The sequence below is a fragment of the Streptomyces sp. NPDC014894 genome (assembly GCF_043080985.1).
In the GTDB taxonomy this organism is placed as follows: Bacteria; Actinomycetota; Actinomycetes; order Streptomycetales; family Streptomycetaceae; genus Streptomyces.
Map to the genome: position 1 here is coordinate 343,595 of NZ_JBIBWD010000008.1, position 57,330 is coordinate 400,924.

The 57,330-nt window shown below is 73.5% G+C and carries 45 protein-coding genes (1 of these 45 running past the window's edge); 18 read left to right on the forward strand and 27 right to left on the reverse strand.

Going from position 1 to position 57,330, the window contains the following annotated elements:
• The 3 genes from ACF089_RS21275 to ACF089_RS21285 all read left to right on the forward strand — a co-directional run.
• Positions 1-266: the end of a dipeptide ABC transporter ATP-binding protein gene (locus tag ACF089_RS21275; RefSeq protein ID WP_392028726.1), read on the forward strand. 1,402 nt of this gene lie to the left of the window's left edge; 266 of the gene's 1,668 nt are visible here — the last part of the coding sequence; its start codon lies beyond the left edge, outside the window; it ends in the stop codon at positions 264-266.
• Positions 267-513: 247 nt separating this feature from the next.
• Positions 514-1,161 (forward strand): nitroreductase family protein, encoded by a 648-nt coding sequence (locus tag ACF089_RS21280; protein ID WP_392028728.1) that lies wholly within the window; start codon positions 514-516, stop codon positions 1,159-1,161.
• A 147-nt stretch (positions 1,162-1,308) separates the two neighbouring features.
• Positions 1,309-1,623, forward strand: a complete 315-nt coding sequence (locus ACF089_RS21285) for an ArsR/SmtB family transcription factor (protein WP_392028730.1) — start codon at positions 1,309-1,311, stop codon at positions 1,621-1,623.
• On the opposite strand, the gene ACF089_RS21290 is transcribed toward ACF089_RS21285, so the two are convergent.
• From ACF089_RS21290 to hutH, 4 genes are read right to left on the reverse strand one after another with little or no spacing between them, the layout of a single operon-like run.
• Positions 1,533-2,840, reverse strand: coding sequence for a 3-deoxy-7-phosphoheptulonate synthase (locus tag ACF089_RS21290; protein WP_392028732.1), 1,308 nt, complete (start codon positions 2,838-2,840; stop codon positions 1,533-1,535). The two genes, ACF089_RS21285 and ACF089_RS21290, sit on opposite strands and share 91 nt — an antisense overlap.
• Positions 2,837-4,672 (reverse strand): asparagine synthase (glutamine-hydrolyzing), encoded by a 1,836-nt coding sequence (asnB, locus tag ACF089_RS21295; RefSeq protein ID WP_392028734.1) that lies wholly within the window; start codon positions 4,670-4,672, stop codon positions 2,837-2,839. The genes ACF089_RS21290 and asnB overlap by 4 nt, the downstream gene beginning before the upstream one ends.
• A gap of 12 nt (positions 4,673-4,684) precedes the next feature.
• Positions 4,685-6,277, reverse strand: coding sequence for an AMP-binding protein (locus ACF089_RS21300; protein WP_392028736.1), 1,593 nt, complete (start codon positions 6,275-6,277; stop codon positions 4,685-4,687).
• The gene (gene hutH, locus ACF089_RS21305) at positions 6,261-7,904 is read right to left on the reverse strand and encodes a histidine ammonia-lyase (protein ID WP_392028738.1); all 1,644 of its coding nucleotides are present in this window, start codon (positions 7,902-7,904) and stop codon (positions 6,261-6,263) included. The genes ACF089_RS21300 and hutH overlap by 17 nt, the downstream gene beginning before the upstream one ends.
• Positions 7,905-8,318: 414 nt before the next feature.
• On the opposite strand from hutH, the gene ACF089_RS21310 reads away from it, so the two are divergent.
• Complete coding sequence (locus tag ACF089_RS21310; protein WP_392028740.1) at positions 8,319-8,726, forward strand: hypothetical protein; 408 nt, start codon at positions 8,319-8,321, stop codon at positions 8,724-8,726.
• Positions 8,727-8,864: 138 nt separating this feature from the next.
• On the opposite strand, the gene ACF089_RS21315 is transcribed toward ACF089_RS21310, so the two are convergent.
• Positions 8,865-9,908, reverse strand: coding sequence for a GDSL-type esterase/lipase family protein (locus ACF089_RS21315; protein ID WP_392028742.1), 1,044 nt, complete (start codon positions 9,906-9,908; stop codon positions 8,865-8,867).
• Between the two features lie 97 nt (positions 9,909-10,005).
• Positions 10,006-11,400 (reverse strand): MFS transporter, encoded by a 1,395-nt coding sequence (locus ACF089_RS21320; protein ID WP_392028743.1) that lies wholly within the window; start codon positions 11,398-11,400, stop codon positions 10,006-10,008.
• Positions 11,401-11,669: 269 nt separating this feature from the next.
• Here ACF089_RS21320 and ACF089_RS21325 point away from each other — a divergent pair, with 269 nt between their 5' ends.
• Positions 11,670-12,872 (forward strand): acyltransferase family protein, encoded by a 1,203-nt coding sequence (locus ACF089_RS21325; protein WP_392028745.1) that lies wholly within the window; start codon positions 11,670-11,672, stop codon positions 12,870-12,872.
• Positions 12,869-14,074, forward strand: a complete 1,206-nt coding sequence (locus tag ACF089_RS21330) for a cytochrome P450 (RefSeq protein WP_392028747.1) — start codon at positions 12,869-12,871, stop codon at positions 14,072-14,074. Before ACF089_RS21325 ends, ACF089_RS21330 begins: the two co-directional genes overlap by 4 nt.
• Positions 14,075-14,159: 85 nt before the next feature.
• Here the strand turns inward: ACF089_RS21330 and ACF089_RS21335 are convergent, their stop codons facing one another.
• Together ACF089_RS21335 and ACF089_RS21340 are read right to left on the reverse strand one after the other, a co-directional pair.
• Complete coding sequence (locus tag ACF089_RS21335; protein ID WP_392028749.1) at positions 14,160-15,002, reverse strand: class I SAM-dependent methyltransferase; 843 nt, start codon at positions 15,000-15,002, stop codon at positions 14,160-14,162.
• 103 nt (positions 15,003-15,105) lie between these two features.
• On the reverse strand, positions 15,106-15,933 hold the full coding sequence (locus ACF089_RS21340) for a cyclase family protein (protein WP_392028750.1): 828 nt from the start codon (positions 15,931-15,933) through the stop codon (positions 15,106-15,108).
• 125 nt (positions 15,934-16,058) lie between these two features.
• Here ACF089_RS21340 and ACF089_RS21345 point away from each other — a divergent pair, with 125 nt between their 5' ends.
• Entirely contained in the window at positions 16,059-16,553 is a 495-nt protein-coding gene (locus ACF089_RS21345) for a MarR family winged helix-turn-helix transcriptional regulator (RefSeq protein ID WP_392028752.1), read from the forward strand.
• Between the two features lie 137 nt (positions 16,554-16,690).
• Here ACF089_RS21345 and ACF089_RS21350 read toward each other — a convergent pair whose 3' ends face one another.
• Both ACF089_RS21350 and ACF089_RS21355 read right to left on the reverse strand, forming a co-directional pair.
• Entirely contained in the window at positions 16,691-17,926 is a 1,236-nt protein-coding gene (locus tag ACF089_RS21350; RefSeq protein WP_392028754.1) for a serine hydrolase domain-containing protein, read from the reverse strand.
• A 118-nt stretch (positions 17,927-18,044) separates the two neighbouring features.
• Positions 18,045-19,025 (reverse strand): LLM class F420-dependent oxidoreductase, encoded by a 981-nt coding sequence (locus ACF089_RS21355; protein WP_392028756.1) that lies wholly within the window; start codon positions 19,023-19,025, stop codon positions 18,045-18,047.
• A gap of 728 nt (positions 19,026-19,753) precedes the next feature.
• Here ACF089_RS21355 and ACF089_RS21360 point away from each other — a divergent pair.
• The 3 genes from ACF089_RS21360 (at position 19,754) to ACF089_RS21370 (ending at position 24,050) form a co-directional block, all read left to right on the forward strand.
• Positions 19,754-21,550 (forward strand): protein kinase, encoded by a 1,797-nt coding sequence (locus ACF089_RS21360; RefSeq protein ID WP_392028758.1) that lies wholly within the window; start codon positions 19,754-19,756, stop codon positions 21,548-21,550.
• A 302-nt stretch (positions 21,551-21,852) separates the two neighbouring features.
• Entirely contained in the window at positions 21,853-22,446 is a 594-nt protein-coding gene (locus ACF089_RS21365; RefSeq protein WP_392028760.1) for a hypothetical protein, read from the forward strand.
• A 683-nt stretch (positions 22,447-23,129) separates the two neighbouring features.
• Entirely contained in the window at positions 23,130-24,050 is a 921-nt protein-coding gene (locus ACF089_RS21370; RefSeq protein WP_392028762.1) for a S1 family peptidase, read from the forward strand.
• 67 nt (positions 24,051-24,117) lie between these two features.
• Here the strand turns inward: ACF089_RS21370 and ACF089_RS21375 are convergent, their stop codons facing one another.
• Genes ACF089_RS21375 through ACF089_RS21385 form a run of 3 tightly spaced genes read right to left on the reverse strand, consistent with a single transcriptional unit; the run spans position 24,118 to position 26,511 of the window.
• Entirely contained in the window at positions 24,118-24,942 is an 825-nt protein-coding gene (locus ACF089_RS21375) for an amino acid ABC transporter ATP-binding protein (protein WP_392028764.1), read from the reverse strand.
• Between the two features lie 7 nt (positions 24,943-24,949).
• The gene (locus ACF089_RS21380; protein ID WP_392028766.1) at positions 24,950-25,780 is read right to left on the reverse strand and encodes an amino acid ABC transporter permease; all 831 of its coding nucleotides are present in this window, start codon (positions 25,778-25,780) and stop codon (positions 24,950-24,952) included.
• The gene (locus ACF089_RS21385; RefSeq protein ID WP_392028768.1) at positions 25,747-26,511 is read right to left on the reverse strand and encodes an ABC transporter substrate-binding protein; all 765 of its coding nucleotides are present in this window, start codon (positions 26,509-26,511) and stop codon (positions 25,747-25,749) included. The genes ACF089_RS21380 and ACF089_RS21385 overlap by 34 nt, the downstream gene beginning before the upstream one ends.
• Positions 26,512-26,945: 434 nt before the next feature.
• Between ACF089_RS21385 and ACF089_RS21390 the strand changes: the two genes are divergently transcribed.
• Positions 26,946-27,362: a hypothetical protein gene (locus ACF089_RS21390; RefSeq protein ID WP_392028770.1), complete on the forward strand. Its 417-nt coding sequence runs from the start codon at positions 26,946-26,948 to the stop codon at positions 27,360-27,362.
• A gap of 126 nt (positions 27,363-27,488) precedes the next feature.
• Positions 27,489-29,807: a protein translocase subunit SecD gene (secD, locus tag ACF089_RS21395; protein ID WP_392028772.1), complete on the forward strand. Its 2,319-nt coding sequence runs from the start codon at positions 27,489-27,491 to the stop codon at positions 29,805-29,807.
• A 166-nt stretch (positions 29,808-29,973) separates the two neighbouring features.
• Here the strand turns inward: secD and ACF089_RS21400 are convergent, their stop codons facing one another.
• Together ACF089_RS21400 and ACF089_RS21405 are read right to left on the reverse strand one after the other, a co-directional pair.
• Complete coding sequence (locus ACF089_RS21400) at positions 29,974-30,471, reverse strand: GNAT family N-acetyltransferase (RefSeq protein WP_392028774.1); 498 nt, start codon at positions 30,469-30,471, stop codon at positions 29,974-29,976.
• 23 nt (positions 30,472-30,494) lie between these two features.
• Positions 30,495-30,881: a VOC family protein gene (locus ACF089_RS21405; protein WP_392028776.1), complete on the reverse strand. Its 387-nt coding sequence runs from the start codon at positions 30,879-30,881 to the stop codon at positions 30,495-30,497.
• Between the two features lie 218 nt (positions 30,882-31,099).
• On the opposite strand from ACF089_RS21405, the gene ACF089_RS21410 reads away from it, so the two are divergent.
• The gene (locus tag ACF089_RS21410) at positions 31,100-33,052 is read left to right on the forward strand and encodes a Xaa-Pro dipeptidyl-peptidase (protein WP_392028778.1); all 1,953 of its coding nucleotides are present in this window, start codon (positions 31,100-31,102) and stop codon (positions 33,050-33,052) included.
• A 136-nt stretch (positions 33,053-33,188) separates the two neighbouring features.
• On the opposite strand, the gene ACF089_RS21415 is transcribed toward ACF089_RS21410, so the two are convergent.
• The gene (locus ACF089_RS21415) at positions 33,189-33,914 is read right to left on the reverse strand and encodes a siderophore-interacting protein (RefSeq protein ID WP_392028780.1); all 726 of its coding nucleotides are present in this window, start codon (positions 33,912-33,914) and stop codon (positions 33,189-33,191) included.
• Between the two features lie 157 nt (positions 33,915-34,071).
• Entirely contained in the window at positions 34,072-36,282 is a 2,211-nt protein-coding gene (gene ligA / locus ACF089_RS21420; protein WP_392028782.1) for an NAD-dependent DNA ligase LigA, read from the reverse strand.
• A 937-nt stretch (positions 36,283-37,219) separates the two neighbouring features.
• Here ligA and ACF089_RS21425 point away from each other — a divergent pair.
• Positions 37,220-38,656: a PP2C family protein-serine/threonine phosphatase gene (locus ACF089_RS21425; RefSeq protein WP_392028784.1), complete on the forward strand. Its 1,437-nt coding sequence runs from the start codon at positions 37,220-37,222 to the stop codon at positions 38,654-38,656.
• 100 nt (positions 38,657-38,756) lie between these two features.
• Here ACF089_RS21425 and ACF089_RS21430 read toward each other — a convergent pair whose 3' ends face one another.
• A complete protein-coding gene (locus tag ACF089_RS21430) occupies positions 38,757-40,250 on the reverse strand; it encodes a hypothetical protein (RefSeq protein ID WP_392028786.1) in 1,494 nt (497 codons plus the stop codon).
• A gap of 239 nt (positions 40,251-40,489) precedes the next feature.
• On the opposite strand from ACF089_RS21430, the gene ACF089_RS21435 reads away from it, so the two are divergent.
• Positions 40,490-41,617: an aminoglycoside phosphotransferase family protein gene (locus tag ACF089_RS21435; protein ID WP_392028788.1), complete on the forward strand. Its 1,128-nt coding sequence runs from the start codon at positions 40,490-40,492 to the stop codon at positions 41,615-41,617.
• 212 nt (positions 41,618-41,829) lie between these two features.
• Complete coding sequence (locus tag ACF089_RS21440) at positions 41,830-44,025, forward strand: germacradienol/geosmin synthase (RefSeq protein WP_392028790.1); 2,196 nt, start codon at positions 41,830-41,832, stop codon at positions 44,023-44,025.
• A 145-nt stretch (positions 44,026-44,170) separates the two neighbouring features.
• Here the strand turns inward: ACF089_RS21440 and ACF089_RS21445 are convergent, their stop codons facing one another.
• From ACF089_RS21445 to ACF089_RS21470, 6 genes are all read right to left on the reverse strand, one after another.
• Positions 44,171-44,671 carry a hypothetical protein gene (locus tag ACF089_RS21445; protein ID WP_392028792.1) on the reverse strand — a complete coding sequence of 167 codons (501 nt, stop codon included), beginning with the start codon at positions 44,669-44,671 and terminating at the stop codon, positions 44,171-44,173.
• Positions 44,672-44,847: 176 nt separating this feature from the next.
• Positions 44,848-45,090 carry a DUF397 domain-containing protein gene (locus tag ACF089_RS21450; RefSeq protein WP_392028794.1) on the reverse strand — a complete coding sequence of 81 codons (243 nt, stop codon included), beginning with the start codon at positions 45,088-45,090 and terminating at the stop codon, positions 44,848-44,850.
• Between the two features lie 221 nt (positions 45,091-45,311).
• A complete protein-coding gene (locus tag ACF089_RS21455) occupies positions 45,312-46,478 on the reverse strand; it encodes a thiolase domain-containing protein (protein ID WP_392028796.1) in 1,167 nt (388 codons plus the stop codon).
• Complete coding sequence (locus tag ACF089_RS21460; protein ID WP_392028945.1) at positions 46,468-47,529, reverse strand: thiolase domain-containing protein; 1,062 nt, start codon at positions 47,527-47,529, stop codon at positions 46,468-46,470. The genes ACF089_RS21455 and ACF089_RS21460 overlap by 11 nt, the downstream gene beginning before the upstream one ends.
• Positions 47,530-47,591: 62 nt before the next feature.
• Positions 47,592-48,551, reverse strand: coding sequence for a Zn-ribbon domain-containing OB-fold protein (locus ACF089_RS21465; protein ID WP_392028797.1), 960 nt, complete (start codon positions 48,549-48,551; stop codon positions 47,592-47,594).
• 16 nt (positions 48,552-48,567) lie between these two features.
• Positions 48,568-49,389 (reverse strand): crotonase/enoyl-CoA hydratase family protein, encoded by an 822-nt coding sequence (locus tag ACF089_RS21470; RefSeq protein ID WP_392028799.1) that lies wholly within the window; start codon positions 49,387-49,389, stop codon positions 48,568-48,570.
• 169 nt (positions 49,390-49,558) lie between these two features.
• On the opposite strand from ACF089_RS21470, the gene ACF089_RS21475 reads away from it, so the two are divergent.
• Positions 49,559-51,172, forward strand: a complete 1,614-nt coding sequence (locus ACF089_RS21475; protein ID WP_392028801.1) for an acyl-CoA synthetase — start codon at positions 49,559-49,561, stop codon at positions 51,170-51,172.
• 244 nt (positions 51,173-51,416) lie between these two features.
• On the opposite strand, the gene ACF089_RS21480 is transcribed toward ACF089_RS21475, so the two are convergent.
• The gene (locus ACF089_RS21480; protein ID WP_392028803.1) at positions 51,417-52,715 is read right to left on the reverse strand and encodes an alpha/beta fold hydrolase; all 1,299 of its coding nucleotides are present in this window, start codon (positions 52,713-52,715) and stop codon (positions 51,417-51,419) included.
• A 174-nt stretch (positions 52,716-52,889) separates the two neighbouring features.
• On the opposite strand from ACF089_RS21480, the gene paaK reads away from it, so the two are divergent.
• Positions 52,890-54,212, forward strand: coding sequence for a phenylacetate--CoA ligase PaaK (paaK, locus tag ACF089_RS21485; RefSeq protein ID WP_392028805.1), 1,323 nt, complete (start codon positions 52,890-52,892; stop codon positions 54,210-54,212).
• Between the two features lie 179 nt (positions 54,213-54,391).
• On the opposite strand, the gene ACF089_RS21490 is transcribed toward paaK, so the two are convergent.
• Together ACF089_RS21490 and ACF089_RS21495 are read right to left on the reverse strand one after the other, a co-directional pair.
• Positions 54,392-55,492 (reverse strand): calcium:proton antiporter, encoded by a 1,101-nt coding sequence (locus ACF089_RS21490; RefSeq protein WP_392028807.1) that lies wholly within the window; start codon positions 55,490-55,492, stop codon positions 54,392-54,394.
• A 206-nt stretch (positions 55,493-55,698) separates the two neighbouring features.
• Positions 55,699-57,249 carry an acyl-CoA synthetase gene (locus ACF089_RS21495; RefSeq protein ID WP_392028947.1) on the reverse strand — a complete coding sequence of 517 codons (1,551 nt, stop codon included), beginning with the start codon at positions 57,247-57,249 and terminating at the stop codon, positions 55,699-55,701.
• Positions 57,250-57,330 lie beyond the last annotated feature (81 nt).

The following is a 57,330-nucleotide window of genomic DNA, read 5'->3' on the forward strand; positions in this document are numbered from 1 at the left end:
CGGTGTCCGCGCTCGATGTGACCGTGCAGGCCCAGGTGCTCGCCCTGCTGGCCGCCCTCCGCGCCGAACTGGGGCTGGCCATGCTCTTCATCTCGCACGATCTGGCGGTGGTGCGGCAGGTGAGCGACCGGGTGCTGGTGATGCACGACGGGCGCGCGGTCGAGGAGGGCCCGGTCGACGAGGTCCTGGGCGCGCCCCGGCATCCGTACACCCGTGAGCTGCTGGCCTCGGTGCCCCGGCTGCCGGGCGGCCCGGGTGGCGGATGAGCCCGCCCGGGGCCCGGGCCTCGGCCGGGGCCCGCCCGCCCACGGCCCGAAGCGCGCACCCGGCCCGAAGCGCGTTCGCGTCCCGACGCACGTCCGCGTCCGGAGACGTGCGCGCGTCCCGACGCACGTCCGCGTACCGGGACGTGTACGCGTACCCCGGCGCATGTCCGCGGCCCCAAGCGTGTGTCCGCGGCCCCCATCGGCTCGGCGGCGGGGAGTCGCCCCGCCGCATCGGAAACGGAGATCCATGCCCCCGCTCGACCTGAGCGCCGACCAGGTGCTCACCACCACCCGTGCCGTACGCAAGCGGCTGGATCTGACGCGCCCGGTGGAGCGCGCGCTGATCGAGGAGTGCCTGGAGCTGGCCGCCCAGGCGCCCACCGGCCGCAATCGGCAGCGCTGGGACTTCGTCCTGGTGACCGATCCCGACAAGCGCGCCGCGCTCGCCGATCTCTACCGGCTCGGGCTGGCCAGCCCCCGCCAGCGGGTGGTCCGCGACGGCGTGAACCGGGGCGACCCGGTGCGCGGGGCGCGGATCGCGGACAGCGCCCAGTATCTCTTCGACCATCTCCACGAGGTGCCGGTGCTGCTGATCCCCTGCATCCGGGTCCAGGGGCGGCACGAGAACGACTCGCACGTGGGGCAGGCCAACACCTGGGGTTCGGTGCTGCCCGCGGTCTGGCAGTTCATGCTCGCCGCCCGCTCGCGGGGGCTGGGCACCGCCTGGACCACTCCCCATCTGCACTACGAGCGCGAGGCGGCGCGGCTGCTGGGCGTGCCCTACGACACGGTGCTGCAGACGGCGCTGATCCCGGTGGCCCACACCATCGGCACCGACTTCCGGCCCGGACCCCGGGTCGGGGTGGACCGGATCGCCCACTGGGACTCCTGGTAGCGGTGGCCGCAGGTCCCCGGGGCCGGGCCGGACGGCCCGGCCCCGGGTGCGTGGTTGCCCATACTTCGATGATGTGCAAACCTACGAATCAGCCTGTGCGCGGCGGCCGCCGCGCGCCCGGCGCGAGCCGAGAGGAGAGCCGGCCCCGTGCGCACCCTCACCCACCCCGCCCGGTCCGACATCGAACTCACCGCCGTCTTCCACGCGCTGAGCGATCCGACCCGGCTGTCGATCGTCCGCGGCCTGGTGGGGACGGAGGAGCAGTCCTGCGGCTCCCTCGGGATCCCCCTCTCCAAGTCGACCCTCTCCCACCATCTGAAGGTGCTGCGGGACGCGGGCGTCACCCACACCCGGATCGAGGGCACGCACCGCTACATGTCGCTGCGGCGCGAGGATCTCGACGCCCGCTTCCCGGGGCTGCTCGATGTGGCGCTGGCGGGCGACGGGGCGCGTACCGGCTGACGGTCCGCCCGGCGCGGCGGCGCGGGGACGCGCGCGAACTCCGCCACCCGGAAGGCCAGGTCCAGAGCCTCGCTCCGGTCGAGCGGAAGGCCGTCCGCCGTCTCGTCCCGGGGACGCCCCGGGCCGCCGGGGCCGCTCCTCGCGCGGTCTCCCCCGGCCGGCTCCTCCCCGCCGAGTTCGACGTGGACGCCGCCCGGATGAGTGCCGAGCGCGCGATGGACCTCGAAGAACCCCCGCACCTCGTCCACGAGGTCGTCGAATCGGCCGGTCCCGCGCCCGGCGGCGGTCGCGGCGGTGTTCCCGTGCCCCGGGTCCGTCACCCACACCGGCCGGGCGCCCGACGCCCGGGCCTTCTCGACCAGTTCGGGCAGCCGGTCACGGATCCGGCCCGCGCCCATCCGCACCAGGAAGGTGAGCCGGCCGGGCTCGCGCCCCGGGTCGAGACGGTCGGTGTACGCCAGGACCTCGTCGGCCGTGGCATCGGGCCCGAGCACGACGCCGACCGGGTTGCGGATCCCCTCGGCGAAGGCGATCCGCCCGGGGTCCGGCCGCCCGCCGCGCCCGCCGATCCAGAGCAGCTGGGCGGAGGCCGCGTACGGCCCGCCGCCGCCGCCGGGGCCGGTCCGGGTGAGCGCCTTCTCGTACGACAGGGACCGCGCCTCGCGCGAGGAGTGGAACTCCGTCCCGCCGAGCCGGTCCGGGTCCTTGCCGCAGGCCCGGACGAAGGCCAGCGCCCGGTCCATCTCGCGGACCGCCGCCTCGTGACGGCGGCCGGCGGGGGCGGTCCGTACGAAGTCCAGGTTCCAGGCGTGGATCCGTTCCAGGCCCGGGCCGCCGACGCCGGCGGTGAGGGCGCGGACCAGATTGAGGGCGGCGACCGCGTCCGAGGGCTGTGCGGGGCCTGGACCCGGACCGGGGCCGGAGCCGGGACCGGGACCGGGGCTGATCAGGCCGATCCGCACCACCGGGAGGGACGCGCCGTAGGCCAGTGCCGCGCTCATCTGGAGCAGGGTGCGCACCGTGCCCCCGACCCGCTCCGCCGAGACCGGCGCGGACGGCTCGGCGCGGTCGACGCCCTGGAGCAGCAGGGCCTCGCCGCGGGCGACGGCGGCCAGCCGTTCCCGCAGCCGGTCGCACTCCGCCGCGAGGACCAGCGGCATGCCGTCGGCGGACTCCCCGGGCGCGTCCAGGGGCCCGGCCAGTGGCCGGCGGCTCACAGCACCACCCGGACGTCGTACGCGGACAGCCAGTCGTTGAGCTGAAGGGCGCGCGGAAGGATCGGCGGCGGGGTGAAGGAGCCGTTGACCCAGTCCTGGTCGCGGACCATGGCGCGCAGCGTGCCGGCGTCGAGCAGTTCCATCGCGGGCGCGTGGGGGTCGGCGATCATGTCGGACACGGCCTCGCGCACGGACCGCAGATACTCGGGGCTCTGTCCGACGGGGAAACCGCTCTTGGGCCGGTGGACGACCTCGATCGGCAGCGCGTCCTGGACGGCGGCGCGCAGCAGCCCCTTCTCCCGGCCGCCGAGGCTCTTGAGCCGCCAGGGCACGTTCCACACGTACTCGATCAGACGGTGGTCGCAGTAGGGGACGCGGACCTCCAGCCCGTGGACCATGCTCATCCGGTCCTTGCGGTCGAGGAGGAAGGGCAGGAAGCGGGTGTGCTGGAGGTGGTAGACCTCGCGCATCCTGCGGTCGATCCCCTGCTCGCCGTCGAGCCGGGGCACCTCCTCCAGGGCCTCCCGATAGCGGTGCTCCAGCCGCTCGTGGAGATCGAGATGGGGGCGCAGCGCGGGCGAGAGCACGGCGTTGCGGTCGCGTACGCCCGCCGACCAGGGGAATCCGTCGGAGGGCTGTTCCGCCTCGCGGGCGAACCAGGGGTAGCCGCCGAAGGCGTCGTCGGCGCCTTCTCCGGAGAGGGCGACGGTGAGGTGCTTGCGGACCTCGCGGAAGAGCAGATGGAGGGACACGTCGAGGTCGCCGACGCCGGGGTGGTCGCGGGCCCGCAGGGCGAGGCCGGACTCGGCGAGCAGGGCGGTGGGTTCGACCAACACCTCCTGGTGCTTGGTGCCGACGTGGTCGACGACGGCGCGGACGTAGGGGGCGTCGCGGGAGAGGTGCAGGGCGTCGGCGGTGAAGTCGTCCTCGGCGCCGGCGAAGTCGACGGAGTAGGTGGCGAGGGGGCCGAGGCCCTCGGCGGCCAGGGCCTTCGCGCCGAGCGCGGTGATGACGCTGGAGTCGATGCCGCCGGAGAGCAGTGCGCCGAGCGGCACGTCGGCGCGCGTCTGTTCGGCGACGATTCGGTCGAGGAGGGAGCGGACGGCGGCGACGGTGGTGTCGGGGTCGTCCGGGTGGGGCGCGCTGACCAGCCGCCAGTAGCGGTACGAGGCGGTCCCGCCGCGGTCGACGCGGAGGAGGTGGCCGGGGCGGACCTCGCGCAGGGTGCGGTAGACGGCGTCGCCGGGGCGTTTGGCGGCGACGGTGAAGACGTCGGTGAGCCCTTCGGCGTCGACCTCGGGGCGGACCAGTCCGCTGGCGAAGAGGGCCTTGGGCTCGGAGCCGAAGACGACGCCGGTGTCGTGTTCGGCGTAGTAGAGGGGTTTGACGCCGAGCGGGTCGCGGCCGAGGTGGAGGGTCTGCCGTTCGATGTCCCAGAGGGCGTAGGCGAACATTCCGGCGAAGCGGGTGATGGCCTCCGCGCCCCATTCGCGGTGGGCGGCGAGGAGGACCTCGGTGTCGGACGAGGTGCGGAAGCGGTGGCCCCTGGCGCGGAGTTCGGCGCGGAGTTCGCGGTGGTTGTGGATCTCGCCGCTGAAGGAGACGACGGCGAGCGGGCGTCCGTCGTCCTCGCCGTGGGCGGTCATGGGCTGGGCCCCGCCCACGGGGTCGGTGACGGCGAGCCGGCGGTGTCCGAGGCCGATCCGGGGCGCGGTCCACACGCCCGAGTCGTCGGGGCCCCGGCGGGCGAGGGTGTCGGCCATCCTGGCGACGGCCGCGCGCTCGCGGGTCAGGTCGCGTTCCCAGTCCAGCCACCCTGCTATGCCACACATGCGGTGTTCTCCTCAGCTGTCGGCGGTGGGGGCGGTGTGCGCGGCGAGGCTCTCCTCGACGACGCCGCGGATGGGGGCGGGGAGCCGGTCCCAGTTGCGCTCGTCGTCGAGGTCGAGCACCCGGGAGAGCTTCCAGCCGAGGTACTGGCCGAGCGAGGCGAGCGGGGGGAGCTTCTCGACCGGGCGGACGGTGAGTTCCCGGCCGGGGAAGAGTCCGGCGAGCCGGGCGGTGGTGGCCCCGGTCCAGTCGGGGCCGGCCGGTCCGGTGGTGGTGACGAGACAGACGACGGCGCGGTCGCGGAGGATGAGCATGTAGTTGAGAATCTGCGGGTCGGGGATCAGCGGGCCGGGGATCAGCGGGCCGCGGATCAGCGGGTCGCGGATCAGCGGGTCGCGGACTTCAGGATTCCGGACCTCAGGATCCCGGGCCTGCTGGTCGGGGTTCAGCGGCCCCGGGTCCTCCGGGTCGCTGCTCCGCGCGTCCCCGGCGGCCGGGGCCTCGCCCCACAGCGCGGACTCCACGTCGTTCTGGCGGATGCCGCCGCCTTCCAGCGTGATGAGGTCCTGGGAGCGGCCGAGGGTGCGCAGCAGCGGGGTGGCCACTCCGCAGGGGCAGTCGGCGCCGGTGATCTCGACCAGATCGCCGGTGCGGTAGCGCAGCAGGGGCCGGGCGAGGACGTCGAGGGTGGTGACGACGAGTTCGCCCCGGTCGGGGCGGCCGTCGACGGGGCGGGATCCGGCGTCGTCCGCGATCTCCAGGGCGTAGCTCTGGGTCTGGAGGTGGAGTCCTCGGTGTTCGCAGGTGACGGCGGTGGTGCCGGTCTCGGACGAGCCATACGCGGCGACGTGGGCGCGGGCTCCGGTGAGGCGTTCGAGGTGGCGGACGAAGGCGGGTCCGGTCTGCTCGGCCATCAGCAGGAGGGTGTCGAAGACGGGGGCGGGCTCGCCGTTGCGGTGGGCGAACTGGATCATCTCCAGCAGCCGGGAGGGCGGGCCGACGAAGACATTGACCTCCAGTTCTCGGACGAGTCTCAGAACGCGGGTGTAGTCGCCGGTGATGTTGTCGACCCACGGCCGCAGTGACATGACCTGGAGGTACTCCAGGACCTTCTCGAACTGGTAGGCGGCGGGCGCGAAGGGGGCGTTGATGAGGATGAGGGCCCGGTCGGCCGGGGAGAGGATCCGGGCCCACAGCTCGCCGATGTTGATGGTGTTGACGACGAGGTCGTCCAGGGCCTTGGGCGCGGCGACGGGGTTGCCGGTGGTGCCGGAGGACTCGTAGTAGTGGAGGAATTCGGACAGGCCCCGGGTGAAGGCCCGGTGACCGCTGCCGCTGAGGGCCGTCTTGGGCAGGAAGGGGAGGCGGGGAAGGATGTCGTCGATGGCGCGTTCGGGCGGGGTCCGTTCGGCCCGGGCGACGAGTTCCGCGCCGAGGGCGTCGTCGTAGAGGGCGGAGCGGGCGGCGGCGCGGAGGGTGGCGGTGAACTTCCGGCCCCGGAAAGCGTGGTCGGGGGTTCCGGCGTGGGCCCGTCGGACGAGGGCGGTGTGGTCCCGTACCGCGTCGGCGAGTTCCCGGCCGGTCGTGGTGTCACGAAGCAGCAGCATCGGTGTCCCTCTCGTCTGGGCTGCCCGCCGCGCGGGCGAGGCTTCCGTCGGATATGAGGCGGGCGACGGCCGCGATGTCCCGGTCCATCCGGCGGTCGCGGTCGGCGAACGGCGCCCGGGAGCGGATCAGCGCGTGGACGCTCCGGGTGCGCGGGGCGGCGGCGTCGGCGCCGCGCAGATCGAGGGCCTGGGCGCCGGCGAGCAGGGCGATGGCGGCGACCTGGCCGGTGAGTTCGTTGACGGTCCTGGCGTCCCGGGCGGCGGTGGTGGCCATGCTGACCTTGTCCTGGTTGTGCGCCTCGGTGGAGCGGGAGAAGAGGGTGGCGGGCAGGGCCGTCTTGAGGGCTTCGGCGGTGACGGCGGAGGCCGCGATCTGCATGCCCTTGAAGCCGTGGTGGAGTCCGGCCTCGGACCGCGGGGCGGGCGGTACGAGGTTGGCGGGGAGCCCGCCGCTGAACTTGGGGTCGACGATCAGGGCGAGCTGGCGGTCGAGGAGGTCGGCGACGTTGGCGGTGGCGGTCTTGAGGCTGTCCATGGCCTGTCCGACGTGTCCGGCGTAGAAGTTCCCGCCGTGGTGGGGCCGGCCCTCGTCGGCGGCGAAGAGGGGGTTGTCGGTGGAGGCGTTGACCTCGGTGGTGAGCCAGGGCTCGACCCAGGAGAGGGTGTCGCGCAGGACGCCGACGACCTGGGGCGCGCAGCGTACGGAGTAGTGGTCCTGGATGCGGCGGTCGAGTTCGCGGTGGTCGCCGCCGTCCAGCGCGCCGGTGGCGTCGAGGATCTCCTCGTAGGTGGTGGAGAGGCGGGAGCCGTCGAGGAGATCGCGGAGCCGGGCGGCGGAGGTGATCTGGCCGGGGTGGGGTTTGGCGCGGTGGAGGAAGGCGTCGAAGTGGGAGGCGTTGCCGAGGAGCGCCTCGCTGACGAAGGCGGTGGCGATCTCGGCGGCGGTGGCGATCCGGGCGGCGTCGTGGGCGGCGAGCACGGCGAACGCGGTGGTGAACGCGGTGCCGTTGATGAGGGCGAGCCCCTCCTTGGCCTGGAGGGCGACCGGGGCGATCCCGGCCTCGCGCTGGGCGTCGGCGACGGCGCGGACGCGTTTGCCGACCTGGGCCTCTCCCTCGCCGAGCAGGGCGGCGGCGATGTAGCAGAGCGGTACGAGGTCTCCGCTGGCGCCGAGCGAGCCGCGTTCGGGGACGAGGGGGAGGATGTCGGCGTCGAGATGGTCCAGCAGCCGTTCGATGATCTGGGGCCGGATGCCGGAGTTGCCGCGGGCCAGGCAGTTGGCGCGGATGAGGAGGGTGGCGCGGACGACGTCGGCGGGGGCGTCGGGGCCGACGCCGTTGAGGTGGTAGCGGATCAGATTGTGCTGGAGCTGCGCGGCGCGCTCGGGGCTGATCTGCTGGGTGACGCTGTCGCCGAATCCGGTGGTGACGCCGTAGATCGGCTTCCGGGCGGCCATGAGGCGGTCACGCAGTCGCACGCTCTTCTCGGCCTCGGCGGCCGCGGCGGGGTGGAGGACGGCTCGGGCCGGCCGGCCGTGCGGCGTGGGGCGGGACAGGCGTACGACGTCGCGCAGGGTCAGGGAGGCGCCGTCGAGTTCGACGCGGGCGGGGTCGGTCCATGCGTTCACCTTCGGGACTCCAAAGGAATGAGGGCATTGCCTGTTCGCCTCAATCCTTGGCCATGGAACGCTGTTTTTCTTCCGCCGGTGGACCGGGTTGTGCCAGGTCCCGGGACCTGGGGCGACCCGGTCTGCCGGAGTGGTCGCCGCCGGGTCATATTCCTGTGACGGCGCCGACACATTCATTTATTGGAACGGGCCGTTGAAAGGGGTGTCGCCGGGTCGTACTCTCGGCGGTGGCGCGGGGCTCCGGCCTGGGCCGTGTCCTGGCGTGGCCGTGCGACGGCGCGCCCTCGGGGATTCGGCGGAATTCGGCGGGCAGATGCTCCCGCGCGCCCGTCCGGCAATTTCTTCGCCCGTCACCGTTCCCGTGTGCGCGGTATTCAGCCGTGCCGCGGCCCGAGTGGGAGATGCAGGTTACTCATGTCCGAATCCATATCTGTGCCCGACGCCGTTCTCGATGATGTCCGCAGGGCTCTCGACGCGTTTCTCGACGCCCTCAACAGCCGGTCCGTCCCCGACTGGGCGCGGACGCTGCACTATCCGCATCTGCGGGTCAGCGACGGCGAGGTCACCGTCTGGGAGACCGAGAAGGAGTATGTGGAGCGCTCGGAGCCGGAGGTGGCGCAGCTGCTGGCGACCGGCTGGGTCCGCAGCGGCTGGGAGAGCGTCGAGCTGATCCAGGGCTCGGCGGGCCAGGTCCACGCGCGGGTGCGGTTCGCCCGGTACGACCGGAACGGCGCGCTGCTCGGTTCGTTCGAGTCGCTGTACGTGCTGACGCTGCGGGACGGGCGGTGGGGGGTGCTGGCGAGGATCGCCTTCGGGGTCTGACCGTCGCGCCGTGAGGGCCGCCTCGGCGGTCGGCTTCCCGGCTGTCGGCTCCCCGGCGGGCGACTCCCCGGCGGGCGACTCCCCGGCGGTCCGGGGCGAACGCCCGCCGGGGCGGCCGGCGCCTCGCCGCCGGGGAGGTCAGGGACGGCGCGGCAGCGGGATCGCGTCGAGCGCGGTCCCGATCCGTTCGGCGAGGACGTGCTCGCCTTCGGCGGAGGGGTGGAGTCCGTCGGCGTAGAGCGCGGGGGCGTCCTTCACGGGGGCGAGCGCGAGCCCGTCCACCAGGTGCAGGGCGCGGTCGCCGAGCCGCTGGAGGACGCGTACCGCCTCCTCGGTGAGGGCGCGGGCGTCCCGCAGGGTCAGTCCGGCGGTGTTGAGGCTCTGTTCGCGGTCGGGCGAGGAGAGCGGGGTGATGACGGCGACGGGGGTGTCCGGGTGGCCGTCGCGGACGGTGTCGACGAAGCCGCAGACCGCGGAGCCCCAGGTCCTGGCGGTGAACGCGCCCCGGATGTAGGCGTTGATGCCGAGTTCGAGGCTGATCAGCTCCGCCGGGGCGTCCCGGAGGGTCCGGGCGACGACCGGGTCGAGATAGGCCTCCCCGGCGAAGCCCAGATTCCGCAGCCGCCACCCCCGGCCCGCCGCGACGATCGCGGGCCAGGTCTCGGAGGGCCCGGAGGCGAACACGCACTGGGTGAGGGAGCTGCCGTACGCCGCCCAGCGCGGTCCCGTCCGCTCGACGGCGGCGAGGGTGCGGTGGCCGTGGAAGGCGACCGCGACGAGCCGGGTGACGCCCAGGTGCGGGAGCCAGACCTCGACCTCGGCGGGTGCGCGGGCCGCCGGGGGCAGCGGGAAGTCGACCCGCTGCGGGCCGGGGCCGCCGGACCAGCGGTGGACGAGGACGCCGTCGACCCTGATGTCGAGCGGCGCGCCGCCGGGGTCGGTCTCCGTCTCCAGGGTGATCCGGGCGGCGTCGGTGCGGACGGCGAACCGTATGCCCGCGGCGGTCCGGGCGACCCGGTCGAGGCCCGGTGACATCGCGGTGGCCAGGCGTTCCAGGGGCATGCGCAGCGGCAGCGCCCCGGCGGGTCCCCGGCTCCAGCCGCCGACGCCGTCGAAGGAGAGCCGGGGGTCGTCGGGGGCCAGGCGCTCCGCCGCCGCGGCGGGCCGGGTGTCGGCGGTCATACGGGGCTTCCTCGGTCGGGGCGGCGGGGGCGGGCGGTGCTCCGCGCGTGTTCACCGGGGGCGGCGTTCGTACGCGTCCACGCGCCGAGGGCGTCGGTCACGCGCGCTCGCTCTCCAGGGGCGTCCGGTCGGCGCTCCCGGCGTCGTCCGGCTCCGGCCCGGGGCTCTTCGCCGGGCCCAGTCCGAGCGCCGCGGCGGCCGCTCCGACGAGGGAGAAGAGACCGACGGCGAGGAAGGCGTAGTGGTACGAGTCGAGTTCGCCGGCGGTTCCGGCGGAGGCCAGCACCGCGGCGGCGACGGCGACGCCGAGGCCGCCGCCGAGCTGGAGCGCGGACTGGATCAGGGAGGTCGCCAGGCCCTGCTGGGCGTCGGGGACTCCGCTGACGCCCGCGATGTTGAAGCTGGGGAAGCTCAGACCGTTGCCGACGCCGTGGATGATGAGCGCGGGCAGCAGCACGGCCGCGTAGCCGCTGTCCTCCCCGGCGCGCAGGAAGAGCAGGATGCCGAGTCCCTGGAGGAGCAGTCCGGCCACCGCGGGGATCCGCAGCCCCCAGCGGTTGATGACCTTCGGGGTGATGTTCACGGTGACGAGGATCGCGGCGGCCATGGGCACGATCGCCAGCCCCGCGCCGAGGGCGTTGTAGCCCAGCACCTGCTGGAGGTACAGCAGGGCGACGAACTGCCAGCCGATGGTGGCGCAGGCCCAGGTCAGGCCGATGACATTGGCGGTGGACAGGGTGCGGGAGCGGAAGATCGAGAGCTGGACCAGCGGTTCGCGGCGGCGGCTCTCGACGACCACGAAGGCGACGAGGAGCAGTACGGCCGCGGTGAGCGAGAGCACCGTCGCCGCCGAGCCCCAGCCGGCCTCGGGGGCGCGGGTGAGGGCGAGGACCAGGAGCAGCGCCCCGCCGGTGGCGGTGAGCGCGCCGAGGGCGTCGAATCCGGGGCGGTCGCCGGTGCGGGGCCGGTCGGGGGCGACGGCGTACCGCACGGTGGCGAAGACCAGGGCGGCGATGACGAAGGGGACGAAGAAGGTGAGCCGCCAGTTGAGTTCGGTGAGCACGCCGGAGAGGACCAGCCCGGCCGCGTAGCCGCTCGCGCCGGTCAGCGAGAAGATGCCCACCGCCCGGTTGCGCTCGGGGCCCTCCTTGAAGGTGGTGGTGATGATGGAGAGCGCGGCGGGGGCGATGAACGCCGCCGCGACGCCCTTGACCACCCGGCTGACGATCAGCAGCGTCCCGTCGGAGACGAATCCGCCCGCCAGGCTGGCCACGGCGAAGACGGCGGTGCCCCAGAAGAACATCCGGCGTCTGCCGAAGAGGTCGGCGGCCCGGCCGCCGAGCAGCAGAAAGCCTCCGTACGCGACCGCGTAGCCGGAGATGATCCACTGGAGCTCCTCCCCGCTCAGCCCCAGATCGTCCTTGAGTTCGGGCAGCGCCACGCCCATCAACGAGACGTCCATGGAGTCCAGGAACAGCTGCGCGCAGAGCACCAGGAGGGCAAGTCCCTTACGGGCGCCGAGAGTTTCCCCCGGACGCGAGGCCGAGTGTGGATCCGACATCGTTCGCCGCCATTCGATCCGTCAGACAACTGTCTGCTCGCCAGTGATGTGCCCTGAAAGTAGCAGCCAGATCGTCTGGCAGCAAACAATCTGACGCGAAACACAAAGACTTCAGCCTTGCGAACCGACCGGCCCGCCCCTACGCTTCGAATGTTTTCGAACAATAAAAGTTGTCCGGTTCTCCCCTCCGGAGCACAGCCATGTCTCTGTCCGAAAACCGGCCGCGCCTGCCCTCGCTCACCGGGCTCCGCTTCATCGCCGTCCTTCTCGTCTTCGCCTTCCACGCCTCCCTCCAGACACCGTTCGCCGACCGCGGCCTCGGCACGGCCTACGCGGAGCTGGTCGCGGGCGCGGGCTGGCTGGGCGTCAGCTTCTTCTTCGTCCTCAGCGGATTCGTGCTCACCTGGTCGTCCCGGACCGGGGACACGGCGGTCAGCTTCTGGCGCCGCCGCGCCGCGAAGATCTATCCCCTGCACCTGCTGACCTGGGCGGCGGCGCTCGCACTGCTCGCCTGGTCGGGCGCCCCGGCGACGGCCCGCCAGGCCGTCCCCAATCTGCTGCTGGTCCACACCTGGGCGCCCGACCGCGCCGTCTTCTCCAGCCTCAACGACGTCAGCTGGTCGCTCTCCTGCGAGGTGTTCTTCTATCTCGCCTTCCCGCTCGCCATCGCCGCCGTGCGCCGGATCCGCCCGGAGCGGCTCTGGCTCTGGGCGGCCGGGGCGGCCCTCGCCGTACCGCTGCTGCCCCTGCTCTCCGAACTGCTGCCGCCCGGCGAGGCGCTGCCCTTCGGCTCCGGATCCGTCGCACAGTTCTGGCTGGTCTACGTCCTTCCGGTGGGCCGGGCGCTGGAGTTCGCCCTCGGCGTGCTGCTCGCCCGGATGGTCCTCACCGGCCGCCGGCTGCCCGGCGGGATCCCCACGGCGGCCGTCCTGCTCGCCGCCGGATACGCGCTCTCCCTGCGACTGCCCTTCCTGTACGGGCTGACCAGCGCGACCGTCGTCCCGATCGGCCTGCTGGTGGCGGCGGTCGCCCGGCGGGACGCGGCGGGCCGCGGCTCCTTCCTGGCCCGCCCGGCCCTCGTCCGCCTCGGCGAGTGGTCGTTCGCCTTCTACCTCGTCCACCGGCTGCTGCTCCAGCACGGCCACCGGCTGCTCGGCGAGGGCCGCACCTGGTCCACCCCCGCCGCCGTCGCCCTGCTGGCGGCCGCCTTCGCGCTCTCCCTGCTCATCTCCTGGGCGCTGCACACGCTGGTCGAGCGGCCCGCGATGCGGCTGCTGGGCGGATCCCGGCGCACCGCACCGCCCGAGCGGCCCGCCGGTCCCCCGCCCACCGGTCCCGCCCCCGCCCCCGTCGCGCCGGCCGCCGCCGGACGCCCCCGACACCCGAGAGGCAGCTCCCGATGACCGACCCGATCCTGCCCGAGTACCCCTTCCCCGTCGGCCCGTTCGCCGAGCCCCCCGAGGAGTACGCGGCGCTGCGCGCCCAGTGCCCCGTGACCCGCGTCCGGCTCCCCAGCGGGGACAGCGCGCTGATGGTCACGGGGTACGACGAGGTGGTGGCCGCCATGGCCGACCGCAGGCTCTCCCGGGCCGCGCTGCGCGAACCCGGAGCCGTTCGCACCGTGAAGGGCGAGGACTTCTCCGACAATCCGTACAACCTCCTCAACCAGGAGGGCGAGGACCACGCCCGGCTGCGCCGGCTGATCGCCCCCGCCTTCACCCCGCGCAGGGCGGAGAAGTGGCGGGCCCGGGTCGAGGAGATCGCCCATGAGCTGATCGACCGGCTGGAGGCGGGCCCGCGCCCCGCCGACCTCCACCACGACTTCGCCGCCGTACTGCCCGTCTGGGTCATCTGCGAGATGGTCGGCGCGCCCGTCGAGGACCGCGACCGGCTGCACCGCTGGACCGAGGCCCTCGTCAGCATCACCGCCCACACCCCCGAGGAGCGGCTGGCCGCCCGCGAGGAGTCGGCCGCGTACGTCGCCGGACTCATCGCCGAACGCCGCGCGAACCCGAGCGACGACCTGCTCAGCACCCTGATCGCCGCCCGCGACGGCGACAACGACCGGCTGGGCGAGCGCGAGCTGGTCTGGCTCGGCATCAATCTGCTGGTCGCCGGGCACGACACCACCGTCGGCGCCGTCGTCCGCTCGCTCTACCAGCTGCTGCGCCACCCCGACCAGTGGCGGCTGCTGACCGAGGACCCCGCGCTCGTGCCCGCGGCCACCGAGGAACTGCTGCGGTACGCGCCCCCGTCGGACATCGGCTTCATGCGCGTCGCGACCGAGAAGCTGGAGATCGCGGGCACGGCGATCTCCCCCGGCGAGGGCGTCATCCCGGTGATGCACGCGGCGGGGCGCGACACCCGTCACGTCGACCGCCCCGAGGAGCTGGACCTCACCCGTACCGACGCGGTGCACGCCGCGTTCGGGCACGGCGCGCACTACTGCCCGGGCGCGGGGGTGGCCCGGATGGAACTCCAGGTGGCCTTCGGCGTGCTGGCCCGGCGGCTGCCGTCGCTGCGGCTCGCCGTGCCGCCCGAGCGGGTGGAATGGCTGGGCGGTCTGCTCACCCTGCGGCCCAGGGCACTGCCCGTGGAGTGGTGACCGCCCCGCGCTGAGCGCCGGCGGGCCGGAGGAGCAGACACGAGAGCGCCGTACGGGCCGGGCCCGTACGGCGCTCTCGTCGCGGTCAGACGGCCGGGCCGTCCTTGACGCCCCAGGCGGTGAACACGGCCAGCGACAGATCGTGGAACGCGGGGTCGCCCAGCTCGGCGTAGGCCGCCTCGAAGTCCTCGTCCGAGGCGAGCCCCTCGGCGACCACCGCCGCCCTGGTCTGCTCCAGGGTGAGCCGCCACCACAGCGCCTCGTCGTCGCCGCCCCGGATCCGCTGGATCCTGGCGTCGTAGCCGATGCCGCTCAGGCCCTTGCCCTCGAACGGCACCGGGAAGGCGCGGGCCCACTCCGTGTCCGTGCCCACCGCGCTCTCCAGATGGGTGCGGAAGGCCCGCATCACCTTCCGGTACGCGGGGTGCGGCGAGTCCTTGATCGGGAAGAACGCGGGCTCCTCCAGGACCAGTACGCCGCCGGGCGCGAGCCACCGGACCAGCCGGGCGAGCGCCTTCTCCGGGTCGGGCAGATGGATGATCACGTACCGGGCGTGAACGAAGTCGAACGAGCCCGGCGGGAAGTCCTCCGTGTAGACGTCGTGGCGCAGCACCCGTACGCCCTCGTCCGCCAGTCCGTCCAGGAAGGTGGTGTCCAGATCGGTGACGGTGACCTCGGCGCCCCGCCCGGCGAGCCAGCGGGCGACCGAGCCGCCGCCCCCGCCGACCTCCAGCACCCGGTGCCCCTCGGCGAGCCCGAGGCTCTCGAAGCGGGCGCGGGTGTGGTGGTCGAGCACGGACTCCAGCAGGCTCAGCCGCTCCCGCTCGGTGGAGACGGCGTGGCTGAAGACCCCGTCCCGGTAGCGCTCCTGGTTCCACTCCCAGCGGTCGGCGGTCTCGGGGGCGTCGGCGGTGGGGGATGTGCTCATGACCTGGTCTCCCTGGCGTCGGACGGTACGGAGGGCGGTACGGGCGGACGGTGCTGGGGGCCGAGGGGGCGTCGGCGGGCGCGGTGCTTCGCGGGAGCGGGCCTCACAGGAACGCCAGCACCCGGACCGGACCGCCGGTGCCGCCGACATGGCGGGGCGCGCCGACGACGGCGACGGCCCCGGTGTCGGGGACGGTGTCCAGGGCCGCCAGGCACTCGATGGCGTACTTCCCTGCGGGCAGCAGCACCCGGTGGGTGTACGGGTCGGCAGGCCGGGAGCCGGGGTCCAGGCTCGGCGAGTCGATGCCCACGCCCACCACCGAGCGCTCCTCGACGAGGAAGGCCGCGGCCTCCACCGAGATCCCGGGGAAGCGGTAGAGGCCGTCCTTCTCGTCGAAGTTGAGGAAGGCCCCGGGAGTGTCGATGCGCGCGGCCCAGCCGTTGTCCACGGCGAGCAGGGCGCGGTCGGGTATCCGGCCGTTGCGGCTCTCCCAGCGCAGGAGGTCGTCGACGGTCAGCTCGGTGACATGGTCGCGGGCGGCGCGCTCGCCGACGCGGACGACGGCGAGCGGTGCGACGAGGGACTCCACGGGGATCCGTTCGACGGTGAGGCCGTCGTCGTCGAAGTGGCTGGGGGCGTCGATATGGGTGCCGATGTGCTCGTTGTAGGTGAGTTCCAGGGCGTTGTACTCGTGCTCCGCGAGATTGGCCAGCCGCTTGATCTCCATCGGCCGCACATAGAGGTCGAAGACGGGCCAGTCGGGGCCGACGACATGGGTGAGGTCACGGACGGCGGAGCCGGGGAGCCGGACTCCCCCGGCGGCCCCGGACCGGCGGGCGTCCTTCCGTTCCTGGGCGTCGGGGGCCGTCGGGCCGGCCGGACGCTCCGGCTCCGGTGGCACCGAGGCGGCGATGGTCTGCGGGTTGCACATGGAGAACCTTCCGTTCCGCCGGCTTCCGCGAGTCGACGTTAGACTGATGAGGGAAAACGTTCTGGCATCAGACGATCTGGATTACGCCGGGTGGTCCGCCGACCATGACCGCATGAGGAGCAGCCATGACCGTCACCCAGCCCTCGCGCCGCACGTCGCCCAGCAGGCAGCAGACGGAGGCCGGCCGGGATCCGTACTTCTCCCGGCTGGCCCAGGAGCGCCCGGACATCGCGCTCTGCCGGGCGACCACGCTGGTGGCGCGGGCGATCGACGAGGAGCTGACCGGCCGCCGGCTGACGGTGGCCCAGCATCTGGTGCTGAAGATGCTGAAGGACGTGGGTCCCAGCTCCCAGCAGGAGCTGAGCGAGCAACTGCGCATCGACCGCAGCGTGATGGTGGGGTGTATCGACGGCCTGGAGGATTCGGGGCTGGTCCGCCGGGAGCGGCACCCCCGGGACCGCCGGGCGTACGCGGTGACGCTGACCCCGGAGGCGGGGCCGGTGCTGGACGAGGCCGAGAGCGGGGTGCCGGCGCTGCTGGACCGGGCGTTCGAGGCGCTGACGCCCGCCGAGCGCAGGACCCTGACCCGGCTGGTGGGCAAGATCCTGGACGTGGGGTGACCGGGAGCGGTCCGGGCGGCCGCCCGTCGGCCGGTCGGTCCGGCAGTCCGGTCGGTCCGGGTCGGTCCGGGTCGGTCCGGTCCGTTTCGGTCCGTTTCGGTGACCGGCCGAGTCCGGCTGGGTCCGACTGAGCCCGGTCAGCTGATGAGGGCCTGATTGACGAGCTGCCGCAGCCGCCCGTGCAGCGGATGGGCGCTGGACGGCATCAGCTGGGTGAAGAAGAGCACGGTGAGCCGCTCCACCGGATCGACCCAGAAGACGGTCCCGGCCGCGCTGTGCCATCCGTACTCCCCCGGGCTCGCGAGGACCCCGGCCCGCGCGGGATCCTCCACGACGGCGAATCCGAGGCCGAAGCCCACTCCGGCGGTGGGCATCTCGGAGAAGACCGGACGGCCGACGGCGTGGAGATCGGCTCCGCCGGGGAGATGGTTGCGCAGCATGTGCCGTACGGTGCGCGGGCCGAGGACGCGCACACCGTCGTAACTGCCCTCGCCGAGCAGCATCTGCGAGAAGCGGTGGTAGTCGGCGAGGGTCGTCACGAGGCCGGCGCTGCCGGAGAGCGCGGCGGGCCGGTGCAGCGCCCCGGCGCCGAAGGCGTCGTTGCGCACGGCCCGGCCGTTCGCCGGGTTCACCGTGTAGAAGGCGGCGAGCCGGTCGGCCTTCTCCGGCGGGACATGGAATCCGGTGTCCCGCATCCCGAGCGGCTCCAGGACGCGCCGGGCGAAGAAGTCCTCCAGGCTCTGCCCCGAGACCACCTCGATCAGCCGCCCCAGGACATCGCTGGAGACTCCGTAGTTCCAGGCCGTGCCCGGTTCGAAGAGCAGCGGGAAGGAGGCCCACTGCTCACAGCAGGCGGCGAGGTCGAGGCCGGGCGGAGTGGCCCATTCGTAGCCGTTCTTCGTATAGATCTCGTCCACGGGGTGGGCGCGGTGGAAGCCGTAGGTGAGTCCGGAGGTGTGGCTCAGCAGATGGCGGACCCGGATCGGTTCGGCGGCGGCGACGGTGACCGGGCGGTCCACCGGTCCTCGCTGGTAGACGCGGGCGTCGGCGAAGGCGGGGAGATAGCGGTCGATCGGGTCCTGGAGTCCGATCAGCCCCTCCTCGACCAGGATCATGGCGGCGACCGAGGTGACGGGTTTGGTCATCGACCAGGCTCGGTAGAGGGTGTCGCCCTCGGCCGGCAGGCCGTTCTCGACGTCCCGCAGTCCGTACTCGGCGAGATGGGCGACCCGACCGTCCCGGGTGACGGCGAGCTGCCAGCCGGGCAGCCGTCCGTCGTCCACATAGGCGGCCAGGGCCCGGTCCAGCCGGCCCAGCCGGTCGGCGTCGAGCCCCACGTCCGCCGGGTCCGCCTCGATTTTGATCCGGGACACATCGCCTCCTGGTGAGCCGCGAACGGCATATGATTTGAAGGTTCGCGATTGATGGAACTATAGGATCGGGACCCGTCGCCGACAAGGGATTAAGCGGCCGACTCGGGCGAACGCGGGGTCAGTTCACCGGGGCGAGCGCGCGCAGCGCGGCGAGCATCGCCTCGGGGCCGGCGCCGAACTCGGGCGCGGGCAGCACCGCCAGCAGGGGCGTGGTCACCCCGGCCGCGACATAGCGGTCCACCTGCTCCCGGCACCGCTCGGGGCTGCCGTGGACCAGGAGTTCGTCGATCAGCGCGTCCGGGACGGCCTCGCAGGCGGCCCAGTGGTCGCCCGCCGCCCAGGCGCGGTGCGAGGCGGCCAGCTCGTCGCCGCGCCCCAGCCAGGCGTGGAACGCCGAGTAGGTGCGGGCGTTGAGGATCGGGCCGAGGAGCGCCCGCCCGCGGGCACGGGCGTGGGCGGCGTCCCGGGTCGGACAGACGAAGATCCTGGCGACCACCTCCTTGTCCGCCCCCTCGGGCCCCATGGCCGCCAGCACGGGGGGAAGATCGCGCACCGCGAGGAAGTTGGTGACCAGTCCGTCCGTCTCGCGCCCGGCCAGGCGCAGCATCTGGGGGCGGAGCGCGCCGATGAGGACGGGCGGCGGCGGGTTCGGGCGGACGGCGGGCCGGTAGCCCTCGATGGTGAAGGAGTCGAAGACCCCCTGCACCGGCTTGCCGGCCAGCGCCCTCTTCAGGAAGCGCACGGTGTCGCGGACCCGGCGATAGGGGTGCTCGAAGGGGATGCCGTTGATCCGGGTGACGAAGGGCGGACCGGAGGAGCCGACGCCCACCGCGACCCGGCCGGGGGCCGCCTCGGCGAGCGTCGCCACCGTCATCGCGAGCAGGGCGGGGCCGCGGGTCTGCACCGGGATCACGGCGGTGCCCAGCCGCAGGGACGGCGACCAGGCGGCGGCGAGGGCGAGCGGGGTGAATCCGTCGTAACCGGCGGCCTCGCCGGTCCAGACGTCGGTGTAGCCGAGGTCGGGCAGCTCCTCGATGATCCGCCGGTGTTCGGAGAGCGGCACGGTACTGAGCGGGATCGTCACTCCATGACGCGTCATGTCTCCCTCTCGCACAGAGAATTCGATTGTTCTACGTTCTTCGAATCATTAAGTTAGGGGCAGCCTCCCCGGCTGTCAACGCCCACCGACCGCCCCCGTACACCCGAAACGGTGACCATGGCCCCTGGGACGTGTCACACGTCACAATTGAATGCCCCGAAATACCGGAACATTACGGGCTGGCCCTCCGTTGAGAGGTATGTGGCTACGGAGGGGACAGTGTCCCCGGGCCCACCCCTCGGCCCCTGGGGAAGATCGTTCGGCTGAAGCCCCATGGAGCCCTCCGCCGCGAGGCGACCGCCCTTCCGTGACCGCGTCATACCGCCCCCGGCTGGTCATCCCCCCGTCCAGCCGGGGGCTTCTCCATGTCCCGACCTCCCCGGCCCGCCTCCTGGGCACATCCCCGCGCCTGGCCGGCCCGCCTCCCGAGTACGTCCCCGCGCCTGCCCGGGCACCTCCCGGACGCGCCCCTCGCGCACATCGCACCCCTCACGCCCCTCACACCCCTCGCGCCCCGGCGCGGAGGCCGTGCGGCGCCGCCGGCTCCCGGCCGCGTACCCGGAAAAGCGCCGAAAGGAACCGGCAGTCGGCGCGATCGCGTCTGCTGCCGGGGAACGCCGGTGGGCTACGGTGCGGCAGGCGCGCGCCGACCTCCGCTCCCCGGGCCCCTCGGGTCGCGGGGCGCGCGAGCCCGGCAGGATCCGGCGGGCAGGCCCGAGGGGGGCGGGATGAAGACATGGACGGTGCCCGGATACACGGACGCACGGGAGCTGGGTTCCGGCGGGAGCGGGCGGGTGGTCCTCGCCGTGCACCGGGCCACCGGAGCGCCGGTGGCGATCAAATATCTCAGCGAACGGCTGCGGACCGACCCGGCCTTCGTCCAGAGTTTCCGCAGCGAGGCCCGGGTGCTGGGCGAGCTGGACTCCCCCCATGTGGTGGGCCTGTACGAGTATGTCGAGGCCCCGCGCGGCGCGGCCATCGTGATGGAGCTGGTCGACGGGATCGCCCTGCGCGCACTGCTGCGCCAGGAGGGCGCGACCGGGCCCGAGGCGGCGCTCACCGTGCTCAAGGGCTCCCTGCTCGGGCTGGCCTCGGCGCACCGGGCCGGGGTGGTGCACCGGGACTACAAGCCGGAGAACGTGCTGATCGCGGCGGACGGCTCGTCCAGCCTGGCGGACTTCGGCATCGCCGTCGGCGAGGGCTCCGCGCCCGAGGTCGCGGGCACCCCCGCGTACATGGCCCCGGAGCAGTGGCAGGGGGAGCCCGCCTCCCCCTCGGCCGATGTGTACGCGGCGACGGCCACCTTCTTCGAGTGCCTCACCGGCCGTAAGCCGTTCACCGGGGAGAATCTGGCCGAACTGGCCCTTCAGCACATGAACGCGCCCGTGCCGCTGGACGAGGTGCCGGAGCCGGTCCGTCCACTCGTCGGGCGCGGGCTGGCGAAGTCGCCCGGGGAGCGGGCCGGGGACGCGTCGGCGTTCGTGGCCGAGCTGGAGGAGATCGCGCGGGCGGCCTACGGGGAGGACTGGGAGGAGCGGGGCCGCCGGACGCTGGCCGCGCTCGCCGCCCTGCTGCCGCTGCTGTTCCCCTCCTCCGGGGAGCGGGCGGGGACGGCCGACCGGGCCGTGACCGCGCTCGGGGGCGCGGCGGGCGTCCTGGGCGGCCGCCGGCGGAAGCCCGGCGGCCGGTCACCCGCCGGGGCAGGAGCCGCAGCCGGGCCGTCTCGCGGGTCTCGGGGCATGTGGGCGACCGTCGGCTCCCTTCTCGCGGGGCTGGTCGTCGCGGCGCTGCTGTTCGGCCTGGTCGTCGCGCTCGAGCCGGACGGCGGCGGACCCGCCCGTGCCGCCGCGCGGAGCCTCGCCACCACGGGAGCGTGGCCGGACGGCGCCGCCGGGCCCGTGTCCTCGCCCCCGGCGGGCGCCCCGTCCCGTGCGCCGGGGCGGGCGGCGGCCGCGGGCGCGCCGCTGCCGTCGCCCGGCGGCTCCCCCTCGGCCTCGCCGGTACGCGCCGGGTCCCGGGCGCCCGGTTCCTCCGCGCCGGAGCGCGCGGCCGGCGCCCCCTCCCCGACCCGGGGACCGCCGACGCCCTCGCGCTCCCCCTCCGCCTCGGCCGCGCCCTCGGCGAGCGCTTCCGCCTCTCCTTCCGCTTCCGCCTCCCCGACGCCGAACGTCCCCTCCCCGGTACGGGTGAGGTCGGTGTCCGTCACCGGCTTCCAGCAGACGAGCCGGGCCCGGCGGACGCCCGGCGAGGGCGACTCGGCGACCGCGACGGTCGAGGTGGTGACGGACGGGACCGGGCCGATCACCGTGACCATCGGCTGGTACACCGGCGATGTCCAGGGCGAGCCGGGCGTGCTGGAGGGCTCGGAGACCTTCCGGCGCAGCGGTGCGCGGAACTACTTCCTCAGTCCCTCCCATCTCTTCACGGGCCCCGGCTGCTATCTGGCGGTCCGGGCGGTCACCGAGCCGGCCGCGACGGGCGGCGGCTCCTGGCGGCAGATCTCCCGGGGGTGTTCGATCGGGTGACGGATCCACGTATTCCCTACCGGCGGCGCGGCGAGCGGCCCGACCGGGGCGAGGGAGCCGACGGGGGCGGGGGGCCCGACCGGGGCGAGGGGCCTCCAGGCCCCGGCCCCGATCCTTCTCAGGAGCCTGGTGCCGGGACCGGCCCCGACCTCGGTCCTGGCTCCGTTTCCGGCCCCGGCTCCGTTTCCCGTTCCGGTCCTGGTTCCGTTTCCGAACCGGCCCGCGCCTCGGAGGACGACGGCTACCGGGCCACCGCGCTGGGCGGCCACTGGTCCGAGGGGCCGGATTCCGGACCCCGGCCGATGCCCTGGACCGGCCGGCCGGAGCCCCGACGGACGGCCTCGCACCGGCGGACGGTCCCGTACCCGCGCGAAGAGGGCGAGCTGCGGCGCTTCGGCCCCGGCGTGACCGGTTCCGTGCGCCGTCACGCCCCGGGCGGGACGGCGGAGGCCGCCGCCGTCGCAGCGGCCGTGTGGCGCGAGCCGTCGCGTACCGAACGGCTGCGCCGGGCACTGCGGCGATGGGCCCCGGCCGCCTCGGCGGCGGCGATCGCGCTCGCGCTGCTCCTGTGGCAGCGCTACGGCGGTCCGGTCGCCGTGGACTCCGTCTCCGCCCGCCCCGCGTCGGCGGTGCTCGGCTGCGGCGGCACGGCGGACATCGTGGGAGTGGTCGACACCAACGGGCGGCCCGGCACCCTCGTCTACCGCTGGGTGCGCAGTGACGGCACCTCGTCGGGGCGGCTGCGGCAGAAGCTGGCCCGGGGCCAGGAGGAGGCGCGGCTGCGGCTGCTGTGGTCGTTCCACGGTCGGGGCGACTACCGCGCCGACGCGGAGCTTCAGGTGGTCTCGCCGTCGAAGCACCGGAGCACGGCCCGCTTCGACTACCGCTGCCGCTGAGCCCGCGCGAGGCGGCGCGGGCACGCGGGGGCTCCGGCGGCGGGAACGGCGGCGATCCGCGACGAAGAAATCCGTGCGGAAATCACGAGAAACAAACAGATCCGGACAGCAAGGCTTGGCGTAACAAGCGCGGCAATCACACCATTTCACTGGTCGGCCGAGCGGTCCCGAGCGGCGGAGGACGGCCCCGTACCCCTCCCACCGGCGAGGATGCCCCGTACCGACCATGAGTCACCGGCGCTGAGAACTGCCGTCGACAGAGGCGGGCACAGAGGCGGTGTCCTTACGATGACTACATTTTGTTCGAATGTGGTCACTCTCTGAACAGGCGGAACAGGGGGTGCCGGAGCGCATTTCGAGCCGGGATCCGGTGCCGCGAGGACAACCTGTGCGGACGCCGAAGGGGCGTTCGCACCGGGCCGGCCGAGGATCCGCCGGGGCCGGGACGGCGGCGGGCTCCCCCGGCCGCCGGGCGGGCCGGGGCCATCGCCGCGCCCACCGGGGGCGACCGAAAGCGGATCTTGTGGCGCGGTGGTGCGGAGTCCAGGATTCCTAGCACCTCGGCGGAACGGCGCCCCGGCCGCGGCGGCGGCCGGACCTCTCGTCGCCGAGCGTTCGTCCGGCCCTTCTCCCCACGGGTCCGGAATCCCCCCAGCCGCAATCCCCACAGTGAGGAAGCAGAGTTGAGAATCACGCGCTCCACCCCGTTCGGCGGCGCGGCCGTGCGGGTACGGCTGACAGCCGTGGCGGCCGGTCTGCTGACCGTGTCCGCGCTGACCGCCCCCAGCGCGGCCGCCGAGCCGGGAGGCCCGGCCCGGGCCACCGCCGCCCAGCTCGCCGAGGTGAGCGACGCCGTGCTCGACGCGGACATCGCGGGCACCGCCTGGTACACCGACCGGGCGAGCGGCGCCGTGGTCGTCACCGCCGACCGGAGGGTCTCGGCCCGGGAGGCCGCCCGGCTGGAGCGAGCGGCTGCCGGGACCCGGCCCGGCGTACTGAAGATCGGGTACACCCCCGGCACGATCACCAAGCTGACAGCGGGCGGCGAGGCGATCTACGGCAGCGGGACCAGATGCTCGCTCGGCTTCAACGTCCGCCGAGGCAACGCCCACTACGCGCTCACCGCGGGGCACTGCACCCGGGGCGGCGGCACCTGGTACACCAGCCCGAGCGGCGCGGTGGCGCTCGGCGCCGCCAAGGGCTCCAGCTTCCCCGGCGACGACTACGGAATCATCCGGCACGCGGACCGGTCCGCCGCCGAGGGCCGGGTCTATCTCCACAACGGGGGCCATCGCGACATCACCTCGGCGGGCACGGCCCGGGTGGGGCAGTCGGTGCAGCGCAGCGGCAGCACCACCGGGCTGCGCGGCGGGCGGGTGACCGGGCTCGACGCCTCGGTCAACTACGGCGGCGGCGATGTCGTCCACGGCATGATCCAGACCGATGCCTGCGCCGAGGCCGGGGACAGCGGCGGTCCGCTGTTCGCGGGCCGTACCGCGCTCGGTCTCACCTCCGGCGGCAGCGGTGACTGCGCCCGGGGCGGAGTCACCTTCTTCCAGCCGGTCGGCGAGGCGCTGAGCGCCCACGGGGTGAAGGTCTACTGATACCGGCGGGAGGTCCGGTGGTCCCCCGTCGGCGAGGGATCACCGGACCTCCCGCCCCTGCGGGCGCTCAGCCCTGCCCCGGGGTCCCCGGCGGACCGGCGCTCGGTTCCGGGTCCCGGGCGGCGGCCGGGTTCAGCACCCGGTCGAGGAAGTTCCTCGTACGCTCGTGGCGCGGATCCCCCACCACCCGCGCGGCCGGGCCCTGCTCGACGATCACTCCGCCGTCCATGAAGACCACCCGGTCGGCGACCTCCCGGGCGAAGCTCATCTCATGGGTGACCACCACCATGGTCATGCCCTCGTCGGCCAGCATCCGCAGCACGGCGAGCACATCGCCCACGAGTTCCGGGTCGAGCGCGGAGGTCGGCTCGTCGAAGAGCATCACCTCCGGGCCCATCGACAGCGCCCGGGCGATCGCCACCCGCTGCTGCTGACCGCCGGAGAGCTGCGCCGGATAGGCGTCCGCCTTGTCCAGCAGCCCGACGCGCGCCAGATTCTCCCGGGCGACGGCCGCCGCGTGCGCCCGGTCCCGGCGCAGCACCCGCCGCTGCGGAAGGGTCAGGTTCTCGGTGACCTTCAGATGCGGGAAGAGGTGGAACTGCTGGAACACCATGCCGATACGGCGGCGTACCGCGTCGATGTCCACATCGGGGTGGGTGACGTCCGTCCCGCCGACCACGACCCGTCCGGCGGTGGGCTCCTCCAGCAGGTTCACACAGCGCAGCAGGGTCGACTTGCCGGATCCGGAGGGGCCGATGACACAGACGACCTCGCCCCGGCCGACGTCCAGATCGATGCCCCGCAGGACCGGTTCGTCCCCGAACGACTTGTGCAGCCCCCGGATCTCGATCTCGGCCCCGCTCGTCGCGGGCACGGGCTCGTCCTCGGTCATGGCTTCCTCATCCGGTGCGGTCCGAGCGGGCTTCGAGGCGGCGTACGACCAGGCTGAGCGGCACGGTGACCAGCAGATAGCAGAGGCCGGCCACCAGGATCGGGGTGGAGTTGGCGCTCTGGCTGGCGAGGTCCCGGCCGAATTTGGTCAGCTCCCGCTCCTCCAGGGTGACGCCGAGGAACAGCACCAGTGAGGAGTCCTTGAAGAGCAGGACGAGTTCATTGGTCAGCGGCGGTATCACGATCCGGAACGCCTGCGGGATGATCACCGACACCATGGCGCGGGCATGGGAGAAGCCGAGCGAGCGGGCGGCCTCCAGCTGTCCCTTGGGCACCGCCTGGATGCCGGCCCGGATCGTCTCCGCCATGTAGGCGGCGGCGACCAGTCCGAGTCCGAGCGCGACCTTGCCGTAGGTGCCGCCGGGGATCGCGGTGCCGGGGAAGGCCAGCGGCACCGCGACGCCGACGAAGATGAAGATCAGCAGGGCGGGCAGGCCCCGGAAGAACTCGATGTAGAGGGTGGCCGCCCAGCGGTAGGGCGCGACCGGCGAGAGCCGCATCAGGGCGACGACCACGCCGAGGACCAGTCCGAAGAGGAATCCGGAGAGGGTGTAGACCACCGTGTTGCGCAGGGCGGTGGTGATGATGTCGGGGAACAGCTCGCGGGCGAGGTCCGGCTGGGCGAACTGGCGCGCCAGCCGGTCCCAGTCGGCGAGCGCGCCGACCAGGACCACGAGCCCCGCGAAGACGGCGTACTGGGCGCCCCGGAAGGCCCGGCGGCGCTGCCGCGCGGTCGGCCGCAGGGTCACGACGAGCCCTGGGGCGGCGGTCCGATCCACCGTCGGTAGAGCGAGTCGTAGCTGCCGTCGGCGCGCGCCTCCCGGATGGCCCGGTCGATGGCCGCGAGGAGCTTCCGATTGCCCTTCTTCACCGAGATCCCGTACTGCTCGCCGGTCTCGATGGGCCGGCCGAGGGAGAATTCGGCGGCGTTGCGCCGGTCCTTGAGCCAGCCCTGGACGACAGGGTAGTCGATGACGACCGCGTCGACCTGTCCGGTGCGCAGTCCGGTGAGCACGGCGTCCGAGCTTTCGAAGGCGACGGGGTCGAGGCCGTGCTTCTTGGCGTGGCTCTCGCCGGTGGTCTCGGTCTGGGCGCCGAGCCTGGCTCGGCGGCTCTTGACCTGGTCGAGGGAGGTCAGACCGCTCTTCCTGGTCGCCAGCAGGGCCTGGGTGGCGTCGAAGTAGGGGACGGAGAAGTCGACGTTCTTCTTCCGGTCGTCGGTGATGGTCATCCCGGCGGCCGCGAGGTCGCACTCGCCGGAGTTGAGGAACGCGCCGGTCTTGAAGTTCTCGAAGGGGGTGTCCACGATCTTCTGCTCGACCTTGAGCCGTTTCGCCACCAGGTCGACCAGGGCGACGTCGAAGCCCACGATCTCGCCGTCCCGTTCGAACTGGAACGGCGGATAGGGCAGATGGGTACAGGTGGTCAGCGCGCCCTTCTCGACGACCGGGACGCCGCCTGCGGCCTCGGCCGGTCCTTCGCCGGAGGAACAGCCGGCGACGAGGAACATCCCCGCCGCCGCGCCGGCGACCGCCCGGGCCCGAAACCCTCCGGCGGCCGGTCCGCTCCGTTTCGCGGCCCTCCGCGACTCGTACGGCTCCGCGGCTCCTTCTGACCTGTGCGGCTCCGCGGTTCTTTCTGACCTCTGCGGCTCCGCGGCCTTCCCGGACCGGTACGGCTTCGCGGCTTTCCCGAACATGTGCGACTCTGTGGCCTTCCCGAACACGTGCGACCTCCATGACGGGGGAATGTGCAGGGCAGGCGGTCACTCGAACGAGACCGTCCGTCGGAGATCGTAGACATCACGCCATGGAGTGAACATGCTGTTCACGAGGCGTTCACAACCGCCCGGGAAGACCGGGGGCCGTCCGCTCACCGGCCGCCCGCCGGTGTCGCCTACGCTGTGACCTGAACGGTCGGGTCACAACACCAGGGGGCGGGCGCATGCGACAGCGCGTACGTCTCCTCGTCGCGGCCTCCCTGCCGCCGCTGCTGATGGGCGTATGGGCGGTCTTCGTGGTCCTCGCGGGGGCCGGGCCCGCCCCGATCGCCGGAGCGGTCGCCTCCGCCCCCGCCGTCACACCCGCCGTTCCCGCCCGTACCGACGGCCCCTCGCGGACCGCTTCGGCGCGGGCCGAGGTGCGGCGGGCTCCGGTCGCGACCGTCCAGGAGGTCGTCTCCTCCGATCCGGGCGACCGGCCGCCCCTGGCGCCCGAGGCGGCCGAGCCGCCGACGGCCCCCGTCACCGCGCTGCCGTCGGCCGGCCGCGAGGCGGCGGGTCCCCGGCAGGAGCGCGCGCCGCCCCTGCCCGTCCACGGCCCCCGGCAGACCCGGGCACCGCCCTCCTCCACGAGCAGCTGAGGTCTCTTCGGCGTCCGCCGCCCGTCCCTGTGGCATGTCCACGGGCACGACGGCGCGCGATCGCCGCGTCCCTTACCTGTCCGCGGCCGCCCCCCGGGCGAGCCGTGTGCCGCCCGTGGAGTACTCATGTCCTCTCGCGCCACGTTCTGGCGTGCGCTGTTCGCGCTCGCCGTCGTCGCCGTATCGCTCTATGTCGCCATGACCCAACCGCCCCGGCTGGGGCTCGATCTGCGGGGTGGCACCCGTATCGTGCTGGAGACCCGCGACTCGCCCACCGTCCGCGCCGACGCGGGCGCGACCGACCGGGCGCTGGAGGTGCTGCGGCAGCGGGTGGACGCGCTCGGGGTCTCCGAGCCGTCGCTCGCCCGCTCCGGTGAGCGCCGTATCGTCGTGGAACTGCCCGGGGTGCAGGATCCGCGCAAGGCCGCCGAGGTCATCGGGCGCACCGCCCAGCTCACCTTCCACCCCGTGGTGGAGGCGACGCAGGGTCCGAAGAGCGCCCCGGCCTCCGACGGCTCCCGGGTGCTGCCCGACCCGGACGCGCCGGGCGCGTTCCTCAAGCTCGCGCCGCCCGCGCTGACCGGCGAGGGGGTCAAGGACGCCGAGGCGGTGCTCGACACCCAGATGGGCCGGGGCTGGTCCGTCGACCTCTCCTTCCGGGGCGGCGGCAAGGAGTGGGCCAAGATCACCGGCGACGCGGCCTGCGCCGCTCCGGGCGACCCCGCCCGGCGGGTCGCGATCGTGCTGGACGACGCGATCGTCTCCGCGCCCGGCATGGAGACCTCGGTGCCCTGCAAGGCGGGTATCACCGGGGGATCGGCGCAGATCACCGGCAGCTTCGACGCGGCCGAGGCCCGCGATCTGGCCGCCCTGGTCAAGGGCGGCGCGCTGCCCGTGCCCGTGACCACCATCGAGCAGAGCGTGGTCGGCCCGACCCTCGGCGCGGACGCCATCCGCGCCAGCGCGATGGCCGCCGTGATCGGCCTGATCTGCACCGGACTCTTCATCATCGCCGTCTACCGGCTGGTCGGAGCGCTCGCCACCCTCGCCCTGGCGCTGTACGGACTGATCTCGTACGCCGCGATCGTGGCGATCGGCGCGACGCTGACCCTGCCCGGACTCGCCGGCTTCGTCCTCGCGATCGGCATCGCCGTGGACGCCAACGTCCTCGTCTTCGAACGCGCCAGGGAGGAGTACGCCCTGGCCAACACCGGCCGCACCGGATCGCGGTCCGCCGCGGCGGCCTCCGATCTGCGCCGGCCGCTGCGGATCGGCTTCAGCAAGGCGTGGAGCGCGGTCACCGACTCCCATGTGACCACGCTGCTCGCGGCCGGGCTGCTGTTCATCTTCGCCATCGGGCCGGTCAAGGGCTTCGGGGTGACCCTCGTGATCGGGGTGCTGGTCTCGCTGATCTCGGCGATGGTGATCACCCGGCTGCTCGCCGACTGGGCGGTGGCCCGCGGCGCGGTGCGGCGGCGGCCGAAGCTGACCGGACTGGCCTCCAAGGGCCGGATCCGGACGGCCCTGGAGCGCCGCCCGCCCCGGCTGATGCGCCACCGGCGGCGGTGGCTCGGGATCTGTCTGGGGCTGCTGGTGTTCGCCCTCGGCGGGATCGGGGTCCGCGGTCTGGAGTTCGGGGTCGAGTTCACCGGCGGCCGTCAGGTGCAGTACGCCGCCGAGCGGCCGGTGGACGCCGACATCGCGCGCGCGGCCGTCACCGAGGCCGGGTTCCCCCGCGCCGTGGTCCAGACGACGGGCGAGCGGGGCGTCACCGTGCGCACCGGCGAGCTGAGCAATCAGGAGCAGGAGAGGATCCGGGCCTCGCTCGGCGAGGTCGCCGGAAAGGTCACCGTGGAACGGGACGAGAAGATCGGACCGAGCCTCGGCAGCGAGCTGCGCACCCATGCGCTGATCGCGCTGGCGGTGGCGGTCGCCGCCCAGCTCCTCTATCTGACGGTGCGGTTCCGCTGGACCTTCGCCGCCGCGGCCGTCGCCTCGATGGTGCAGGACGTGCTGCTGGTGGTGGGGCTGTTCGCCTGGCTGGGCAAGCCGGTCGACAGCGTGTTCCTCGCGGCGCTGCTGACGGTGGTCGGCTACTCGGTCAACGACACGGTCGTCGTCCTGGACCGGCTGCGCGAACTGCGGCGGATGTCGCCGCGCGGGGCCTGGCCCGAGCTGGCGGACAAGGCGGTGGCGCAGACCCTGCCCCGTACGGTGAACACGGGCATGGGCGCGCTCTTCGTGCTGATCGCGCTCGCGGTCCTCGGCGGGGACTCGCTGGCGGACTTCTCCGTCGCGCTGCTGGCGGGTGTGGTGATCGGCATCGCGTCGACGGTGTTCACGGCGATGCCCCTGGCGGTCGGTCTCCAGCACCGCTGGCCCGACCGGCCGCGCACCCGCCCGGAGCGCGCGAGCGAACGGCGCGGCACGGGCGCGGTGGTCTGAGGCGTCGTACCCCCGGGGGGCGGCCCGAGGCATCGGCCGCCCCCGGGGGTACGGGGCGTCGGCGGTCCCACGGGGTACGGGCCGACGGTCCGGCGGGGTAAGGGCCGACGGTCCGGCGGGGGTACGGGGGCGGCGGGGGTACGGGGCGCCCGCCGCCCGCAGTGATTCAGCCGTCCGCGGCGACCGGGAGCACCAGCTCCGGCCGGTCCCAGGCCACCGCGGGCGGATTGGCCGGACAGGTCCCGACGCGCCGGGCCCCGACGCTGAGGTAGAAGCCCTCCGACGGCGGATGGGAGACGACGCGCACCGCGTCGATCCCGGCGCGGCGGGCCTCGCCGGTCAGATGGCCGACGAGGAGACGGCCGATGCCGAGCCCCTGCGCCCGGTCCGCGACGAACATCAGATCCAGCTCGGGCGGGTCGAGCACCAGGGCGTAGAAGCCCAGCGCCGCGCCGCCGCCGTCCACGGCGACATGCACCGCGTGGCTCTCGATGTAGTCCGGGCCGACCCGATAGCCCTCGACCATGGCCGCGTACGGGCCCTCGTAGGCGCGCGCGCGGCGGACCATGGCGGTGAGCCGCTTGGCGTCCGCGACGGTCGCCCGCCGGATCCGCACCGGGCCGACCGGTGCCGCCCGACGGGCACCTGTCAGATGTGAACTCATGGAGTGAGTATTACATTCGCAGGTCACTCGGGGGATACGAGGAACAGACAGAAGGGGTGGCCCGCAGGGTCCAGCAGAACGCGAAGGTCGTCCTGCCCCCGCGCGGAGGTCTCGGTGGCTCCGAGGGAGACCGCGTGCCGGACCGCCGGGCCGAGATCGTCGACCCGGATGTCGAGATGGAGCATCTTCTGCTGCGCTCCCGGCTCCTCGGGCCAGAGCGGCGGCTCATACTCCGGTTCGCCCTGGAACGAGAGGCCGAACGCGCCGTCCGGGGAGCGGAGATGGACCCAGTCCGGCTCGCTCGCCCTCACCTCCCAGCCGAGGAGCCGTCCGTAGAACTCGGCCAGGGCGTGGGCGTCCTGGCAGTCGATGACCAGGCTGGCCAGGGTGAACCGTGGGGTGGGCGGCACTCTCTCTCCTTCTGCGGGGCGATGATCGGGCCCGTACGGCGGCGGTGGGCTCGCCGGCCGCGCGGAGGACGGTCCCGGGGGCGTCCGCCGCGGGGGTGCTTCCTGGGGTGCGGGCATCCCGACAGGCTGCCAGAAGGCGGTCTGGCGCGGGGCGCCGATCCGCGGTGGAATGTGCCCGCGCTTCCGCGTGATCGTCACCTTCCGAGCCTGGAGGCACGATGGCGAGACTCCCCGCGTCACCCCGCACCGGCGTCTTACGGAGGGCGGCCGCGCCCGTGCTGGCGCTCTGTCTCCTCGGCGTGCTGCCCGCGCCCGCCGCCGCCCGGGTCGCCCCCGGGCCCGCCCCCTCGCTCTCCGTCGCGAACGGGCGCACCGAGCCGGTCTTCTCCCGCGCCGACGCCGTGTCGCAACTGGTGGACATCGAGACGGAGGCCGACAGCGACGAGGACGGCCGGCGGGACACCGTACGGATGCGGATCCTGCGGCCGAAGGAGACCGGCGACGGGCTGAAGGTGGCGACGATCATCGAGGCCAGCCCCTACTGGGGCGGCGGCAACGAGGTCCCCTTCCATCCGGTGGATCTGGCGGAGGACGGTCTTCCGCCGACTCGGGGGACGGCGGCCGAGAGCCGGCTGCCGGGACTCGTCGACCCGTCGGCGTCCGCCGCGTCCCCGGCGCAGTCCGAGCGGTCCGCCCCGTTCCCCGGATACAACGACAACTACTTCCTGCCGCGCGGCTACGCGGTCGCCCAGCTCGACAGCGTGGGCACGGGCGGGTCGACCGGCTGCCCCAGCTCCGGCGGACGTGCGGAGACGCTCGGCGCGAAGGCGGCCGTGGACTGGCTGAACGGCCGGGCCCGGGGCTGGGACCCGGACGGCCGTCCGTCCCGCGCCTCCTGGTCGACGGGCGACGCCGCCATGATGGGGATCTCGTACAACGGCACCCTGCCGACCGCCGTCGCCGCCACGGGCGTCGAGGGGCTCAAGGCCATCGTGCCGATCTCCGGCATCTCCTCCTGGTACGACTACTACCGGGCCAACGGCGGGGTGGTGGCCCCCGGCGGCTATCAGGGCGAGGACGCCGACATCCTGGCCAAATCCGTGTACAGCCGCGCCGACCGGGAGATCTGCCGGCCCGTTCTGGACCGGCTGACGGCGGAGCAGGACCGGCGGACCGGCGACTGGAGCCGGTTCTGGGCCGAGCGGGACTATCTCAAGGACGCCCGGAGGATCAGGGCCGCGGTGTTCGCCGTCCACGGCGGCAACGACTGGAATGTGAAGACCCAGCACGTCGGCCGTCTGTGGGAGGCGCTCGGGAAGCACGAGGTGCCGCGCAGGCTCTGGCTGCACCAGGCCGGGCACAACAATCCGATGCCGCTGCGGATGGAGGAGTGGCTCGGACAGCTGCATCAGTGGTTCGATCACTGGCTCTACGATCTGGACAACGGCGCTCCCGAGGCGGCTCGGGTCGAGGTGGAGCAGGCGGACTTCAGCTGGCGGCGGCAGTCCGACTGGCCGGCTCGCGGCACCCACGATCTGACGCTGCGGCTCAATCCGGCCGGGCTGGGCGCCCGGCCCGGCCCGGCGGTCGAGCACTCGCTGAGCGACGCGGGCCGCACGGTCCGGGCGGAGGCCCTGGTCGCCGACCCCGGCGCCGCGCATCCGAACCGGCTCGCCTACACCACCGGCCCGCTCACCGAGGAGCTGCGCGTCAACGGCGTCCCCCGGGTCTCCCTCCGGTCCTCGCTGGACGGCGCCTCGCCCTATGTGACGGCACTGCTGGTGGACTACGGCCGGGACACCCGGGCGGTGGCGGGCACGGTGCCCGACGCCTCGGCGCCGGTCTGCTACGGACAGGGCGTCCCCGGCGACACCGGCTGCGCCCACCGCACCCGGCACCGCACCGAGACCGCCGACTTCAAGATCGTCTCGCGTGGCTGGCTGGACGTCCGCAACCGGCGTTCGGCCGCCCGGGAGAGCCGGGTGGAGGAGGGGCGCGAGTACCGGCTCCGTTTCGGGATGCAGCCGCAGGAGTACGTCTTCAAGAAGGGACACCGGCTGGGCGTGGTCCTGATCTCCACGGACCACGACTACACCCTGCGCCACCCGGCGGGGACCCGGCTGACCGTGCGGACCGGGGTCAGCGGGGTGACCCTGCCGGTGGCCCCCTGACCCGCCCGGCTCCACCGCGCGGACCCGGCCGGACCCCGTCGGGACGGCCGGCCCGCGCGACACCGGGCCGGTCCGCCGGGCTCGCCGACGGCGGACCGGGGCGGGCAGGCCCGCGCAATGTCGGACCCGCGAGGCGTCAGGCGGCTCGCCAGTAACCCAGCGCGTTGACGCGGTCCTTGGCCAGGCCCAGCTCCTTGCGGGCGTACGAGGCGAGGGAGCGCGTCGTCGCCGTGTCGCAGGCGATCCAGAGATACGCTCCCGCCGGGTCGTCCAGCAGGGCGGGCAGCTCCGACCGCACCTCGGCGACCAGCCGCGCGCCGCGCTCCTGGCGGGGGACGCGGCGCAGTTCGTGGCGGGCCGGGTCCAGCCGCAGCGGCAGATCCGGGTCGGAGGCGTGGCTCGTCTCGAACCAGATCGTCGCGGATGCCTCCGGAATCGCTCCGAGCAGGGAGTTGATCGCGGGAAGGGACGCGGGGTCGCCGACCACGAAGAGACGTTCCGGGGCCGGGGAGGGAGCGGTGAAGCCGGTGCCCTGCAAGGTGGCCTGAACGGTCTCACCGGGCCGCGCCTGCCGGGCCCAGGCGCTCGCCCGGCCCTCGTGCAGGGCGAACTCCATGCTGAAGGCGCCCGCCTCGGGATCGGGATCGACGAGGGTGAAGGCCCGCTGATGCGGCTTGTCCCCGTTGTCGAACCAGACCCGGACCCACATGGTGGGGTGGACCCCGGTCTGCGCCAGCATGCCGCCGTCGGTGAAGTGAACGCGCCGGAAGCGGTCGGTGACCTCTTCGACCCCGGTCACCGTGAAGGCGAAGTCCTTGCCGCGCATCAGTTTGAGGACGACGCCCTCCCAGCCATGTCCCACGGCAGACTCCTCCCCATCGGCCCGGCCGGCCCGCCGAACCCAGATCCATTTATTTAGGCAAGCCTAACCTAAACTGATCCCGACTGGATCTCCGCCGCATCTCCCCTCCCCCTCGCTCTCCCGAAGGCCGCCGAGGCCCGGCCTCCGGGCCCGTCCGTCACTCCGTCAGAAAGTCGGCGACCAGCTCGGCGAACTCGTCCGGCGTGGCCGTACGGACGCCGAGCTGCTCGGCCTTGGCCCGCTTGGAGCCCGCGTTCGCACCGGCGACGAGCAGCGAGGTCCGCCCGGAGACGGAGGAGGAGGACTTCCCTCCGGCCCGCTCCACGAGTTCGTTCATCCGCCCGCGCGACAGCGACGCCAGCACTCCCGTCATCGCGCCGCTGACCACCACCGTCATCCCGCTCAGCGGCCCCGCCGACCCCGCCGGCCCTCCCTCTTCGCCGGCGCTCCCGCCCGCGTCGGCGCCGGTGCCGGCGTCCGCGTCCGCCGGGGCGGGCGGACCGGTCACCCCGGGCTCGCTCATCCGGACCCCGGCGGCGGCCAGCCGGTCGATGAGCGGCGCCAGCTCGACCAGCTCGGCGACGACCGTCCGGGCCTTCTCCCCGCCGATGCCGTCGACCCGCTGGAGCGCCTCGGCGTCGGCCGCGCGTATCCGCTCCATGGAGCCGAAGTGCCGGGCGATACGGCGGGACATGGAGCGTCCCGTGCCGCGCACCCCGAGCGCGCAGAAGACCCGCGACAGCGGACGGTCCTTCGCGGCCCGGACCGCCGCCAGGAGATTGTCGGTGCTGGTCTCCCCCATCCGCTCCAGACCCAGCAACTGCTCCCGGGTCAGGGTGAAGAGGTCGGCGAAGTCGCTCACCAGCCCCGCGTCCACGAGCTGGACGACCCGCGTGACGCCCAGCCCCTCGATGTCGAGCTGATCGCGCCCCGCCGCGTACGCGACCGAGGCGACCAGCCGGCAGTCGCGCCCCCGGACACAGCGCCAGCGCTGCTCCGAGGCGTCGATGTCCGATCCGCACTGCGGGCACGCCGTGGGGAAGACGATCGGCCGCTCCTCCCCGGTGCGCAGATGGGCCACCGGCGCCTCGACGCGCGGGATGACGTCCCCCGCCTTGTGCACCATCACCTTGTCGCCGATCCGCAGATCGCGGCGGGTGATGTCGCCGGGGTTGTGCAGGGTGGCGTAGGAGACCGTCGAGCCGTCGATCTCCACCGGCTCCAGCACGGCGCGGGGCGCGATGGCCCCGGTGCGCCCCACGTTCCACTCGACGGCCAGCAGGGTGGTCACCTTCTCCACCGCGGGCAGCTTGTAGGCGACGGCCCAGCGCGGGGCGCGGGAGCCGGATCCGGCCGCCGCCCGGTCGGCCGCGAGATCGGCCTTGACGACGATGCCGTCGATGCCGAACGGCAGCCCGGCGCGGAGTGCGGCGAACTCCTCGATCCGGGCCTGGAGGGAGTCGGCCTCCGTGACGGTGCGCGGCGGGACGGCGGTGGCCGCGGCCGTGTGGATCCCCAGCTCGGCGACGCGCTCCATGAGCGTGCTGTGCGGCCACTCGGCCGTCCCCTCGGCGAAGGCGTCCGCCGACCCGGGCAGCGGCAGCGCGCCGTACCCGAAGAAGGTCATCTCCACCCGGTACGCGCGGTCTCTCGCCCGCAGGGTGCCCGCCGCTCCATTGCGGGGATTGGCGAAGGGGGCCCCGCCGTGGGCGGTGCGCGCGGTGTTGGCCCGCTCGAACTGCTCGCGGGTCATCAGCACCTCGCCCCGCACCTCGAGGGTGACGGGCTCGGTGAGCCGGTCGGGGAGCCCCACGATGGCGCCGATCGCGTGGGAGACGTCCTCACCGGCGAAGCCGTCCCCCCGGGTGAGCAGCCGGGCGAGCCGCCCCTCCTCGTAACGGGCGGCCACGGCGAGGCCGTCGAGTTTGGCCTCGACGCTCCACCGCTCGACGGGCCGGCCGATCCGCCGCTCCACGGAGGCCGTCCAGGCCAGCAGCTGCTCGGCGGAGAAGGCGTTGTCCAGCGAGAGCATCGGCTCGGTGTGCGGCACGTCCCCGACCGCCGCGCCGCCCGCGACCTTCCCCGTCGGCGAGTCGGGCGACAACTCGCCGGGATGCGCCGCCTCATAGGCGGCGACACCGCGCACCAGCCGGTCGTAGGCGTCGTCGTCCAGAGCGCTCTCCCCCGTCGCGTAGTACGCGGCGGCGGCCCGGGCGGCGGTCTCGACAGCCGACGCGTACGCCGTGGCGCCGACGAGCACCACGGCGGGAGCGGGCTCCGCAGCGGCCGGGGCGGACGGCGCGGAGGAGACTGCCGGAGCGGATTCCGGCGATGCGGCCGCGACGGGGGCGGCGGGAGAAGTCGTCATGGTTCACATAGTGCGGCCCACCACTGACAATGCCCCTCGATACCGGCTCCGACCTGGTCTTTCATGGTCCGCCGGGAGCCGTGGGGACCGGTCCGCGACCGGGGCCGGCGGCCTCCGCCGGGGCGCCCGCCGCCTCGCACCACCGCGCACGGCGCGGGCCCGCCGCCGCGCACCGCCGCTACCGGGTAAACCCGCCGACTCGCACGCCGCGTACGGCGTGAGCCACCGACTCCGCGCGGAACGTCGCCCCGTCGCCGGGGACCGCGTGAACCCGGCCGGCTCCCCCGGCCCCATGCCGCCGGGGCCGGTGCGTGATCCCGCCGGACCTCCGGTCGCCGGGTCCGAGCCCTCGGCGAACGGACTCGTCGTGGACTTCGCACCGCCCCGCAGTCGATTCTCCGCCATTCGGCCGTCCCTCGTCCGACGGAGCCCCTCCGGACGCGTTCTTGGCCGGTTCTCCCTCCTCGATCGTGGCCGCTTCGGCGGCTCGGAGCCGGCCCGAACGGCCTCCCAGGAGTGCGTACACGAACAACTCCGGAGTCGGCGACGCACGCTCGGAGCCCGTACCGACGGCTTCGCACCCCATCGAGGAGCCGCAGCTCATCGGGGATCACCCCACCGACGGACCGTTTCTCCGCGTCGGCCGACGCCGTCGTTCCGCAGGACCCGGCGGAACGGCGCGCCGCGCCTGGCGCCGAAGGCGGCCGTCAGCCACGGGGCCACGACCCCGCCGAGCTGGGAGAACTCCCCATGACACACGATGGCCTGAACCAGACTCCGTGGACCGCCGACTCCCGACATATGACCCGGGCACCACCGTGCCGAGTGTCGCCAAATCCCTTACGGGTCCTCCCCGCCTGTGCGAGAGTCGTACCGGTCCACAGCTCAAGACCGTGTCTCAGACCTGGCCGAGGCCACGCCTGTATCGGAGTCCCACATGCCGTCCCATGTGTTCGCGGAGCGTCCCGCCTCACAGCCGCCCGAACGCGGTTCCGTAGACGCTCTGATCACTCGGACGCGCCGGCTCCGCGGCGATGTGGACGCGGTGCGCCGGGACGCCGCGGTGGACGAGGACGACCCGCACGGCCGGTGGCAGCGGGCACTGTGCGATCTGGCCGTCCATCAGCTCGACGACCTCGGGACCCATCTGGGACAGCTCAGGGAAGGGCTGCCGGACACCCTCCAGGACGAGGCCGAGGACCCGCTCGCCGGACACCTGGCCGACAGCGCCCAGCGCACCGGATCGCTTCTCAGCCGGGTCGGCAGCGCCGAGTGGAATCTCCTCACCGACGAGGTGAGCTGGTCGGACGAGCTGTACCGGATCCTCGGGCGCACCCCGCAGAGCGGCCCCATGACCCTGGACGAACTGCCCTCCGTCGTCTTCGCCGAGGACCAGGCCCTGCTGACGACGCTGGTGACCGGCTGTCTCGTCGACGGGCGGCCCATCGACGGCGAGTTCCGTATGGTGCGGTCGGACGGCCGGGTGCGCACCGTCCATATGACCGGTGAGCCCGTGCTCGACGCCGACGGCTCCACCGCCTCCATGTGGGCGGTGTTCCGGGACGTCAGCGAATTGCGCCGCAGTGAGCGGGCGTTGCGTGAGAGCCGCGACTCGCTCCATCGCAGGCAGCACATCGAACACACCGAGCACCGGCTCGCGGTGGAACTCCAGGAGGCCGTCCTTCCGCCCTGGCGGGGCTCGCTCCGCTTCCCGGCGGACGGAACGGGCGGGCTGGACGTCGCGGCCCATGCCTTCCCGGCCGCGACCGGCACGGTGATCGGCGGCGACTGGTACGACGCGTTCCAGCTGCCCTCCGGCGCCTCGCTGCTCGGCGTCGGCGATCTCACCGGGCACGGGGTGAGCACCACCTCCACCATGGCGATGCTGCTGGGCGCGCTGCGCGGGCTGGGGCTGGCGGGCATCGAGCCCGGACAGCTGATGGGCCATCTCAACCAGCTGCTGGAGACCTCGGCGCAGCCCGCTCTCGGCAGCGCGGTCTGCTGCCGCTTCGATCCCGCGGGCCGCACCCTGACCTGGGCCCAGGCGGGCCACCCCGCCCCGCTGCTCTTCCGCAACGGGACGGGGCGCGCCCTGACCCAGCTGGACGGCGTCCTGCTGGGCGCGACCACGGGGGCCGCGTACGAGCAGGCCGGTGTCCGTCTGCTCCCCGGCGATCTGCTGGTGCTGCACACCGACGGCCTCACGCGCACGGACGCCGTCGGCGACTGCGACCCGGGAGAGCTGCTCGCGCTGGCTCCCCGGCTGGCCGAGGCGGCCGACGCCCAGGAATGCGTTCGGACAATCGTACGGACCGTCGGCGCGGACGGCCGCGACGGCGGTGCGTGTGTGCTGGCCGTGCGGATCGGGCTGTAGCGGTACACGGCCGGGCGTGGCACAGCACCGGGCGTAGAGCACGGCGGATCGAACGGATCGAAGAGCCCGGCACACGGTCCGGAGCCCAGGGGCGGGGAGGCTAGGCGGGGGCGCCTCTGTGCCTCCGCAGGGGGCTGTTGGGCAGCGCGAGAAGGATCTCCTGGCGCAGATCGTCGATCTTGCCGTGTCCGGCGTAGTGCCCGGTCAGCCGGTACATCTCACGCAGCCTGTCCCAGGTGCGGTGGGACGAGGTCTCGCCCATCGAGACCAGCGCGAGTCTGGCGTAGCGATCGGCCTGTTCGGGATCGTTGCCGATGAAACACGCGGAGGCCATCGAGATGTAGTCGAAGATCTTGGAGCGCTGTCGTCCGCCCTCGCGCAGCTCCAGGGCCTTTCTGGCGTGTCCCTGCGCGATGTTGGCCGCCGAGGGATCGTGTTCGGCGAGCGTGCGGTAGGCCAGCGCCTCCATGCCGTGCAGATCGGCCTCGTCGAACATCTGCATCCAGCTGGGGGGCGGCACATCGCCCTTGTCGGAGACGAAGAGGTCCTCGGCCTCGCCGAGGGTGCGGCGCATGGCCTTGCCGTGGCCCATGGACGCCTGTGCCCAGGCCTCGATGGTGTGCAGCATCGCCCGGGTGCGCGGCAGGGTCTCGTCGCCCGATCCTGATTTGGCGAGCTTCATCAGGTCGAGCGCGTCGTCGGGGCGGCCCAGATGGACCATCTGGCGGGCGGCGCGGGAGAGCGCCTCCCCGGCTCTGGGCCGGTCGCCGCCCTCGCGCGCGGCGTGGGCGGCGATGACGAAGTACTTCTGGGCGGTGGGTTCGAGGCCGACGTCGTGGGACATCCAGCCGGCGAGGACGGCGAGGTTGGCCGCGACGCCCCACAGGCGCCGCTGGAGGTGATCGGGGTGGCGGTAGGCGAGCATGCCGCCCACTTCGTTGAGCTGGCCCACCACGGCCTTCCGCTGGAGCCCGCCGCCGCGGGCGGCGTCCCAGGCGCGGAAGACTTCGACGGACCGCTCCAGTGCCTCGATCTCCTCGGACCCGATGGGGGCCGCCTCGTAGCGGTCGTACCCCACGGGGTCGGCGTGCAGGGGGTTCTCGGTGGAGGGGGCGTCCTGGGCGAGAGCGGGATCGGTCTGCAGCCAGTCGTGCATCGCGCTGCTGAGCGTCGTTCCCGCGGCGAGCGCGGCGCCCGCGCCCACCAAGCCGCGTCGGTTGAGCATGAGGTCCATTCCCGTGAATTCGGTGAGGACCGCTGCCGTCCGGTCGGGCGCCCACGGCAGGCCGTCAGGGTTCTCCGAGCCCTGCGCGTCCTTCCGCCTGCCCGCTCGCCCGTTCCGTACGAACCCGAGGTCCTCGATGGTCACGACACGGCCGAGCCGCTCGGTGAACAGAGCCGCCAGCACGCGGGGCACGGGGTCGCGCGGGGTCTCCCCCATGTCGATCCAGCGCCGTACCCGCGAGGTGTCGGTCGCCAGTTGGGGGTGGCCCATGGCCGCCGCCTGCCGGTTCACGAGTCTGGCGAGTTCGCCCTTGGACCAGCCGGTCATGCCGAACAGGTCGTACAGGCGGGTGTTGGGTACTCCGGTCACGTCAAGCCCCCAGGTTCTCGGCTGAGTTGACAGTAGCCCGCCCCCGGGCGCGGGCAGCCGCGCGACCGCTATTCGCCAGGGTTCGCCAGGGTTCGCCAGATGGTGTGCCACCCGCGCGCTGGTGTGACGTAGGAACGCGTCACCCCGGCCCGGCTCCGGTCGCATTCCCCAGGATGCGGCCGGAGCCGGGGCGGGCGGCGCACGCGAACTGTCGGCGCACGAAGGGATCTGTCACCCCCATGCACACAGCATCGTCCTCCGTGTCCGCCCCGTACCGGCCGCAGCGCCCGCCCACGCTGAACGGAGCCGGACCGTATCTCGCCCCGGCGCGCACGGGCCGGCCGCCGCTGCGGCCCGCCACGGCGGCCGGCCAGGCCCCCAGCGGGAGGATCGACCTGTCCGGAGCGCAGGGCGCGCAGCTGAGGATGGCGGTCGCGGCGGTGCACCGGATCTGTCCGGAGTTCACTCCGGTGCAGGTGCTGCGCCGCAGCGGGCGCTCCGTGCTGATCGTCGGTACGACGGGGAGGACGACCGCGGTCGCCAAGTGTCTGCTGGACCGCTCCTCCGTCTGGGTCGAGCGGTTCCGGCACGAAATAGCCGCCTACCGCGCGTTCGTGCGCCACCGTCCGCCGGTGCGCGCCCCGCGGCTGATCGCCGCGGACCCGGAGAACTGCACCCTGGTGATCGAGCGGATGCCCGGCCGTCCCGCGGCCCTCACCCGTCACCCGAACGAGGCTCCGCCGCGCACCGATGTACGGGCCGTGCTCGGCGCGATCGCCCGGCTGAGCACCTGGCGGCCGCCGGCCGAGCTGTTCGACCGGCCGCTGGACTACGCGTCGCGAATCTCCCGCTATCACGAGCTGGGTCTGTTCACCGATCGGGATCTGGGCGATCTGCAGAAGCTGTTGCGCGGGCTGGCGCATGCGGGCGGGCGGCACGGCATCAGCCAGTTCTCCCACGGTGACGCGCTGCTCTCCAATGTGCTGCTGTCGCCGACCGGTCCGGTGCTGGTCGACTGGGAGCACGCGGGCTGGTATCTGCCCGGGTACGACCTGGCCACGCTCTGGGCGGTGCTCGGCGACGCGCCCGCCGCGCGGCGGCACATCAGTCAGACGGCACAGCAGGCGGGCCCCGAGGCGCGGGACGCCTTCCTGGTGAATCTGATGCTGGTGCTGACCCGGGAGATCCGGACCTACGAGACGGCGGTCCAGCGGACGATGCGGGAGGCGACGCCGACGGGCGGCCCCTCCGGGGCGGCTCCCGGCGGGCTCTCGGCCGGTGAGGAGCAGCGGCTGCTGTTGCGGCGGCTGCACGACGACTGCGCGCGGGCGCGTCGGGCGGTGCGTGCCGCCGTCGGCACACGCTGAGCGATCTCTTCCTCCGCGCCGCGCCCCCGGGGAGCCCCGGGCACGCGGCGCGGAGGCGCTGTGACCGGCCGGGGTTGATGGTCGGTTCCCGGAATCCAACTGCCCGCAGATTTATATGCTTATATGGCATTTCATGTGTTATGTGTGGGCCAGATGGGGGACGGGTAAAGCTTTTCCGTAGTCGCCGACTTGACCCGAGAGGCATCTCACGCATGGCACAGCCCTTCGTCCTCCCCGACTTCTATGTGCCGCACCCGGCACGCCTGAACCCTCATGTCGCGACGGCCCGTTCCCACACCCGGGAGTGGGCGCGCGGCATGGGCATGCTGGAGGGATCCGGCATCTGGGAGGAGCGGGATCTTGAGGCCCATGACTACGCGCTGCTGTGCGGATACACCCACCCCGACTGCGACGCCGAGACGCTCTCCCTGGTCACCGACTGGTATGTGTGGGTCTTCTTCTTCGACGACCACTTCCTGGAGATCTTCAAACGCACCCAAGACCGTGAGGGCGGGAAGGCCTATCTCGACCGGCTGCCCGCCTTCATGCCGATGGAGCAGGGCGGCCCGACACCGGAGCCGACCAATCCGGTGGAGGCCGGACTCGCCGATCTCTGGGCGCGGACCGTCCCGGCCATGTCGCCCGCGTGGCGCACCCGGTTCGCGGAGTCCACGCGCAATCTCCTCAACGAGTCGCTGTGGGAGCTGTCCAACATCAATGAGGGCCGGGTCGCCAATCCGGTCGAGTACATCGAGATGCGCCGCAAGGTCGGCGGCGCGCCCTGGTCGGCGGGGCTGGTGGAGTACGCGGCGGGGGCCGAGGTCCCCGAGCCGGTGGCCGCCTCCCGTCCGCTGCGCGTGCTCGTGGACGCCTTCTCCGACGCGGTGCATCTGCGCAACGACCTCTTCTCGTACCAACGCGAGGTCGAGGAGGAGGGCGAACTGAGCAACGGCGTCCTGGTCCTGGAGCGCTTTCTCGGCTGTACGACCCAGGAGGCCGCCGAATCCGTCAACGATCTGCTGACCTCGCGCCTCCACCAGTTCGAGAACACCGCCCTGACCGAGGTCCCCGGTCTCTGTCTGGAGAAGGGGCTCACCCCGGCCGAGTGCGCCGCGATCGGGCTCTATGTGAAGGGCCTCCAGGACTGGCAGTCGGGCGGTCATGAGTGGCATCTGCGCTCCAGCCGCTATATGAACGAGGGCCTGGCGGCCGGGCGGCCGCCGACCGGCGCGGCCCTCGGGGGCCTCGGGACCTCCGCGCTCGACATCAGATCGCTGTTCGCGCGGCAGGGGGCCGGCCGGCTGCGCAGCCTCACCCATGTGCCGCATCGGCGGGTCGGCCCCTCGCTGCTGCCCGAGTTCGACCTCCCGTTCCCGCTGACGCTCAGCCCGCACCACCGGGACGCCCATGAGAAGTCCGTCGCCTGGGCGGACCGGATGGGGCTGCTGGGCGACATCTGGGACGGTCCGATGCTGCGCGGCTTCGACCTCGCGCTCTGCTCGGCCGGTCTGGACCCGGACGCCTCTCCGGAGGAGCTGGAGCTGAGCGCGGAGTGGCTCACCTGGGGGACCTACGCCGACGACTACTACCCCGTGGTGTTCGGCCGCCCCCGCAATCTGCTGGGGGCGAAGCTCAGCAACGACCGGCTGAGGGCCTGTATGCCGGTCGAGGATCCCGCCTCCGCGCCGGCGGCGGCGATGAGCCCGCTGGAGCGGTCGCTCGCCGATCTGTGGGCGCGCACCGCCGGCCCCATGAGCCCCGCCGCCCGGCGGGAGCTGCGGACCGCGATCGAGGCGATGCTGGACAGCTGGCTGTGGGAGCTGCACAACCAGGCACAGCACCGGGTCCCGGATCCGGTCGACTATCTGGAGATGCGCCGGACCACCTTCGGTTCGGAGCTGACGATGCTGCTCTCAAAACTGCGCCACGAGGGCGAGCTTCCGGCGGAGCTGCTGCGGCACGGCACCGTCAGGAGCCTGGAGCTGTCGGCCCAGGACTACGCGATCCTCGTCAACGACCTCTTCTCGTACCAGAAAGAGGTGCAGGTCGAGGGCGAGCTGCACAACGCGGTGCTGGTGGTGCAGACGTTCTTCGGCTGTGACTATCCGGCCGCCGTCACCATCGTCGACGATCTCATGCACGGACGGCTGCGGCAGTTCCTCCATGTGAAGGAGCATGAACTGCCGCTGCTGTGCGAGGACTTCCGGCTGAACGAGACCGAGCGGGCCGCGCTCTACGCCTGTGTGCGGGAGATGGAGGACTGGCTCGCGGGGATTCTCAACTGGCACCGGACCGTGCGCCGGTATCGGGCGGAGGATGTGCACCGGGGCGCGGGCACGGCCCGGCTGGGCGGGCCGAGCGGTCTGGGGACGGCCGCGGCGCGGTTCGCGACGATGCTCGCCCGATAGCAGCGGCCGAGGGGAGAGTGCGCGGGCGCCCGGAGGGACCGGCGGGGTCCGCGCGTTCGGTCCGCGCGGCCGGTCGGGGCGTTCGATCCGCGCGGCCGGTCGGGGCGGGGCCCGGAAGGATGACGCCGTTCCGGGCCCGGTCCGCTCAGCCCTGCTGGAAGAGTTCCGCGGGCAGCGGCTTGAGCAGGGCGTAGAGATCGTCGGTGATCGGGCGGTCCCAGCTGGCGATGGTGACCAGCACCTGATCGCTGCGGTCGAACTGGACGCAGGAGATCCGGCTCTCGGAGAGCTTCAGACGGCGCACGATGAGGAGATTGTCGCCCTGCATCACCGGGACGTCCTCGCTGCCGACGACCTCGACGGGCTCGTCGTTCTCCAGGGCCAGCAGCAGCTGGCCCACCTCGAAGGGGACCTCTCCCTCTTCCAGCTCGCGGGCCGGGGAGCCCTCCGGGAGATTGCCGATGATCATCGCGGGGCCGCGTCCGCCGAAGAGGTCGTACCGCAGAAAGACACCCTGGCAGGTGCCGTCGGGCGCGGGCAGGAGCCCCGCGCCGAGATTGCCGGGCCAGTCCCCCGGGTCCATGGCCAGGACGTCGAAGTCCGGGCCCGCGGGTGTGGCGGCGCTGCGGCGGCGGAGGAAGGACATACCGCCATGGTACGTGGCCTGGGACACCCGGCCGACCGGGGGCCGGGGGTGCGCGGGGCCGGCGGGAGTCTTCGCCGGGCGGCCCCGGCCCGCTCGTCCCGGGCGGTTCCGGACTCGGCACCCGGGCGGTTCGGCCGGGCGGCGGCCCACCGGTCCCGGGTGCGTCCGGAGCGCCGTCAGGTGAGGTCGAACTCTCCCCCGCGGGCGTTCAGCACGAACGCCCGCCACTCGGCCGGGGAGAAGATCAGCGAGGGGCTCTCGGGCCGGCCGCCGTTGCGCATGGCGATGAAGCCCTCCACAAAGGCGATCTGAACGTCTCCCGCCCCCTGACTGCCCGACTGCCAGTCGGCGTTGCTGAGGTCGAGTTCGGGTTTGTCCCAGCCCGAAAACACCTGCGTGGTGGTGGTGCTCTCGCCCACGTCCGTGCTCCTCCCGCGTTGACTCGGGCCACAGCCTAGCGATCGGCCCCCGTCCCGCACAGGCCACGGACCGGCCCGGACGGGTGGCGTCCGAATCGGCGGGTCCATCGGATCCGTCGGGGCGGCGGGCCGGGGGCGGCGGATCGGGCGGACGGCGGGCCCGGGTGGTCCGACGGGATGGCGGGCCCGGCGGATCAGGCGGATCCGGCGGATCCGGGACATCAGGTGGCGGGCGGCTCCGATCCGACCAGCCACATGGCGAAGAACTGCGAACCGCCGCCGTAGGCGTGCCCCAGCGCCCTGCGCGCTCCGTCGATCTGGTGCTCGCCCGCCTGCCCGCGCACCTGGAGGGCGGCCTCCGCGAAACGGATCATGCCGGAGGCCCCGATGGGGTTGGTGGAGAGCACCCCGCCCGACGGATTGACGGGCAGCTCTCCGTCCCGTTCGGTGACCCCGGCCTCGGTGAGCCGCCAGCCCTCCCCCTCGGCGGCGAGGCCCAGGTTCTCCAGCCACATCGGCTCGTACCAGGAGAAGGGGACGTACATCTCCACCACGTCGATCTCCCGGCGCGGGTCGGCGATCCCGGCCTGCCGGTAGACCTCGGCGGCGCACTCGCGCCCGGCGCGCGGGGAGACGGAGTCCTTCCCGGCGAAGAGCGTGGGTTCGCTGCGCATCGCCCCGCCGTGCATCCAGGCGGGGGACCGGGGCGAGCGGGCCGCCCCCGCCCGTCCGGTGAGGACCATCGCGCACGCGCCGTCCGAGGACGGGCAGGTCTCCGAGTAGCGGATCGGGTCCCACAGCATCGGGGACGCCCGGACCTTCTCCAGGGTGATGCCGTGCTCGTGGAGATGGGCGTACGGGTTCTTGAGGGCGTTGCGCCGGTCCTTGTAGGCGACGAGGGAGCCGACCGTGTCCGGCGCGCCGGAGCGTCGTATGTAGGCGCGGATGTGCGGGGCGAAGAATCCGCCCGCGCCCGCCAGCAGCGGCTGCTGGAAGGGGACCGGCAGGGACAGACCCCACATGGCGTTGGATTCGGACTGTTTCTCGAAGGCGACCGCGAGCACCGTGGGGTGGACCCGGGCCTTCACCAGGTCGGCGGCGACCAGCGCGGTGGAGCCGCCGACCGAGCCGGCGGTGTGCACGCGCAGCATCGGTTTGCCCACCGCGCCGAGGGCGTCGGCGAGATACAGCTCGGGCATCATCACCCCCTCGAAGAAGTCGGGGGCCTTGCCGATGACGACGGCGTCGATGTCCGCCCAGGTCAGCTCGGCGTCGTCCAGGGCCCGCCGGGCCGCCTCCCGGACGAGTCCGGCGAGGGAGACGTCGCGGCGGGCGGCGGCGTGCCGGCTCTGGCCGATGCCGACGACGGCCACGGGCTCAGCGTTCATCGCTCTCCCCCTCCAGGACGGCGACCAGGTTCTGCTGGAGGCAGGGCCCGGAGGTGGCGTGGGCGAGGGCCCGGTCGGACGCGCCTCGGTGGATGCGGGCGGCGGCCTCGCCGAGGCGGACGAGCCCGGCGGCCATCATCGGATTGTCGGCGAGCGCGCCGCCGGACGGATTGACCCTCACCCTGGAGTCGAGGGTGAGGGCTCGGCGCAGGACGACCTCCTGGGAGGCGAAGGGGGCGTGGAGTTCGGCGGTGTCGAGGGGCCGGTCGAAGGCTCCGGCGCGCCGGGCGGCGAGCCGGGTCGAGGGCGAGTCGGTCAGATCGCGTACGCCGAGGCCGTGGGCCTCGATCCGGTGGTCCATGCCCCGGATCCAGGCCGGGCGTTCGCACAGGTCACGGGCTCGGTCCCCGGCGGCGAGGACCACGGCGGCCGCGCCGTCGCCGACCGGCGGGCAGTCGCCGGCCCGCAGCGGACGGACGATGTACTCGCCGTGCTCCCGCTGTTCGAGTCCGGCGTCGGCACGGCTGCGCGCGCCGATCGCGGCGAGTTCGGCCTCGTCGGTCCGGCCGTCGTCGATCAGGGTCTGTGCCTGGAGGGCGGCGAGCGACACGGAGTCGGGCCAGAGCGGCGCGGTGTAGTACGGGTCGAGCTGCCGGCTGAGGACGTCCCGCAGCCGGCCCGCCGAGGATGTGCCGTACGCGTACACGAGCGCGGTGTCCGCCGCGCCGGTGAGGATTTTCACCCAGGCCTCGTACAGCGCCCACGCGCCGTCCGTCTCCACATGGGACTCGGAGATCGGCGGCCAGGCTCCGACGCCGTCCAGGGCCATGGTGAAGGAGAAGGCCCGGCCCGCGAGGTAGTCGGAGGAGCCCGAGCAGGTGAAGTCCATGTCGCCGGTCCGCAGACCGGTCCGCGCCAGCACCTCGTGGAGGACCGGCATCAGCGTCTCGACCTCGGACAGCTCCTCCGCGCCGGGCCGGGTGGCGCTCCGCGCGTAGGCGACGATCGCGACCCGGCGGGCGGGGGTCTGGGTCTGCGGGGCGGACGGCACGGTCTGCGGGGCGGACGGCGGGGTCCGGCGAGCGGGGGGCCGGGTCTGCCGGGCGGGGGGCGTCACAGCAGCTCCTTGTAGGTGTCGTAGGCGGCGTCGGGCTCGCCGGTGGGCCGGTAGTGGTCGGGGTGGCCGCCGCCCGGACCCCACACCGGTTCCACCCTCAGCCCCATCCGGACCCGGTCGTACGGGATGCCCGCGATCCGGCCGTGGAGGGCGAGGTCGGCGCCGTCGAGGGCGATGTGGGCGTAGACGTAGGGCACCTCGATGTCCAGGTTCCTGGCCTTGATGTTGACCACGCAGTACGTGGTGACCGTGCCGCGCGGGCCGACCCGAACCTGTTCGGCGGTGGCGACGCCGCAGGTGGGACAGGCTCCCCGGGGCGGGACGTACACCTTGCGGCAGGACGGGCAGCGTTCGCCGACGATCCGGTGCTCGGCGAGGGCGGCGAGATGGGCCCCCTGGGCGCGGCCGGGGGTGTGGACGTAGTCGAGCCGGGCGGGGGCGGCGATGGCGGTGACGGGGTCGGCGAAGCGGCCGGTGTGCGCGCTCGCCCGCCGGTCCGGGGCGCTGTCGAAGGGCTCGAAGCAGGCGATGTCGGTGATGGCTCCGACCCGCCGGGACGCCCAGCGGATCCGGACGCGCAGCCCGGTGCGGACCGCGTCGGGTCCGGGCGTGTCGGGTCCCGGGGCGTCGAGCGCGTGCAGAAGCGAGGTGTCGGCCCCGTCCAGACGTATCAGCGCCCAGGCGAAGGGGCTGGTCAGCGGCTGGCCCCGGCGCGGGGAGGGGTTCCAGGCCCAGGCGGTGACGGTACCGGTGGCGGCGACCTCGGCCAGTTCGCGGAGTTCGCCGGCGGTGACGGGGTCGTACTCGACGGGCGGCACCAGCACCCGGCCGTCGGCGGTGCGCACACCGAGGACGGTGCGTTCGCGCAGCCCGGTGAGGAAGGCGCTCTGGACGGGTCCGAGGGAGCGGGTGAAGGGGAACTCCACCACCAGGGGGGCGCGGAGCGGTCGGGGCATCCGGATCACTCCTCGGTCAGGCGCGCCGGTAGACGGGGTCGCGTTTCTCGGCGAAGGCGCGGGCGCCCTCGCGGGCGTCCTCGGTGGCGAGGACGGGCCATCCCCGGGCGAGTTCGGCGGCGAGCCCCTCGGACTCGGTCAGCTCGGCGCTCTCGTACACCGAGGCTTTGACGGCTTCGACGGCGAGCGGGCCGCAGGCGTTGATCCGTTCGGCGAGGGCGAGCGCCCGGTCCAGGGCCGTGCCGTCGGGGACGACATGGCCGATGAGACCGATCCGCAGGGCCTCTTCGGCGGTGTAGGAACGGCCGGTGAGCAGCATCTCCAGGGCGTGGGTGCGCGGGATCTGGCGCGGCAGCCGGACGGTGGAGCCGCCGATGGGGAAGAGTCCGCGTCTGACCTCGAAGAGGCCGAAGACGGCGCTCTCGCCCGCGACGCGGATGTCGGTGCCCTGGAGGATCTCGGCGCCGCCCGCGACGCAGGGGCCCTCGACGGCGGCGACGACCGGTTTGCGGGGGCGGTGGTGGCGCAGCATGGCCTTCCAGTGGAGGTCGGGGTCGGCCGTGAGCCGGTCGCGGTGGGGGTGTTCCGCGAAGCCGTCGCCGGCGAGGGCCTTGAGGTCCATTCCGGCGCAGAACGCGCCTCCCGCGCCGGTGAGGACGACGGAGCGGATCGCGTCGTCCGCGTCGGCCTCCAGCCAGCCGTCGTAGAGGCCGACCAGCATCGGCGGCGAGAGCGCGTTCTTCGCCTCGGGCCGGTTGAGGGTGAGCACCAGGGTCGCGCCCTCGCGGTGTGCGGTGAGGTGCTCGGCGCCGCCGCGCGGTGTCGGGTGTGCTGCCATGTGCGGGCCTCCCGTTGCCAGAGACAGAACAGGTTGCAGGAGCGGCGGGCGCAGTTCAATAGCTTTCTGACAGACAGTCAGTTTTCTTCCTCCACCCCCCTTCACAGTTGTGGTCCCGGGCGCTCTAATGACCGCCGGAGCCGGGATGCGCCCGCGGTCAGGAGGAGCGGTGGAGTACAACCTTGCCGACCTTTTCGAATCGGTCGTGGATGTGGTCCCCGACCGTGAGGCGCTGGTCTTCGCCGGTCGTGCGGGGACGGGCGAGGAGCGCCGGCTGACCTACGCGGAGCTGGACGCGGCCGCCAACCGGGTCGCCCACCATCTGACCGGCGCGGGGATCGGGCCCGGCGAGCACCTCGGGCTGCATTTGTGCAATGGGATCGAGTATCTGCAGACCCTCCTCGGCTGCCTGAAGGCGCGGATCGTGCCGGTGAACGTCAACTACCGCTATGTGGAGGAGGAGCTGGTCCATCTCTACCGCGACGCCGATCTCGCGGCGCTGGTCTTCGACGCCGAGTTCGGCGGGCGGGTCGCCGCCGCCGCGCCGAGGGCGCCGGGGCTGCGGCATCTGGTGCGGGTGGGGGCCGCTTCCCCGGACGCGCCGGGCCCGGCGGCCGTCGCCTTCGACGACGCGGTGGCCGCCGCCCCGTCCGGGCGCGGCTTCGGCCCCCGGTCGGCCGACGATCTCTTCATCATCTACACCGGCGGCACCACGGGGATGCCGAAGGGAGTCATGTGGCGGCAGGAGGATCTGTTCTTCTCGGGGCTCGGCGGCGGCGCGCCGACCGGTGAGCCGGTCTCCTCGCCCGGGGAACTGGCCCGGCGGGTCGCGGCGGGCGGCGACGGGATCACGTTCTTCCCCACCGCCCCGCTGATGCACGGCACATCGACGCTGACCGCGTTCATCGCCTTCAACTTCGGCCAGCGGGTGGTGCTGCGGCGCGGATTCGCGCCCGAGGAGGTGCTTCGGACCGTCGAGAGGGAACGGGTCACCAGCGTGTCGCTGGTCGGGGACGCGATGCTGCGCCCGCTGATCGACGCGCTGGGCGGGCCGCTGAAGGGCATCGATCTCTCCGCCCTGTTCAGTGTGTCCTCGTCCGGCGCGATTCTGTCGGAGACGGTGCGGGCGCAGTTCGCGGCGCTGGCGCCCGGGGTGGTGCTGCTGAACAACTTCGGATCGTCGGAGTCCGGTTTCAACGGCACCGCGACCGAGGATTCGAGCCCGGAGCGGGGTTTCCGGCTGCGGGTGAACGCCCGTACGACGGTGGTCGACCCGGTGACGTACGAGCCGGTCGCCGCCGGCGCGGTGGGCCGGATCGCGCAGCGCGGGCAGGTACCGCTGGGGTACTACAACGATCCTCGGGCGACCGCCGAGACGTTCTTCCGGCGCGGGGAGGAGCGCTGGGTGCTGCTGGGGGACATGGCGACGGTGGATCGCGAGGGCGTCGTCACCGTCCTGGGCCGGGGCTCGCAGTGCATCAACACCGGCGGCGAGAAGGTGTATCCGGAGGAGGTGGAGCAGGCCCTCAAGGCCCATCCGGATGTGTACGACGCGCTGGTGGCGGGGGCTCCGGACGACCGGTGGGGCCAGCGGGTGGCGGCCGTGGTGCAGATGCGCGAGGGCGCCGGCGCCCCGAGTCTGGAGGAGATCCAGGCGCACTGCCGGACCCGGCTCGCCGGGTACAAGATCCCGCGCCGGCTGGTGGTCGCGCCGGAGATCCGGCGCTCGCCGAGCGGCAAGGCGGACTACCGCTGGGCGCGGGCGCTGGTGAGCGGGTCCTGAGCCCGGGTCCGACGGGGCGGGCAGGGCCGGTGCTCCGGCGGGTCCGGTGGGTCGGCGGGTCCGGTGGGTCGGCGGGTCCGGTGCTCCGGCGGGTCCGGTGGGCCCGGCGCGTGGTGGCCCGGGCCTGGCCGGTCGGGCCTGGCGGATCGGGCCTGGCGGGGCGGTCGGGGCGGCCGGGTCCCGGGCGGCGGCGGGCGGTCCGGCGGGGGCGGCCGGGATCGGGCCGCCCGGGCCCGGGGGCCTCTCAGATGCCGAACTCCCGCAGAGCGGCGAGAAACTCCTCCGGCCGTGTCTCATGGACCAGATGGCCCGCGTCGATGGTCACCATCCGCGCGCCGGGGATGCGCTCGGCCAGACGCGCCAGCCGGTCCTGGCGGACATGGCTCCGGGGACCGCCGCCGATGACCAGGGTCGGCGCCTCGATGGCGGCCAGGCCCTCGCTCCAGGCCGGATCGGGAGCGTTCAGCTCGGCGTCGATGCTCGGCACCACCGGCCAGTCGAAGTCGAGCACCCCCTCCGCCCGCAGGGCCGGCGGGCGCGGCGGATCGAGCGGGAACGGCGGCGGCGGGTCCTCGATGACGAGCCGGTCCACCAGCTCGGGCTCCTCCGCCGCGAGCAGATACGCGGCCGCCCCGCCCATGGAGTGGCCGACGACGTCGACGCTGTCCAGGCCGAGCCCCCGGATGAACGCGCTCAGCTCGTTGCGGAGCCGTTCGAAGCCGTACGCGCCGGGCCAGTCGCTGAGGCCGTGTCCGCCGAAGTCCGGGGCGTACACCCGCCGGGTCGCCGCGAGCCGCTCGGCGATCACGGTCCAGTCCGCCCCGCTGCCGCCCCGGCCGTGGGCGAGGACGACGGGCGGTGCGGACTCGTCGCCCCAGGCCCGGTAGGCGAGCCGGACGCCGTCGGCGTCCAGGCCGAGGATGTCCGGGGCGAGAAAGGCGCGGACGGTACGGACGAACGCGCCGGGGTCGTCCAGCCAGGGGTGGTGCGCCGCCCCGTCGGGCTCGTACGGGAAGAGCGCGGCCAGTTCGGCGGCGCGGGCTGGTCGCGGGCCGTTGTCCCGGGGCGTGGAGAGGACCAGCACCGGCGCGTCGAGCCGGGCGAGCGCCGTCCGGATGACGGCGGGGTCGAAATGCCCGTCCGGCTCCGGCGCGAACTCCTCGCCGCCGCCCCGGGCGCCGGGGGCGATGAGGGTCAGCGAGCGCACCCGCAGGGGGTGCCGGGCGGCGTAGAGGGTGGCGAGATTGCCGGACGCCGAGTGGGCGAGCAGATGCACCCGGTCCAGGCTGAGGTGCTCGCGGAGCGCCTCGATGTCGTCGGTCTGCCGGTCCCAGCGGCGGGTGGCGGGATCGACCGGTTCCGCCGAGCCGCCGGTGCCGCGCAGATCGAGCAGGACCAGCCGGTGGTGGGCGTCGAGGCCGCCGAGCGTTCCGTAGTAGGCGGCGGCGCGCGTGGGGCCGCCCGGCAGGCAGATCAGAGGTTCGCCCGCTCCCTTCAGGTGGTAGGCGAGTTCCGTCCCGTCGTATGCGGTGAACTTCGGCATGTGCTGAACGTTGCCCGTCCGGGGCGGCCGGTGCAATGGCCCCCGCCCACGGCGCGGCGGCCGGAATCCGTCCCGGCCCCGCCTCTTGCCTTCGTGCCGGGCGGGCTGACTTACTGATCTGCGGAACTCACGACCGAACGACCGGTCTGTCGACAGGGGACGGGAGCGACCTCGATGACGAAGCCGCCGGACGCCGGGAAGCCGGACGCCGGGAAGCCGGACGCCGGAGAGCTGCTGAGCCGCGCGGAGCTGGAGGCGCTCCAGCTGCGGCGGCTGCGGGCGACGCTCCGCCACGCGTACGACAATGTCGACTTCCACCGCGCGTCCTTCGACACGGCGGGGGTGCTTCCGGAGGACTGCCGTACGCTCGCGGACCTCGCCCGGTTCCCGCTCACCGCCAAGTCGGATCTACGGGACCACTACCCGTTCGGCATGTTCGCCGTTCCGCAGTCCGAGGTGCGGCGCGTCCACGCCTCCAGCGGCACCACCGGGCGGCCGACGGTGGTCGGCTACACCCAGCGTGATCTGGACATGTGGGCCGATGTGATGGCCCGCTCGATCCGCGCGGCGGGCGGGCGGCCAGGCGACAAGGTCCATGTGGGTTACGGATACGGGCTGTTCACCGGCGGGCTCGGGGCTCACTACGGGGCCGAGCGGCTCGGCTGCACGGTGATTCCGGCGTCCGGCGGCATGACCGAGCGGCAGGTGCGGCTGATCCAGGACTTCCGTCCCGACGTCATCATGGTGACGCCCTCGTACATGCTCACCCTGCTCGACGAGTTCGAGCGGCAGGGCGTCGATCCCCGGACCACCTCGCTCAGGGTCGGCGTCTTCGGGGCGGAGCCCTGGTCTCGGGAGATGCGGCGGGAGATCGAGGAGCGGTTCGCGCTCGACGCGGTGGACATATACGGGCTCTCGGAGGTGATCGGCCCGGGAGTCGCGCAGGAGTGCGTGGAGACCAAGGACGGCCTTCACGTCTGGGAGGACCACTTCTTTCCGGAAGTGATCGATCCGGTCACCGGCGAGGTGCTGCCCGACGGGGAGCGGGGCGAACTGGTCTTCAGCTCGCTGACCAAGGAGGCCATGCCCGTGATCCGCTACCGGACCGGGGACCTCACCCGGCTGCTGCCGGGCACCGCCCGGGTCTTCCGCAGGATGGAGCGGGTCACCGGGCGCAGCGACGACATGATCATCCTGCGGGGCGTCAATCTCTTCCCGACTCAGATCGAGGAGATCGTGCTCCGTACGCCGGACGTCGCCCCGCACTTCCAGCTGCGGCTGACCCGCCCGGGCCGGCTGGATCTGCTGACGGTACGGGCGGAGGCGCGGCCGGAGGCGACCGCCGGGCAGCGCGCGGCGGCGGCGCGGCGGATCGCGGCCGCCGTGAAGGAGGGCGTCGGGGTGTCGGTGGAGGTGGAGATGGTGGACCCTCAGACGCTGGAACGGTCCTCGGGCAAGCTCCGGCGAGTGGTGGATCTGCGGCCGGGTGCGGTCTGAGGGGCTGGTGCTGTGAGGGCTGGGGGCTTCGAGGGCCAGGGCCGAGGGGGGGCAGGTGGCGGGCCGGGGCGGCTCAGGAGGAGCGCGGGGCGGTGGCGCGGCGGGGTGGGGCGGGGCCGGGAGCTGTGGGCCCGGAGCGGGGTCGGGGCCTGTGGTCAAGGCTGTCGTCAGGGGCGGGGTCAGGGGCTGAAGGAGAGGAACACGAAGACGGCGAAGAGCACCAGATGAACCCCGCCCTGGAGCAGGGTCGCCCGCCCCGGCACCACCGTCAGGGCGCTCACCAGCGCCGTCAGGGCGAGCAGCACCATATGGGTGGCGTCCACGCCGAGCACCAGGGGGCCCGGCAGCCAGATCGAGGCGAGGGCGATGGCGGGGATGGTGAGGCCGATGCTGGCGATGGCGGAGCCGTACGCCAGATTGAGGCTGGTCTGCATCCGGTTCCGGCGGGCGGCGCGGACCGCCGCGAGGGTCTCAGGGAGGAGGACGAGCAGGGCGATGACCACACCGACGACGGTGGTGGGCAGTCCGGCGGAGTCCACGCCCTCCTCGATGGCCGGGGAGACCAGTTTGGCGTTGCCGACGACGGCGACGAGCGCCACCAGCAGCAGGCCGACGCTCCACCAGGTCTCGCGGTCGCTCGGCGGCGGGGCGTGCTCGTCGGGATCGATGTCGCCCCCGGTCGCGCTCACCGGGAGGAAGTAGTCGCGGTGGCGTACGGTCTGGACGCCGACGAAGAGCCCGTACAGACAGAGCGAGGCGGCGGCCGCGAACGCCAGCTGGTCCCCGGTGAACTCCGGTCCGGCGTGGCCCGTGGTGAAGGCGGGCACGACGAGGGTCATGGTGGCCAGCGTGCAGACGGTCGCGAGCGCGCCGCCCGAGCCTTCGGCGTTGAAGATCGCGACCCGGTTGCGCAAGGCGCCGACCAGTACGGAGATGCCCACGATGCCATTGCAGGTGATCATGACGGCGGCGAAGACGGTGTCCCGGGCGTAGGTGGACGCCTTCGCCCCGCCGCCCGCCATCAGGGTGACGATGAGCCCGACCTCGATGACGGTCACGGCGACCGCGAGCACCAGGGAGCCGAAGGGTTCGCCGACCCGGTGGGCGACCACCTCCGCGTGGTGCACGGCGGCGAGGACGGCCCCGATGAGGCAGAGTCCGACGAGGGCGACGGCGACTCCGGAGAGGTCGCGGCCCCAGGCGAGGATGAGGGCGAGCACCGCGACGAGCGGGATCCAGGTCGTCCACTGCGGTCTGAGCTGTGCCGCGCCGGTCGTCATGCCCGCCACGCTGCCAGCAGCCGGTGCGGCGCGCGCGGGATGCTGCGCCAACGGGTTGACGGGCCCGGCCCGGGGATCACGGCTCTCCCGGGGCGGGTCCGGGCGGGGCGGCTCGCCGCCGGGTTGGACCGGGCGGACCGGCGCGGGACTACCGGCTGGGCGGGCGCGGGCGGGGGCACGGAGGCGGGGCGAGCGCGGGCGGATCGTCACATCGGGCGCTCATGGCCCTCCCAGTAGGGCGCGCGCAGCCGGCGCTTGTAGAGCTTGCCGTTGGGGTCGCGGGGCATGGCGGTGACGAAGTCCACGCTCCTGGGCCGTTTGAACCCCGCGAGCAGGCGCTCGCAGTGGGCGAGGATCCCGGCCGCGAGGGCGTCGTCGGGCGGGTGGCCGTCCGCCGGTTCCACGACCGCCTTGACCTCCTCTCCCCGGTCCGTGTGCGGAACGCCGAAGACCGCCGCGTCCGCCACGGCGGGGTGGGTGAGCAGGGCCGCCTCGATCTCGGCGGGGTAGATGTTCACTCCGCCCGAGATGATCATGTCGATCTTGCGGTCGCGGAGGTAGAGATAGCCGTCCTCGTCGAGAACTCCGAGGTCGCCGACGGTGAAGAAGTCGCCGATGCGGTCGCGCCGGGTCTTGGCCTCGTCCTGGTGGTAGCGGAAGCCCGCGCCGCCCATGCGCAGATAGACGGTGCCCGCTTCGCCCGGCGGGAGTCTGACGCCGTCGTCGTCGAAGATCGCGATCTCACTGATGGGCCAGGCCCTGCCGACGGTCCCGGGCCGCCGCAGCCACTCCTCGGCGGTCGCGGACGTGCCGCCGCCCTCACTGGCCGCGTAGTACTCCTCCACACAGCCGCCCCACCACTCGATCATCGCCCGTTTGACCGGCGCGGGGCAGGGGGCCGCGCCGTGGACCGCGTGCCGCATCGAGGAGACGTCGTATCGCGCCTTCACCTCCTCGGGCAGCGCGAGCAGCCGGTGGAACTGCGTCGGCACCATATGGGTGTGGGTGCAGCGGTGGGCGTCGACGAGACGGAGCATCTCCTCGGGCGTCCAGCGGTCCATCAGCACCAGCGGGTGCCCGATGTGCAGGGCCGCCGCCGCGAACTGCAGCACGGCGGTGTGGTAGAGCGGTGAGCAGACCAGATGGACATGGCCGCCGAAGGGCCGGATGCCGAAGAAGCCGAGGAAGCCGCCGAGGTGGACCTCCTCGGGAGGTTTCCCGGGCAGCGGGCGGCGGACGCCGCGCGGCCGTCCGGTGGTGCCCGAGGTGTAGTTCATGACCCCGCCCAGGGTGCGGTCGGCGGGCGGCGCGCCGGACCGGCCGGCGAGGAGGTCGGCGTACGGGCGGAATCCGGCGACCGCGCCGACGGCGAAGCGGCGGTCGGCGGGCAGGGCGGCCGCGTCGGCGGCCGCGGTCGCCGGCCGCGCGAACCGTTCGTGGGCGATGAGGACTCGCGCGCCGGAGTCGGCGACGATCCAGGCGATCTCGGGGCCGAGGAGATGGTGGTTGACGGGGACGAGATAGAACCCGGCCTGGGCGGCGGCGAGGTGGGCGGTGAGGAACTCGACGCCGTTGGGCAGTACGGCGGCGACGGCGTCGCCTCGTTCGAGCCCTGCCGCGCGCAGGCCGTGGACCAGTTGGTTCGCGGCGGTGTGCAGCTCCTGGGCGGTCCATCGCTCGCCGTCGGGAGCGGTGAGGACAGTGCGCCCGGGGTCCGCCGCGGCCTGCGCCCAGAAGCCGTTCGGACCGTCCGTCACGGCCGGTGCGCTGTCGTCGTTCGAGCCGCCCTTCGGCGCCTGGGCGCTGCGGCCGTTCGGGCCGGCGGTCGTCGCCGGTGT

What these genes read in the sequence shown, in the direction of transcription:
- ACF089_RS21280 (WP_392028728.1), top strand. Translation starts at nt 514, where the DNA reads ATGCCCCCGCTCGACCTGAGCGCCGACCAGGTGCTCACCACCACCCGT.
- asnB (WP_392028734.1), bottom strand. Translation starts at nt 4,672, where the DNA reads ATGTGTGGCATAGCAGGGTGGCTGGACTGGGAACGCGACCTGACCCGC.
- ACF089_RS21300 (WP_392028736.1), bottom strand. Translation starts at nt 6,277, where the DNA reads ATGCTGCTGCTTCGTGACACCACGACCGGCCGGGAACTCGCCGACGCG.
- ACF089_RS21310 (WP_392028740.1), top strand. Translation starts at nt 8,319, where the DNA reads ATGTCCGAATCCATATCTGTGCCCGACGCCGTTCTCGATGATGTCCGC.
- ACF089_RS21315 (WP_392028742.1), bottom strand. Translation starts at nt 9,908, where the DNA reads ATGACCGCCGACACCCGGCCCGCCGCGGCGGCGGAGCGCCTGGCCCCC.
- ACF089_RS21325 (WP_392028745.1), top strand. Translation starts at nt 11,670, where the DNA reads ATGTCTCTGTCCGAAAACCGGCCGCGCCTGCCCTCGCTCACCGGGCTC.
- ACF089_RS21330 (WP_392028747.1), top strand. Translation starts at nt 12,869, where the DNA reads ATGACCGACCCGATCCTGCCCGAGTACCCCTTCCCCGTCGGCCCGTTC.
- ACF089_RS21335 (WP_392028749.1), bottom strand. Translation starts at nt 15,002, where the DNA reads ATGAGCACATCCCCCACCGCCGACGCCCCCGAGACCGCCGACCGCTGG.
- ACF089_RS21340 (WP_392028750.1), bottom strand. Translation starts at nt 15,933, where the DNA reads ATGTGCAACCCGCAGACCATCGCCGCCTCGGTGCCACCGGAGCCGGAG.
- ACF089_RS21345 (WP_392028752.1), top strand. Translation starts at nt 16,059, where the DNA reads ATGACCGTCACCCAGCCCTCGCGCCGCACGTCGCCCAGCAGGCAGCAG.
- ACF089_RS21355 (WP_392028756.1), bottom strand. Translation starts at nt 19,025, where the DNA reads ATGACGCGTCATGGAGTGACGATCCCGCTCAGTACCGTGCCGCTCTCC.
- ACF089_RS21360 (WP_392028758.1), top strand. Translation starts at nt 19,754, where the DNA reads ATGAAGACATGGACGGTGCCCGGATACACGGACGCACGGGAGCTGGGT.
- ACF089_RS21365 (WP_392028760.1), top strand. Translation starts at nt 21,853, where the DNA reads ATGCCCTGGACCGGCCGGCCGGAGCCCCGACGGACGGCCTCGCACCGG.
- ACF089_RS21375 (WP_392028764.1), bottom strand. Translation starts at nt 24,942, where the DNA reads ATGACCGAGGACGAGCCCGTGCCCGCGACGAGCGGGGCCGAGATCGAG.
- ACF089_RS21385 (WP_392028768.1), bottom strand. Translation starts at nt 26,511, where the DNA reads ATGTTCCTCGTCGCCGGCTGTTCCTCCGGCGAAGGACCGGCCGAGGCC.
- ACF089_RS21390 (WP_392028770.1), top strand. Translation starts at nt 26,946, where the DNA reads ATGCGACAGCGCGTACGTCTCCTCGTCGCGGCCTCCCTGCCGCCGCTG.
- secD (WP_392028772.1), top strand. Translation starts at nt 27,489, where the DNA reads ATGTCCTCTCGCGCCACGTTCTGGCGTGCGCTGTTCGCGCTCGCCGTC.
- ACF089_RS21400 (WP_392028774.1), bottom strand. Translation starts at nt 30,471, where the DNA reads ATGAGTTCACATCTGACAGGTGCCCGTCGGGCGGCACCGGTCGGCCCG.
- ACF089_RS21410 (WP_392028778.1), top strand. Translation starts at nt 31,100, where the DNA reads ATGGCGAGACTCCCCGCGTCACCCCGCACCGGCGTCTTACGGAGGGCG.
- ligA (WP_392028782.1), bottom strand. Translation starts at nt 36,282, where the DNA reads ATGACGACTTCTCCCGCCGCCCCCGTCGCGGCCGCATCGCCGGAATCC.
- ACF089_RS21425 (WP_392028784.1), top strand. Translation starts at nt 37,220, where the DNA reads ATGCCGTCCCATGTGTTCGCGGAGCGTCCCGCCTCACAGCCGCCCGAA.
- ACF089_RS21435 (WP_392028788.1), top strand. Translation starts at nt 40,490, where the DNA reads ATGCACACAGCATCGTCCTCCGTGTCCGCCCCGTACCGGCCGCAGCGC.
- ACF089_RS21440 (WP_392028790.1), top strand. Translation starts at nt 41,830, where the DNA reads ATGGCACAGCCCTTCGTCCTCCCCGACTTCTATGTGCCGCACCCGGCA.
- ACF089_RS21445 (WP_392028792.1), bottom strand. Translation starts at nt 44,671, where the DNA reads ATGTCCTTCCTCCGCCGCCGCAGCGCCGCCACACCCGCGGGCCCGGAC.
- ACF089_RS21455 (WP_392028796.1), bottom strand. Translation starts at nt 46,478, where the DNA reads ATGAACGCTGAGCCCGTGGCCGTCGTCGGCATCGGCCAGAGCCGGCAC.
- ACF089_RS21465 (WP_392028797.1), bottom strand. Translation starts at nt 48,551, where the DNA reads ATGCCCCGACCGCTCCGCGCCCCCCTGGTGGTGGAGTTCCCCTTCACC.
- ACF089_RS21470 (WP_392028799.1), bottom strand. Translation starts at nt 49,389, where the DNA reads ATGGCAGCACACCCGACACCGCGCGGCGGCGCCGAGCACCTCACCGCA.
- ACF089_RS21480 (WP_392028803.1), bottom strand. Translation starts at nt 52,715, where the DNA reads ATGCCGAAGTTCACCGCATACGACGGGACGGAACTCGCCTACCACCTG.
- paaK (WP_392028805.1), top strand. Translation starts at nt 52,890, where the DNA reads ATGACGAAGCCGCCGGACGCCGGGAAGCCGGACGCCGGGAAGCCGGAC.
- ACF089_RS21490 (WP_392028807.1), bottom strand. Translation starts at nt 55,492, where the DNA reads ATGACGACCGGCGCGGCACAGCTCAGACCGCAGTGGACGACCTGGATC.